This window comes from Enterovibrio sp. QJM3NY_24 (genome assembly GCF_057786035.1).
This window is the reverse complement of the sequence record NZ_CM173519.1, coordinates 2249188-2306858: the sequence shown is the minus strand read 5'-3', so window position 1 is coordinate 2306858 and position 57671 is coordinate 2249188. Positions and strand designations below refer to the sequence as shown.

47 protein-coding genes (2 of these 47 only partly in view) are annotated in these 57671 nt (G+C 48.0%); 26 read left to right on the top strand and 21 right to left on the bottom strand.

The features are described from left to right. Positions 1-1095, top strand: partial view of a 23S rRNA pseudouridine(2605) synthase RluB gene (gene rluB / locus AC3CIC_RS10040; RefSeq protein ID WP_016961321.1) — the 3' portion only. Its footprint begins 3 nt before the window's first position; the window shows 1095 of its 1098 coding nt (coding positions 4-1098); its start codon lies beyond the left edge, outside the window; its stop codon occupies positions 1093-1095. A gap of 68 nt (positions 1096-1163) precedes the next feature. On the opposite strand, the gene AC3CIC_RS10035 is transcribed toward rluB, so the two are convergent. After that, entirely contained in the window at positions 1164-1904 is a 741-nt protein-coding gene (locus AC3CIC_RS10035; protein WP_488514508.1) for a YciK family oxidoreductase, read from the bottom strand. Between the two features lie 217 nt (positions 1905-2121). Between AC3CIC_RS10035 and sohB the strand changes: the two genes are divergently transcribed. Next, complete coding sequence (gene sohB, locus AC3CIC_RS10030; protein ID WP_016961323.1) at positions 2122-3180, top strand: protease SohB; 1059 nt, start codon at positions 2122-2124, stop codon at positions 3178-3180. 8 nt (positions 3181-3188) lie between these two features. Beyond that, positions 3189-3602: a DUF805 domain-containing protein gene (locus AC3CIC_RS10025; protein ID WP_016961324.1), complete on the top strand. Its 414-nt coding sequence runs from the start codon at positions 3189-3191 to the stop codon at positions 3600-3602. A 70-nt stretch (positions 3603-3672) separates the two neighbouring features. Here the strand turns inward: AC3CIC_RS10025 and AC3CIC_RS10020 are convergent, their stop codons facing one another. After that, positions 3673-3918, bottom strand: coding sequence for a YciN family protein (locus tag AC3CIC_RS10020; protein ID WP_017004140.1), 246 nt, complete (start codon positions 3916-3918; stop codon positions 3673-3675). A 404-nt stretch (positions 3919-4322) separates the two neighbouring features. On the opposite strand from AC3CIC_RS10020, the gene topA reads away from it, so the two are divergent. After that, on the top strand, positions 4323-6944 hold the full coding sequence (gene topA, locus AC3CIC_RS10015; RefSeq protein WP_488514507.1) for a type I DNA topoisomerase: 2622 nt from the start codon (positions 4323-4325) through the stop codon (positions 6942-6944). A 59-nt stretch (positions 6945-7003) separates the two neighbouring features. Here topA and AC3CIC_RS10010 read toward each other — a convergent pair whose 3' ends face one another. Continuing rightward, a complete protein-coding gene (locus AC3CIC_RS10010) occupies positions 7004-9697 on the bottom strand; it encodes a molybdopterin-dependent oxidoreductase (protein ID WP_488514506.1) in 2694 nt (897 codons plus the stop codon). 471 nt (positions 9698-10168) lie between these two features. Here AC3CIC_RS10010 and cobA point away from each other — a divergent pair, with 471 nt between their 5' ends. The 5 genes from cobA to AC3CIC_RS09985 all read left to right on the top strand — a co-directional run bounded on the left by cobA (position 10169) and on the right by AC3CIC_RS09985 (position 17357). Next, on the top strand, positions 10169-10957 hold the full coding sequence (gene cobA / locus AC3CIC_RS10005) for a uroporphyrinogen-III C-methyltransferase (protein WP_488514505.1): 789 nt from the start codon (positions 10169-10171) through the stop codon (positions 10955-10957). Between the two features lie 10 nt (positions 10958-10967). Continuing rightward, positions 10968-13553 (top strand): nitrite reductase large subunit NirB, encoded by a 2586-nt coding sequence (nirB, locus tag AC3CIC_RS10000; RefSeq protein WP_488514504.1) that lies wholly within the window; start codon positions 10968-10970, stop codon positions 13551-13553. Between the two features lie 10 nt (positions 13554-13563). After that, positions 13564-13896 carry a nitrite reductase small subunit NirD gene (nirD, locus tag AC3CIC_RS09995; protein ID WP_016961331.1) on the top strand — a complete coding sequence of 111 codons (333 nt, stop codon included), beginning with the start codon at positions 13564-13566 and terminating at the stop codon, positions 13894-13896. 182 nt (positions 13897-14078) lie between these two features. Further along, complete coding sequence (locus AC3CIC_RS09990) at positions 14079-15554, top strand: NarK family nitrate/nitrite MFS transporter (protein WP_016961332.1); 1476 nt, start codon at positions 14079-14081, stop codon at positions 15552-15554. A gap of 3 nt (positions 15555-15557) precedes the next feature. Beyond that, the gene (locus tag AC3CIC_RS09985; protein ID WP_488514503.1) at positions 15558-17357 is read left to right on the top strand and encodes a bifunctional protein-serine/threonine kinase/phosphatase; all 1800 of its coding nucleotides are present in this window, start codon (positions 15558-15560) and stop codon (positions 17355-17357) included. 40 nt (positions 17358-17397) lie between these two features. Here AC3CIC_RS09985 and AC3CIC_RS09980 read toward each other — a convergent pair whose 3' ends face one another. Then, complete coding sequence (locus tag AC3CIC_RS09980) at positions 17398-18018, bottom strand: LysE family translocator (RefSeq protein WP_016961334.1); 621 nt, start codon at positions 18016-18018, stop codon at positions 17398-17400. 262 nt (positions 18019-18280) lie between these two features. Here AC3CIC_RS09980 and AC3CIC_RS09975 point away from each other — a divergent pair, with 262 nt between their 5' ends. Beyond that, complete coding sequence (locus tag AC3CIC_RS09975; protein ID WP_371733178.1) at positions 18281-18715, top strand: VOC family protein; 435 nt, start codon at positions 18281-18283, stop codon at positions 18713-18715. A 30-nt stretch (positions 18716-18745) separates the two neighbouring features. Here the strand turns inward: AC3CIC_RS09975 and AC3CIC_RS09970 are convergent, their stop codons facing one another. The 8 genes from AC3CIC_RS09970 to iolD all read right to left on the bottom strand — a co-directional run bounded on the left by AC3CIC_RS09970 (position 18746) and on the right by iolD (position 26895). Continuing rightward, complete coding sequence (locus AC3CIC_RS09970) at positions 18746-19087, bottom strand: thioredoxin family protein (protein WP_017007387.1); 342 nt, start codon at positions 19085-19087, stop codon at positions 18746-18748. Between the two features lie 77 nt (positions 19088-19164). Next, positions 19165-19536, bottom strand: a complete 372-nt coding sequence (locus AC3CIC_RS09965; protein ID WP_016961337.1) for a hypothetical protein — start codon at positions 19534-19536, stop codon at positions 19165-19167. Between the two features lie 238 nt (positions 19537-19774). Further along, positions 19775-20944 (bottom strand): Gfo/Idh/MocA family protein, encoded by a 1170-nt coding sequence (locus AC3CIC_RS09960; RefSeq protein ID WP_017007385.1) that lies wholly within the window; start codon positions 20942-20944, stop codon positions 19775-19777. Between the two features lie 52 nt (positions 20945-20996). Further along, on the bottom strand, positions 20997-21848 hold the full coding sequence (locus AC3CIC_RS09955; RefSeq protein WP_488514502.1) for a class II fructose-bisphosphate aldolase: 852 nt from the start codon (positions 21846-21848) through the stop codon (positions 20997-20999). 24 nt (positions 21849-21872) lie between these two features. Then, positions 21873-22730 (bottom strand): 5-deoxy-glucuronate isomerase, encoded by an 858-nt coding sequence (locus AC3CIC_RS09950; RefSeq protein WP_488514501.1) that lies wholly within the window; start codon positions 22728-22730, stop codon positions 21873-21875. 21 nt (positions 22731-22751) lie between these two features. Continuing rightward, positions 22752-23804 carry a 5-dehydro-2-deoxygluconokinase gene (gene iolC, locus AC3CIC_RS09945; protein WP_016961342.1) on the bottom strand — a complete coding sequence of 351 codons (1053 nt, stop codon included), beginning with the start codon at positions 23802-23804 and terminating at the stop codon, positions 22752-22754. Further along, positions 23797-24972, bottom strand: a complete 1176-nt coding sequence (locus tag AC3CIC_RS09940; protein WP_488514500.1) for a Gfo/Idh/MocA family protein — start codon at positions 24970-24972, stop codon at positions 23797-23799. Before AC3CIC_RS09940 ends, iolC begins: the two co-directional genes overlap by 8 nt. 69 nt (positions 24973-25041) lie before the next feature. Then, complete coding sequence (gene iolD / locus AC3CIC_RS09935) at positions 25042-26895, bottom strand: 3D-(3,5/4)-trihydroxycyclohexane-1,2-dione acylhydrolase (decyclizing) (RefSeq protein ID WP_488514499.1); 1854 nt, start codon at positions 26893-26895, stop codon at positions 25042-25044. Positions 26896-27192: 297 nt separating this feature from the next. Between iolD and AC3CIC_RS09930 the strand changes: the two genes are divergently transcribed. The 6 genes from AC3CIC_RS09930 to AC3CIC_RS09905 all read left to right on the top strand — a co-directional run bounded on the left by AC3CIC_RS09930 (position 27193) and on the right by AC3CIC_RS09905 (position 33203). Then, on the top strand, positions 27193-28083 hold the full coding sequence (locus AC3CIC_RS09930) for a TIM barrel protein (RefSeq protein WP_017007425.1): 891 nt from the start codon (positions 27193-27195) through the stop codon (positions 28081-28083). Positions 28084-28161: 78 nt separating this feature from the next. Further along, a complete protein-coding gene (locus AC3CIC_RS09925; RefSeq protein ID WP_488514498.1) occupies positions 28162-29295 on the top strand; it encodes an ABC transporter permease in 1134 nt (377 codons plus the stop codon). A gap of 37 nt (positions 29296-29332) precedes the next feature. Further along, positions 29333-30136, top strand: a complete 804-nt coding sequence (locus tag AC3CIC_RS09920) for an ATP-binding cassette domain-containing protein (protein WP_017004126.1) — start codon at positions 29333-29335, stop codon at positions 30134-30136. A 121-nt stretch (positions 30137-30257) separates the two neighbouring features. Further along, positions 30258-31226, top strand: a complete 969-nt coding sequence (locus AC3CIC_RS09915; RefSeq protein WP_241819189.1) for a sugar ABC transporter substrate-binding protein — start codon at positions 30258-30260, stop codon at positions 31224-31226. A 283-nt stretch (positions 31227-31509) separates the two neighbouring features. Further along, positions 31510-32556 carry a LacI family DNA-binding transcriptional regulator gene (locus AC3CIC_RS09910; protein ID WP_017004124.1) on the top strand — a complete coding sequence of 349 codons (1047 nt, stop codon included), beginning with the start codon at positions 31510-31512 and terminating at the stop codon, positions 32554-32556. Between the two features lie 143 nt (positions 32557-32699). Beyond that, positions 32700-33203 (top strand): YgjP-like metallopeptidase domain-containing protein, encoded by a 504-nt coding sequence (locus AC3CIC_RS09905; RefSeq protein WP_488514497.1) that lies wholly within the window; start codon positions 32700-32702, stop codon positions 33201-33203. A 48-nt stretch (positions 33204-33251) separates the two neighbouring features. On the opposite strand, the gene AC3CIC_RS09900 is transcribed toward AC3CIC_RS09905, so the two are convergent. After that, positions 33252-35204 carry a HAMP domain-containing methyl-accepting chemotaxis protein gene (locus AC3CIC_RS09900; RefSeq protein WP_488514496.1) on the bottom strand — a complete coding sequence of 651 codons (1953 nt, stop codon included), beginning with the start codon at positions 35202-35204 and terminating at the stop codon, positions 33252-33254. 316 nt (positions 35205-35520) lie between these two features. Here AC3CIC_RS09900 and AC3CIC_RS09895 point away from each other — a divergent pair, with 316 nt between their 5' ends. Together AC3CIC_RS09895 and AC3CIC_RS09890 are read left to right on the top strand one after the other, a co-directional pair. Further along, entirely contained in the window at positions 35521-36888 is a 1368-nt protein-coding gene (locus tag AC3CIC_RS09895) for an MATE family efflux transporter (RefSeq protein WP_016961353.1), read from the top strand. 431 nt (positions 36889-37319) lie between these two features. Next, positions 37320-40088 (top strand): calcium-binding protein, encoded by a 2769-nt coding sequence (locus AC3CIC_RS09890; RefSeq protein ID WP_488514495.1) that lies wholly within the window; start codon positions 37320-37322, stop codon positions 40086-40088. Between the two features lie 92 nt (positions 40089-40180). Here AC3CIC_RS09890 and AC3CIC_RS09885 read toward each other — a convergent pair whose 3' ends face one another. Beyond that, complete coding sequence (locus tag AC3CIC_RS09885) at positions 40181-41368, bottom strand: phytanoyl-CoA dioxygenase family protein (RefSeq protein WP_488514494.1); 1188 nt, start codon at positions 41366-41368, stop codon at positions 40181-40183. A gap of 173 nt (positions 41369-41541) precedes the next feature. On the opposite strand from AC3CIC_RS09885, the gene iolB reads away from it, so the two are divergent. The 3 genes from iolB to AC3CIC_RS09870 all read left to right on the top strand — a co-directional run bounded on the left by iolB (position 41542) and on the right by AC3CIC_RS09870 (position 44302). Further along, positions 41542-42372 carry a 5-deoxy-glucuronate isomerase gene (iolB, locus tag AC3CIC_RS09880; RefSeq protein ID WP_488514493.1) on the top strand — a complete coding sequence of 277 codons (831 nt, stop codon included), beginning with the start codon at positions 41542-41544 and terminating at the stop codon, positions 42370-42372. A gap of 83 nt (positions 42373-42455) precedes the next feature. Then, positions 42456-43445 carry an inositol 2-dehydrogenase gene (gene iolG, locus AC3CIC_RS09875; protein ID WP_488514492.1) on the top strand — a complete coding sequence of 330 codons (990 nt, stop codon included), beginning with the start codon at positions 42456-42458 and terminating at the stop codon, positions 43443-43445. Positions 43446-43735: 290 nt separating this feature from the next. Beyond that, on the top strand, positions 43736-44302 hold the full coding sequence (locus AC3CIC_RS09870) for a DNA-3-methyladenine glycosylase I (RefSeq protein WP_488514491.1): 567 nt from the start codon (positions 43736-43738) through the stop codon (positions 44300-44302). 119 nt (positions 44303-44421) lie between these two features. Here AC3CIC_RS09870 and AC3CIC_RS09865 read toward each other — a convergent pair whose 3' ends face one another. Beyond that, on the bottom strand, positions 44422-45333 hold the full coding sequence (locus AC3CIC_RS09865) for a DMT family transporter (RefSeq protein WP_488514490.1): 912 nt from the start codon (positions 45331-45333) through the stop codon (positions 44422-44424). Between the two features lie 229 nt (positions 45334-45562). After that, positions 45563-46441, bottom strand: coding sequence for a patatin-like phospholipase family protein (locus AC3CIC_RS09860; RefSeq protein WP_488514489.1), 879 nt, complete (start codon positions 46439-46441; stop codon positions 45563-45565). A gap of 452 nt (positions 46442-46893) precedes the next feature. Here AC3CIC_RS09860 and AC3CIC_RS09855 point away from each other — a divergent pair, with 452 nt between their 5' ends. Both AC3CIC_RS09855 and AC3CIC_RS09850 read left to right on the top strand, forming a co-directional pair. Then, positions 46894-48951: a hypothetical protein gene (locus AC3CIC_RS09855; protein WP_488514488.1), complete on the top strand. Its 2058-nt coding sequence runs from the start codon at positions 46894-46896 to the stop codon at positions 48949-48951. Then, positions 48860-49462, top strand: a complete 603-nt coding sequence (locus tag AC3CIC_RS09850; RefSeq protein ID WP_488514487.1) for a hypothetical protein — start codon at positions 48860-48862, stop codon at positions 49460-49462. The genes AC3CIC_RS09855 and AC3CIC_RS09850 overlap by 92 nt, the downstream gene beginning before the upstream one ends. Positions 49463-49587: 125 nt before the next feature. Here the strand turns inward: AC3CIC_RS09850 and AC3CIC_RS09845 are convergent, their stop codons facing one another. From AC3CIC_RS09845 to AC3CIC_RS09835, 3 genes are all read right to left on the bottom strand, one after another. Continuing rightward, positions 49588-50064 (bottom strand): DM13 domain-containing protein, encoded by a 477-nt coding sequence (locus tag AC3CIC_RS09845; protein WP_488514486.1) that lies wholly within the window; start codon positions 50062-50064, stop codon positions 49588-49590. A 201-nt stretch (positions 50065-50265) separates the two neighbouring features. After that, positions 50266-51300: an NADP-dependent oxidoreductase gene (locus AC3CIC_RS09840; RefSeq protein WP_488514485.1), complete on the bottom strand. Its 1035-nt coding sequence runs from the start codon at positions 51298-51300 to the stop codon at positions 50266-50268. A gap of 140 nt (positions 51301-51440) precedes the next feature. Then, a complete protein-coding gene (locus AC3CIC_RS09835; RefSeq protein ID WP_488514484.1) occupies positions 51441-52037 on the bottom strand; it encodes a TetR/AcrR family transcriptional regulator in 597 nt (198 codons plus the stop codon). A 208-nt stretch (positions 52038-52245) separates the two neighbouring features. Here AC3CIC_RS09835 and AC3CIC_RS09830 point away from each other — a divergent pair, with 208 nt between their 5' ends. Genes AC3CIC_RS09830 through AC3CIC_RS09820 form a run of 3 tightly spaced genes read left to right on the top strand, consistent with a single transcriptional unit; the run spans position 52246 to position 56622 of the window. Continuing rightward, the gene (locus tag AC3CIC_RS09830; RefSeq protein WP_488514483.1) at positions 52246-54183 is read left to right on the top strand and encodes a bifunctional 5-dehydro-2-deoxygluconokinase/5-dehydro-2-deoxyphosphogluconate aldolase; all 1938 of its coding nucleotides are present in this window, start codon (positions 52246-52248) and stop codon (positions 54181-54183) included. A gap of 13 nt (positions 54184-54196) precedes the next feature. Further along, positions 54197-55087, top strand: coding sequence for a myo-inosose-2 dehydratase (gene iolE / locus AC3CIC_RS09825; protein ID WP_394210016.1), 891 nt, complete (start codon positions 54197-54199; stop codon positions 55085-55087). 23 nt (positions 55088-55110) lie between these two features. Beyond that, positions 55111-56622 carry a CoA-acylating methylmalonate-semialdehyde dehydrogenase gene (locus AC3CIC_RS09820; protein WP_488514482.1) on the top strand — a complete coding sequence of 504 codons (1512 nt, stop codon included), beginning with the start codon at positions 55111-55113 and terminating at the stop codon, positions 56620-56622. A 196-nt stretch (positions 56623-56818) separates the two neighbouring features. On the opposite strand, the gene AC3CIC_RS09815 is transcribed toward AC3CIC_RS09820, so the two are convergent. Next, positions 56819-57304, bottom strand: coding sequence for an acyl-CoA thioesterase (locus AC3CIC_RS09815; RefSeq protein ID WP_016961371.1), 486 nt, complete (start codon positions 57302-57304; stop codon positions 56819-56821). 185 nt (positions 57305-57489) lie between these two features. Continuing rightward, a protein-coding gene (locus AC3CIC_RS09810; protein ID WP_488514481.1) for a sporulation protein crosses the window boundary here: on the bottom strand, positions 57490-57671 show its end. Its footprint extends 559 nt past the window's final position; only the last 182 of its 741 coding nucleotides appear in the window; its start codon lies off the right edge, out of view; its stop codon occupies positions 57490-57492.

Sequence of the window (57671 nt, the reverse complement as noted above, 5' to 3'; positions counted from 1 at the left end):
AGTGAAAAATTACAGAAGGTGTTAGCCCGTGCAGGTCTCGGTTCTCGTCGTGAGATCGAAACCCTGATTCAAGAAGGTCGCGTCAGCATTAATGGCCTTGTTGCCAAGCTGGGTGATCGTCTCGATGACGTCAACGCTAACATTCGTGTTGACGGGCACAGTGTACAGGTAGCTGCGCCTTCTGAACTTGTGTGCCGTGTAATGGCATACAACAAACCAGAAGGTGAGTTGTGCACACGCAGCGACCCTGAAGGTCGTCGTACCGTTTTTGATCGTCTCCCGAAACTAAATGGTGCCCGTTGGGTGGCCGTGGGTCGTTTGGATGCGAATACATCAGGCTTGATGCTGTTCACCACTGATGGTGAATTGGCGAACCGTTTGATGCACCCAAGCCGTCAAGTACAACGTGAATACATGGTTCGCGTGTTTGGCGACGTCAACGAGCAGATGGTGAAGAATCTGGTTCGTGGTGTTCAGCTTGAGGATGGCGAAGCGCGTTTTGAAGATATTCAATACGCGGGTGGCGAAGGTTCCAACCACACATTCTATGTTGTGATCACTGAAGGTCGTAACCGCGAGGTTCGTCGTCTTTGGGAAACACAAGGTGTGACGGTAAGCCGCCTGAAGCGTGTACGCTACGGTGACATCTACTTGAACAAAGAGCTACCTCGCGGCGGCTGGATGGAACTTGAACTGGATAACGTTAACTACCTGCGTGAAATGGTGGAATTACGTCCAGAGAAAGAAACCATGATCACGGTAGAAGCGCAGAAGCGTAAAGCACGTGGTCAGAAGATCCGTCGTGCAGTGCGTCGTCACGAAGAGCGTGTTGAATCAAATGAAACACGTAAGCCTCGTCGTGGTGGTCCGTCAGCGAAACCGGTGCAAGGTAATAAACCTGCTCAAGGCGGAAAGCCAGCACAGGGTCAAGGTCGACCAGCGTCAGGTAAGCCTGCTCAGGGTAAGCCAGGCCAAGGTAAACCAGCTCAAGGTAAACGCGGCAACGGTCGTCCGGGGGGGAATGCAACTCCGAACCGTGGTGGTCAATCGTCTTCTCGCCAGAAGCCTCAGGGCGGAAAACGCCAAGGGCGTTAAGCAAGAAAATATTGATATTAAAAAGCCAGCAGAGATGCTGGCTTTTTTGTGCCTGTTTTTTAGCCCGATTACTTAGGCTGCGCGTCGATGCACTGACCGTTAACGTCAATGCCTTCTGGCGCCATTAGGTATAGGTACAGAGGCATAATATCCAGTGGTGATTTCAGTTTGCTTGCTTCTTCCGCAGGAAACGCAGAGGCGCGCATTTTTGTGCGTGTACCACCTGGGTTTATCGCATTCACTTTCACACTGGTGTTGCTCAACTCATCCGCCAACACTTGCATCATGCCTTCGGTGGCAAACTTTGATATCGCGTATGCGCCCCAGAATGCTCGCCCAGCGTGTCCCACGGTAGATGTTGTAAACACCAGGCGCGCGTCGTCTGATTTTTGCAGCAAAGGCATTAATGCTTGGGTCATCAGAAAAGTGGCTTTAACATTCACCTGCATCACTTCATCAAAGGCTTTTTCTTCGATCTGATCGAAAGGACTCAATACACCTAGCATGCCTGCATTGTGGAGCACACCGTCAATACGGCCGAATTGCTGCTCAATGGTGTCAACCATATCCAGATAATGCTGACGCGTGGCTCCTAGCATATCTAGCGGGATAATCGCGGGTTGAGGGAAGCCAGCGGTCTCAATTTCGTCATAGACGCTCTCTAGCTTCTTTACTGTGCGTCCTAGCAGAATAACGGTTGCACCATGTTGCGCGTAACTGAGTGCGGCTTGTCGGCCTATGCCATCACCTGCGCCAGTCACCAGAATGACTTTACCGTCTAATGCGTTGGCTGCTACTTGATACTCCACGTTACAATATTCCTTTTTATCTTCGGCGTTGCTGCCTGTTAATCTCAATGCCTGTTACTCGACCCGCGACCGCGTTTCGCTTCGGCTAAACTGCATTGTAAGATGGCAAACCTGTAATAAACAACACTCGAATACAAAGAAAACGACACCGAACTTGCACTTTGCGGGTAGTTGTTTAGTAGAATGGGAACATATAACTATAAATGAGGAATACAGTTTGGAATTCTTGCTTGATTACGGCCTGTTTTTAGCAAAGATACTGACGTTTGTCGTTGCAGTCATCGTGGTGCTGATTATCGCAAAAAGCGCTGGTGGCAAACAGGGTCAGAAAGGGGAGCTAGAAATTACGAACCTGACTGAAAAGCATAAAGATTTAATCCATTCTATGGAGTCTTATCTTTATGATGAAACGGCACTGAAAGCACGAGATAAAGCGGATAAAAAAGCGGAAAAAGCGAAAGCAAAAGAAGCGAAAGCAGAAGCAAAGAAAATGACCGATTCCGTATCATTGGAATCAAGCCGTAAACCGCATGTATTCGTTCTGGATTTCAAGGGCAGTATTGATGCTCGCGAAGTCACGGCATTGCGTGAAGAAGTCACGGCCATTTTGTCTGTCGCTAAAGAAGGTGATGAAGTGCTGGTGCGTCTCGAAAGTGGCGGCGGCATGGTGCATGCTTATGGCTTGGCGTCTTCTCAGCTTGATCGCATTAAACAAGCGGGTATTTCTCTTACTGCATCTGTTGATAAAGTGGCGGCCAGTGGCGGTTATATGATGGCATGTGTAGCGGATAAAATTATTGCCGCACCGTTTGCTGTTGTCGGCTCAATTGGTGTTATTGCACAGTTGCCAAATTTTAATAAACTACTTAAAAAACATGATATTGAATTTGAACAACTGACCGCGGGTGAGTTTAAGCGCACCCTCACCATGTTTGGTGAAAATACAGACAAAGCGCGCGAGAAATTCATGGGCGAGCTGGAAGAAACCCACACGCTATTTAAAGATTTCATTGCTGATCATCGCCCATCACTTGAGCTAGAAAAAGTGGCGACAGGTGAACACTGGTTTGGTAATCAAGCATTGCCTTTAGGCTTGATTGATAGCATTGGAACCAGTGATGACTATCTGGTGTCTGCAGTAAAAGAGAAAGACGTTTTGAGCGTGCGTTACGTTCAACGTAAAAAGCTCGCTGAGAAACTGGCTGGAGCTTCAGCAGAAGCGGCAGATCGTCTGCTGCTGAAGTGGATCAGTCGTGGTCAGCGACCAATCGTTTAGGAGTTGAAATGAACAACCAAAAGTGGGCGTTGTTTTCGTTCGAAGGCCGAATGAGACGCCGTGATTATTGGCTCTACAGCGTGCCTGTACTTGTCATGGTGTTGCCAACTTTCTTTTATCAAGGCGGTCATGTAGTGCTAGATGCACTTTCAATCGCGATTTCTTTATTTGCGATTTATGCATCAGTTGCGCTCAATATCAAACGCTTGAAAGACAGAAATAAAAGTCCTTGGTGGCTTGTTGTGACTTTTTTGCCGTTAATTGGTCCTATCTTCGCCTTGGTCGAACTGGGTATTCTAGATGGCACTCCGGGCCCGAATCAGTTCGGTCCCGATCCGAAAGGTCGCGGTGATAAATCCGATCAGGGCGGTAATTCTGTCCGAGAAGACAAAGAAAAAGATACGGCGGTATTTGAGGGTTAACCTCATCGTCTAGACGAAAAAATGCCACCTGATAGGTGGCATTTTTCTGGTCAAGCTCAAACGCGCTAACTTATTGCAGCGTGTACTGTTTTGATAGTTGGTGAGCGAGATATTTGAACATGTTGAAAACTGCAGTGGTTTTAGGCGTCGGCAATCCGTTGTCGTCCAAAAAATATTCGCCTTTAAAAACCATCACACCTGCTTTTTCTTCCACTGAATTGGTGTGCATACCATCTAGGTAAGCATCGTGTTCTCGGATCATCTTGTTTGCCATGATTAGCAGATCTTCAGTGCTAATCGGTGTTTTCTCAGACATACTTTTCTCGAGTAAAGGGAAAAAGAGCGCCTATTATAGCGTGAGCAGTCTTAAAAGAGGACATGCTTACGAAAGCGTCGAATTGATATGTTTCTAGAACGCATTGTGTGAGCCAAGCCAGAAAAATTCGAAGTGAAATGGTAAATGGGTTGGCGTCAATGGTAATGATTAGCGCGCTTGCAAAAGTGAGACTACGCTAACCCTCCGATAAAGTAGGTTTATTGGTTACAAGCCGGTAACAAGTGCGGAAGCTGCGACCAATCGGGGGATTTTAGAAAGAAACTGGTTGATATTCAGATCGACTCGCTCAATATTGTAAATAGCGTCAGTCAGCATGGCATCAAGGTTTTCATGCGATTTGGACTGACAGATTGAATTTTTAACGCGAGGGCGTATTGGTCACTATGGGTAAATCTCTCGTTATCGTGGAGTCCCCGGCAAAGGCAAAAACGATTAATAAATACCTGGGCAAAGACTTCATCGTTAAATCGAGTGTAGGTCATGTTCGGGATCTGCCTACCGGTGCTGCTCAAGGCGGCAAAAAAGCGACGCCTATCTCAACCAAAGGGTTGAGTCCGGAAGAAAAAGAGCGAATTAAGAAAGACAAAGAGAAGAATTCGCTGATCAACAAAATGGGTGTTGATCCTTACCGCAATTGGAAAGCGAACTATCAAGTGCTTCCAGGTAAGGAAAAAGTGGTTTCTGAACTTCAAGCGCTGGCTGAAAAAGCAGATTTTGTTTATCTCGCGACGGATTTGGACCGCGAAGGGGAGGCCATTGCTTGGCACCTGCGGGAACTGATCGGTGGTGATGAAAGCCGTTTTAAACGCGTTGTCTTCAACGAAATTACTCAAAATGCTATCCAGCAAGCGTTCCAAGCGCCTGGTGAACTGAACATGGATGGCGTGAATGCACAGCAAGCACGCCGCTTCCTGGATCGCGTTGTGGGCTTTATGGTGTCGCCGCTTCTTTGGAAGAAAGTGGCACGTGGTTTGTCTGCAGGCCGTGTTCAATCGGTAGCGGTTAAGCTGCTCGTTGAGCGTGAGCACGAAATCAAAGCATTTGTGCCGCAAGAGTATTGGGATATTCACGCCGATACCACAACCGCTAGCCAAAATGTGTTGCGCTTAGTTGTTGCTCAGCAAAACCGTGAAGCGTTCAAGCCATTGAACGAAGCGCAAGCGATGGCGGCAACAGACGCATTGCAAAAAGCGACTTACAAAGTGGTGGATCGTGAAGACCGTCCAACCAGCAGTAAGCCGTCTGCGCCGTTTATTACTTCGACGCTGCAACAAGCGGCAAGTACCCGCATGGGCTTTGGCGTTAAGAAGACCATGATGTTGGCTCAACGTCTGTACGAAGGGGGTTACATTACCTACATGCGTACCGACTCGACCAACTTGAGCCAAGAGGCTGTTGAATCAGCACGTGAATTTATTGGTAGCGAATACGGCGATAAGTATCTGCCATCCGCACCACTCAAATATGGTTCTAAAGGTAATGCTCAGGAAGCGCACGAAGCGATTCGTCCTTCAAGCGTTGACGTGAATGCCGATGATTTGCAGGGCATGGACCCAGATGCTCATCGTCTGTATGACCTGATCTGGCGACAATTCGTTGCGTGTCAAATGACACCAGCAAAATATGATTCGGGCACCATTAGCGTTCAAGCAGGCGAATTTACCCTGAAAGCGAAAGGTCGCACCTTACGTTTTGATGGTTGGACACGTGTACAGCGTCCTATGGGTAAAACCGAAGATACAACGCTTCCACACGTTGATGTGGGCGAGATCTTGACGCTAGATAAGGTTGACCCTAAGCAACACTTCACCAAGCCGCCTGCACGCTTTACAGAAGCCGCATTGGTTAAAGAGCTTGAGAAGCGTGGCATTGGTCGTCCTTCTACTTATGCATCGATCATTTCAACCATTCAAGACCGTGGTTACGTGCGTACTGAACAACGTCGTTTCTATGCTGAAAAGATGGGTGAGATTGTTACCGACCGTCTTGACGACAGCTTCGCCGATTTGATGGATTACGACTTCACTGCGCGAATGGAGGGGAACCTCGATAAAATCGCCATGGGCAGTGAAGATTGGAAGCAGGTACTGAACAACTTCTTCAAAGCATTTACGGATGATTTGGGTAAAGCAGAATTGGAAGAAGCTGAAGGCGGCATGAAGCCTAACAGCATCGTCATGACTGACATCGATTGTCCAACCTGTGGTCGCAAGATGGGGATTCGTACCGCATCGACAGGCGTATTCCTTGGTTGTTCAGGCTATCAGTTGCCTCCGAAAGAGCGTTGCAAAACCACCATCAACCTGATGGATGAAGAAGGTATTGTTAACGTACTGGAAGAAGACGTTGAAACCGCTGCGCTCCGCGCCAAAAAACGTTGCCCTAAGTGCGAAACGGCGATGGACGCGTACCTGATTGACAAAGATCGCAAGTTACATGTTTGTGGTAACAACCCAAGCTGTGATGGCTACATTGTCGAGAAAGGTGAGTTTAAGCTCAAGGGTTATGAAGGCCCACTGGTTGAGTGTGACAAGTGTGGTTCCGACATGGTGCTGAAAAACGGCCGCTTCGGTAAGTACATGGGTTGTACCAACGAGACCTGTAAGAATACCCGCAAGATTTTGAAGAACGGAGAAATTGCACCACCGAAAGAAGATCCGGTGCATTTCCCTGAACTGCCGTGTGAAAATTCAGATGCATACTTTGTGCTTCGTGACGGTGCATCAGGTTTGTTCTTCGCAGCGAGTAACTTCCCTAAATCGCGTGAAACTCGAGCGCCATTAGTTGAAGAACTTGCACGCTTTAAAGATCGCATTCCAGAAAAATATCAGTATCTGGCTGATGCCCCTGCTGAAGATCCAGATGGACGCAAAGCCGTTGTTCGCTTTAGCCGTAAGAGCAAAGAGAACTACGTCCGAACCGAAGAAGATGGTAAACCATCAGGTTGGACCGGTCTGCTGATAGACGGTAAGTGGGAAGTGACAGATAAACGTAAGAAGAAGTAGTATTCGCGCTTGAAGTGCTGAATGTGAAAATTGAAAAGGCAGCCTAGGCTGCCTTTTTATTATCCCGCTTTCTGAACCATTGACAATGCACTCGTACAAGCACGCAAAAGGCATTGTTCGATGTCGGATGCACAACTGCCACAGCCTGTACCCGCCAACGTTAACTCGCTGATTGTATTAGCATTAATGGATAAATCCTCAGTAATGAGATTCTCGATATCGCTTTGCGTGACTTGCTTGCAGGTGCAGATAATGGGAGAACGCGTTGCAAGGGAACCAGCTAAGAAAGCGTGAATATCCTGATGCGTAAAGTGAGATGCTAAAAGCTGTGCAATATCGGGTTGACGCAGCTCGCTATCAATATTGCAAAGGGAAAATGCCATTGTTGGTTTCAATTGCTGAAAAACAACTGCTCTTCTCTGCGCGGGCTGTCCACCTTGAATGATGGCATCCTCATCACCGACGAATGAGTCCAAAAGCGTGGCATATACCTCGTCGATCTCGTTAGAAAATTGAAGTTGATAAACGTAGCCCCCTGAGACTTTCTGCTTTACCCAATATTCGGCACAAAACTGACTCAATTGCCTTTGTGAAAACGGTGATGAACGGCAGATTTGAAGGCTGGTTTTTACAAACATTGGCTGAACCATCACCGGTGTAGATTTCAACTCAGGTTGCCCTGAAATTGGATCGGTAATCGCCGGAATGAGTGCGTCTGTTTTACCTCCTGAGCAGTGAGTTTGACTCCAGTGAATGGGAGCAAAGCATTGTCCTACCGGAACGTGACGAGTGACGCTTGCTCGAAATACTTGCGTACTGATATTGCTACTGACTTTTACCAACTGACCATCTCTAATGCCCCGATCGGATGCATTAAAAGGGTGGATCTCTAGCATGGGTTCACTGTCATGAGTGTTGAGAATGCTCGATAAACCCGTGCGAGTCATGGTGTGCCATTGATCCCTAATTCGACCTGTATTTAGGATAAGTCCATAGCGTTCGCTAATGGCATTGGCTGGAGGCTGATGATCAACAGTGATGAACTTTGCTTTTCCATCCGGCGTCGAAAACTGTCCATCACTAAACAAGCGTTCACTTTCGCCCGTCGTGCTGTTAACAGGCCATTGAATTGGAGACAGGTCGTTATACGCCTCATTGGTCATGCCGTTTAGCCCTGACAGGTTCAGCATTCTTTTGCTTCTGTCTTCGGGACGATTTCCTATGTTGGTCTGTGCAACATACTCCCTGAAAATATCGGCCTCTGTCTGGTAATTAAAGGCGTCATGGAAACCCATTCGTTTGGCGACCTCGCTGACTATCCACCAATCAGGTTTGCCTTCGCCTGGTGTAGGCAGCAATCGGCGTTGTCGAGAGATGCGACGCTCTGAGTTAGTCACTGTGCCTGATTTTTCGCTCCAGCCTTGAGCGGGTAAGCAGACGTTTGCGTGACGAAGCGTTTCTGTATCAGCAACACAGTCTGAAACAATCACGAGTGGGCAGTCAGATAAAATGCGATTGATCCTGTCACTGTCAGGTAGGCTTACCGCTGGGTTGGTCGCCATTACCCAAATGGCTTTCACGTTTCCTTTTTCAATCGCATCGAACATATCGATGGCTTTTAGCCCTGGTTTGGTTGCTAGAGTGGGCGCTTTCCAAAAATCTTTCACCAGCGAAAGGTGCTCGTCGTTACCAAATTCAAGATGCGCGGCCAGTGTGTTTGCCAGCCCACCCACTTCCCGCCCACCCATGGCGTTTGGTTGGCCGGTAATTGAAAACGGTGTACTACCGGGTAGCCCAATACGGCCAGTGGCAAGGTGGCAATTAATGATACTGTTTGCTTTGTCAGTGCCACTCGTGGATTGGTTGATGCCTTGGGAAAACACGGTGGTGGTGAGCGGTGTTGAACAAAACCATTGATAGAAGGTTTCTATGTCCGTTGTTTTTAAGCCCGTCTCTAACGCCACCGACGTTATTGTGGAAAAACGTTGTGCTTGGGTAAGGGTTTGTTCAAATCCGACAGTATGAGAATCGATGTAGGTTTGGTTGATATGCTGATGTTTGACAAGGTATGCCAGTAAGCCGTTAAACAAGGCAATATCGCTGCCAGAAAATAGGGGGAGATGTAGATCGGCTATCTCGCAACTACGGGTTTCTCTTGGGTCAATAACCACGATTTTGGTTCCGCGTTTTTCTTTGGCTGCTTTCAATCGTTGGTATATCACCGGGTGACACCAAGCAAGGTTAGAGCCCGTGAGTACAACGAGATCGGCTAACTCAATATCTTCATAATTACCGGGAACAATATCTTCCCCAAATGCACGTTTGTGACCCGCTACGGCAGAGGCCATACACAAGCGAGAATTGGTGTCGATGTTTCCGCTACCGATAAACCCTTTCATCAACTTATTTGCTACGTAGTAATCTTCTGTGAGTAATTGTCCAGAGACATAAAACGCCACGGCATCTGGGCCATGTTGTTCAATGATTGATGAAAGTGATGAAGCGACATGGCTTAAGGCATCATCCCAACTACAATTTTGTCCTTCAATGGACGGGGAGAGCATTCGGCCTTCTGTTGCGACAGTGTCACCTAGCGCCAATCCTTTTGAACACAATCGGCCATAGTTGGCAGGGTGTTGGCTATCTCCCCTGACTTCAAGCTTTCCAGAGGTGTGTATTTTCGCCTCGATGCCACAACCTACGCCACAATAAGGGCAGGTTGATTTTGTCCATTCTGATTGATTCTTTGACATGACGAGTTCATTCCTTTTTTCCTCTGAATGATCTCTATAAGCAATCACCACGCCATTAATACCATCTCTTTGTTTTTATTTTTTCACATCGATTAAACGGTGTTTTTATTGTTTCTTATGATGAGATTTAACGTCATTCCATTTAATGAGAATAAAATGCTTTGTATTGGTGCAATATAAGGTTCTCTTTTTGGTGCGAAATATTCCTAGTGCGCACTATTAACGAGCAATGATGTTGAGTGTGTGGGTGTTTTTTATTTTTTATATCCGTCATGGGTGTTATGAGTGTTATTAATTCATTAGTAAAATCATTAAATTGAAAGGTGTGATGATGTCTATTTTAATTGCTGGCACTTAAATTGCTGATAGCTAGATATATTCGGCAGGTCTTTTTGAAAAGATGGCTTTTAGTAAAGAAAGTGAGAGGCAAGGATGTCCGACAATTCAACAGATAAACGGCGAGCTTCTTTAATGACCGCTAAACATCAGAATAGTGGCAAGGTATCTCTTGTGGGCGCAGGGCCTGGCGATCCCGATCTCATGACAGTGAAGGCGCTTCGGTGTATTCAACAATCAGACGTCATTGTGTATGACCGTTTGGTTAGCGACGAAATAATCGCATTAATCCCATTCGGGAAAAAACATATTTTTGTCGGCAAAGCGAAAGATAAGCACAGCGTTTCTCAGGCTGACATTAATTGCATTTTGGTTGAAGAAGCAAAAAAAGGGAAAACCGTTTGCCGACTTAAAGGCGGCGACGTCTTTGTATTTGGTCGTGGCGGAGAGGAGATGCAGGTACTTCATCGAGAAGGTATATCTGTCGAAGTCGTTCCGGGTATTACCGCGGCGAGCGGTTGTACTAGCTATGCGGGTATTCCTTTAACGCATCGGGGCGTTTCACAGGGTTGCACATTTGTTACCGCACATTCAGAACATGACCTCGAAGTGAATTGGTCTGCCCTCGCATTACTCAACCAAACATTGGTGTTTTACATGGGTCTATCCAAGCTTGAATTCATCTGTCATGAGCTTCTTGCCGCGGGTCTATCTGCCACAACACCTGTCGCCGTTATCGAAAAAGGCTGCACCTCAGATCAGCGTGTTTTCATCAAAACACTTTCAGACATTCACGCTTATATCGCAAATAAAGGTGTTCAGTCACCGGCACTCATCGTGGTCGGTCATGTGGTATCGCTTGCCTCCGAACTGGATTGGTTTGTCGTCCAATCGCAAGAACACATTGAAAAGCTTTCAGCATAGGGAAAGGATTATGGACAAGAAACGCATTGTCGTTGTTGGGAATGGCATGGTAGGGCACAGGTTCATCGAAGAACTGTGCGACAGAAACAATAACAACGAATTTGAGGTCATCACGTTTTCGGAAGAACCTCGTCTTGCGTACGACAGGGTGCAACTAAGCAGCTTTTTTAGCGGTAAAACAGCCAATGATCTGATGCTAACCAGTGAAGAAGCGTATGACGAAAAAGGCGTCCACTATTACTTAAATGAAAAAGTGGTCGCCATTCAACGAGAAAATAAATGCGTAGTGACTGACAAAGGGCGCGAAGTTTTTTACGACAAACTCGTGCTTGCAACGGGCTCATATCCATTTGTTCCGCCAATCCAAGGTAACGATCAAGCGCATTGCCATGTTTACCGAACGATAGAAGACTTGGAAGCCATCCGGGCATCCGGTGACACAAGTCAGGTTGGTGTGGTTGTGGGTGGGGGGTTGTTAGGCTTAGAGGCCGCGAACGCGATACAGAATATGGGTCTTGAAACCCATGTGGTTGAGTTCGCGCCGCGTCTAATGGCGGTGCAGCTTGATGATGGCGGCGGTGAATTACTTAAGCAAAAAATCACCTCGCTTGGCGTGACTATTCACACGGAAAAGGCGACTAAGGCAATCTCGGCTGGCAATGCGTCTCGCTACAAACTGGAATTTGCCGATGGCAGTGAATTGGAAACCGATGTCGTTGTATTTTCGGCCGGTATTCGTCCTCAAGATGCATTGGCTAAGGCTCATGACCTAGCGCTTGGTGAACGTGGCGGCATTGTCGTCAACGATAGCTGCCAAACCAGTGACGGTGATATTTATGCCATTGGTGAGTGTGCCTTATGGGAAGGACGCATTTTCGGATTGGTCGCCCCCGGTTATCAAATGGCGAGGGTTGTTGCAGCGAAACTGTGCGGAGAAGAGGCTGCGTTTAAAGGCGCAGACATGAGCACTAAGCTGAAGTTATTGGGTGTTGATGTCGCCAGTATTGGCGATGCTCATGGCAATACGCCGGGAGCACAGTCTTACACCTTCTCTGACGGCATTGAGCAAGTCTACAAGCGTGTGATTGTGTCTGAAGATGGAACCAAACTGTTGGGTGCGGTGCTGGTTGGCGATGTAGACAGCTACTCCCACTTATTGCAAACCATGCTCAACGATTTGCCGTTACCTGAATTCCCATCAGTACTTTTGCTTTCCGACGGAGCCGCTGACTCTGATACTGGGTCGGTAGGGCTTGCAAGCTTGCCGGATACTGCGCAGATATGTTCGTGCTATGACGTTACCAAAGGGACCATAAAAGCGGCAGTGGCTGCGGGTTGTTCGTCCATGGCGGAATTGAAAGCGGAAACGAAAGCATCCACTGGCTGCGGCGGCTGTGCAGCGTTGACCAAGCAAGTCATGGACACAGAACTGGCCGCGTTAGGCCATGAAGTGAACAACGACCTTTGTGAGCATTTTCACTACACACGCCAAGAATTGGCGGACATTGTTCGTATCAAGAAAGTGAAAACGTTCGATGACTTGCTTAAAAGTCACGGGTCAGGTCTTGGTTGTGACATTTGTAAACCCACCGTAGGGTCGATTCTGGCGTCATTTTGGAATGACTATGTGCTAAAAGACGAGCACATCGGTTTGCAAGACACCAATGATAACTACCTCGGTAATATGCAAAAAGACGGTACATATTCCGTCGTGCCACGTGTTGCCGGTGGCGAAATCACACCAGACAAGCTGATTGTATTGGGACAGGTCGCCAAACAATATGATCTGTATACCAAAGTCACGGGCGGTCAGCGTATCGACTTGTTTGGTGCGCAATTGCACGAATTGCCTGACATTTGGAAAATTTTGGTTGATGCGGGGTTTGAAACTGGCCACGCCTACGGTAAATCCGTGCGAACAGTGAAATCATGTGTGGGCTCGACTTGGTGTCGTTATGGCATCGATGACAGTGTCGGTTTCGCCATCAACATCGAAGATCGCTACAAAGGCCTCAGATCGCCGCACAAGCTCAAATTCGCTGTGTCAGGCTGTACGCGTGAGTGTGCGGAAGCGCAATCAAAAGACATTGGCATCATCGCCACTGAAAATGGCTGGAACCTCTATGTCTGCGGAAACGGCGGCATGCGTCCTCGCCATGGTGATTTATTTGCCTCCGATCTTGATCGTGTTGATTTGATCAAATACATCGACCGCATTTTGATGTTCTACATCCGCACCGCTGATCGTTTACAGCGCACGTCCGTTTGGCTCGAAAACCTCGAAGGTGGGTTGGATTACCTCAAGCAGGTGGTCATTGAAGACAAACTTTCGATTGCCGACGAGCTAGAAAAAGAAATGGCTGAAAGCCTCGGGCAATATCAATGCGAGTGGAAAACCACCATTGAATCGCCAGAAAGGCTCAAACGTTTTAAGCACTTCATTAATAGCGAGCAAGCCGACAGTGGGTTGAAATACATCACTGAGCGGGGGCAAAGAGTACCCGCGCCAGCTGAAAAAGAAACATTGGCAGATGGCGTCGGCATTCAACAGGCTGAGAAAGTCCAACGTATTGATGTTGTTGAGATACAAGGTTAAGGAGACGGAAATGACACAATGGCAAACGATTTGTCGTAAGCAAGATTTGGTTAAAAACACGGGTGTTTGCGCGTTATTTGATGAAAAACAAGTGGCGATTTTTCTCTGCGGTCAAACAGACACCTTGTACGCCATCGACAATTTCGACCCAATTGGTAAAGCTAATGTTTTGTCTCGAGGAATGCTTGGCTCATCGGGTGATAAAACCGTGATTGCGTCACCGCTTTATAAACAGCATTTCTGCCTCGAAAGCGGTGTCTGCATTGAAGATGACTCGATCTCCGTTGGTACGTATTCAGTGAGGTGCCATGAAGGAGATGTGCAGCTGGCTGCGATGGGTTAATAGCTGAAAACGCGACCACTTAGCCGATTAATCAAGGAATAAAAAATATTGCCGTGATGGCGTTGTTCAATCAGCGCCTTATCGCGACGGGCTAACTGTGCCCCAAAAATAGGAATAGAGATTTTGATTGCGGAAATTAAATTCCGCAATGCCAGGGATTATTAATTGATGAGGATGTCGAAATGTCAGGAAGTGAGAAATTCAACCTGTTTTCATTTACAGGGAAAATGAAAATACTCCATTTAAGTTGGTTTGCATTTTTTATTACGTTTATGGTGTGGTTTAATTTCGCACCATTGCTTCAGTCTGTAAAAGAATCATTGGGACTCACCACCGCCGAGATCAAAACCCTGCTTATTTTAAACGTGGCATTTACTATTCCGGCTCGGGTGGTCGTTGGTATGCTGACGGATAAATATGGCCCTCGTATTGTTTATTCACTTTTACTCGCCATTTGTTCGATTCCCTGCTTCGTTTTTGCCCTATCCGATAACTTCGTACAAGCGGCGATTGCACGTTTTGCACTTGGCTTAATCGGCGCCGGTTTTGTTGTTGGTATTCGTCTTGTGTCTGAGTGGTTCCCGCACAATGAACTTGGTACCGCTGAGGGTATTTATGGGGGCTGGGGTAACTTTGGTTCTGCCGCAGCAGCCTTCACGTTGCCGACTGTCGCTCTGATGTTTGGTGGTGAAGATGGTTGGCGCTATGCCATGGGTATCACAGGCTTGATGAGTCTGCTGTTTTCCTTTGTGTTTTATCGCAGCGTAACGGATACACCAAAAGGTGCGACCTATTACAAACCGAAGAACGCGGGTGCAATGGAAGTCACATCAAAAGCTGACTTCTACTTGTTGCTGTTGATGAAAATGCCGATGTATGGCGCGCTAGCGCTACTTGCATGGAAGCTTTCGCCATCAGGTATTGGTATGTTCTCTACGACAGTCGTCACCATGATTTACGTCGGTCTCGCGCTGATCTATGTGTTCGATTCACTGCAAGTGTGGAAGGTGAACAAGCATATTTTCAAAGAGGCCGTGCCTGAAATTCATCAATACAAATTCAAACAAGTCGCAGTCTTGAACATCTTGTACTTTGCGACGTTTGGTTCAGAGCTTGCGGTGGTATCAATGCTGCCCCTGTTCTTCTTAGAAACGTTTGAGCTCACACCTGTGATCGCTGGCATGGTGGCTTCTGCTTACGCATTTATGAATTTGATGTCGCGCCCGGGTGGCGGGTGGCTATCTGATAAATTTGGACGCAAACCAACACTGCTTATTCTTACTGCGGGCTTAGCGTTAGGCTATTTAGTGATGGGACAGGTTGACGGTACATGGCCTGTCTGGTTGGCCGTGGTTGCGGCGATGGGGTGTTCTTTCTTTGTTCAATCTGGCGAAGGTGCCGTGTTTGCCGCTGTGCCTTTGATCAAGCGTCGAATGACAGGCCAAATCGCGGGTATGACAGGCGCTTACGGTAACGTTGGTGCAGTGGTATATCTAACCGTTTTATCGCTGGTGGACTACAGCACCTTCTTCCTGATTATTGCTGGTACAGCAGTGGTTGGATTTATCACGCTACTCTTTATGGAAGAGCCGTCAGGGCAAATTGCAGAAGTGAATGACGATGGCAGTATTACCATGATCGACGTAGCAAAAGCGTAAGCGATGAAACCAGAAAGTTATTCAACGGCAGCGGATTGCAGTGCTGCCATTTTACACGCAGGGAAGCAGGGTCAGCCTGCTTCCCAGCTTGTGGTTCGCGCGGGTGGTTGTTCAGTCGCGGGCATCAAAGTACCTAATCAAGATGCCTTTGCAGTTAGCATCCCTAACAAACTCAGTGAGCTTAAACATAAAGGTGTGGTTGCTGCGATTGCAGATGGCGTGAGTTGTAGCGATATCAGCCAAAAAGCCAGCGAAATGAGCGTGACGGAATTTATTGATGATTACCTCGGCACGCCGGTGACATGGACGGCAAAAGCCTCTGCGAGCAAGGTGCTCAAATCGCTCAACCATTGGTTATATCATCATGCTCAACAAGCTGGAACATCCTCCAGTGCCATGGTTGCCGCATTTTGCGGCGTTGTGGTGAAATCTAACACTGCCCATGTTTTTCATGTGGGAGATTGTCGCGCCTATCTGTTTCGTCATCACACGCTTACTCCTCTGACACAAGATCATCGCCATTACACGGGAAAGACACAACATCATTTGACCCGCGCGTTAGGCATCGATAGCCATCTCAACGTCGATTATCGGTCAGTAGCGGTTGAGCGGGGCGATATTGTGATGATGTCGAGTGATGGCCTGCATGATGTGCTGTCTGATAAGCAGATCGCTGATCGCTTAGAGGGTATCGAGGAAGATAGTGATCTTCAGTTAGTCGCGGAAAATTTAGTCTCAGATGCGCTGGCAGCAGGCAGTGATGACAACGTTACCTGCTTAGTACTGACCATTGATGCTTTGCCTTCCGCGACATTTGATGAAGCAATAAGAGAATTGTCGGAACGCGTCATTCCGCCTGTTTTGCGTGAAGGAGTGAAGATCGATCACTATGAGGTTGTCCGTGTACTTTACAGCGGCAGTCGAAGCCACATTTATCTGGCACGCAGTGATCTGGATGGTAAACGGTACGTGTTGAAAATGCCGTCGCAAAACTTTGCCGATGATGCGGTTTATCTCGCTGGATTTATCCGAGAAGGATGGATTGGTGAGCAAATCAAGCAACCCGGTGTGATGAAAATCCATCCGCCATCTCAACACTCACCGTTTCTCTACCATGTTTGCCAATACCTTGATGGCATGACGTTTCGAGAGTGGATGGTAGATTTCCCATCACCCACGTTGTCTCAGGTGCGCACTTTGGCGAAAGGAGCAATTCGTGCCATGCGTGTGTTGCAGAGAATGTCGGTGGTGCATCGTGATATCAAGCCAGATAACCTCATGGTCGACAAAGACATGAATGTGACGCTAATTGATTACGGCACCGCGCAGGCTGATGGGTTAAACGAATTGGGTGAGAACATCGAAGAAGGCTATCCAGTCGGCGATCTAAATTACGCAGCGCCGGAATATATCAAAGGACAGAATGCGACATTAGCGTCTGATGTGTTCTCGCTTGGAATGACGATTTATGAACTGCTCACTGGACATTTGCCATACAAGCCTGTTAATGCGGCAAACCCTCGTGCGGCGCAGCAGAACGACTATGTGCCAGCGACAGTATACCGGCCTGATATTCCTGATTGGTTTGATGCCGCGTTAAAAAAAGCGTGTAATCCGATCCCTGCGGCTCGTTATCAGGTGCTGTCTGAGTTTGAGCAAGATCTGTTGAAGCCAAACCGCAAATTGGAAAAGGCTAACCAATCGCGGTCTTTGTTGGAGAAAAACCCGCTCCGATTTTGGAAAGGGTTATCGGTGATGTTGTTTGTGCTGGTGTTACTGCAATTTGGTCTATTGATCAGTTAACACATAACATCCAATACTTATCGTCAAATCTTCTCACGCATTAACGCTGTGCTGTCAGCGCGAGCATCGCGCCAATGCCGATGAAAGTGCCTCCAAATGTTCTCGGTAACCACTTAGATGTGGTAAGGCTTTTCGATCGTTTTAAGGCTTTTACTCCCCAATATCCGTAGCCAGATAAACAGGTGATTGAACAACACATCAAGGTCACCACCAAAATTGAAAACTGTGGGATCAAAGGCTGGCTTATTTCAATGAACTGCGGAAAGAGTGCCGTGGTAAACACGATAGCTTTAGGGTTCGTTAATGCAACCAACACGCCTTGGAGATAATAGCTGCGTGTCTTGTTTGTGTCAGGCGCATCGGAGAGTGAAATCTCGATGCCATTTCGCCAAACTTTGATGCCAAGGTAAACCAAGTAGCAGGCGCCCAGCAGTTTGATGACCATAAACGCGGTGGCAGAACTGAGAACGAGTGCGCTCAAGCCCAGCACTGAAAATGACGACATGATAAACAAACCAGTAATATTACCAGCGACAGTGAACAAGGCTTTTCCTAGCCCAGAACGCAGCGAATGCGTCATCACCAATAAGATAGCAGGGCCTGGAGAAAGGGCTGCGAGGAAGGCAATAGAGAGAAACGCGAGCCAGGTTTCAACCGTCATTTTGTTCCATCCTTGTTATATTTTCTGAGCGTGAGATTCGCTGTTAATCCATCACATCATTGTTCGGGAGAAATTGAAATAGTGACGTGTTGTTATGTTTATTTATAACTGAGACAAACACAGTTTTATCGTCAATGCCGTGGCATGCCAACGTACCATTCTTATAAATCATTCAACCTTTAGTGACGGGCAAACTATGATTTAGTCAGCAAATTCAATCAGGATACTCAATCACGAAACTAAGCCTCTAGGGAGAGAGCCCATGACATTGACACCTTTTCACGTCGCGATTCCGGTAAGAAATCTAGAAGAGTCACGCCGATTTTATGCTGATGTGTTGAATTGTGGGGAAGGGCGAAGCAGTGACGAGTGGGTTGATTTCAACCTCTATGGGCATCAACTTGTCATTCATTGCGACCCCAATATAGGCGAAAACAATACGCTAAATCTGCATCACAATGCTGTCGATGCCAAAGCCGTTCCGGTTCCACACATTGGTGTTGTGCTTGAGATGGAAGATTGGCAATTACTGGCTGACAGGTTAAAAGAAAAAGGGGTTGAGTTTGTCATCGAACCTTATATTCGTTTTGTTGGTCAACCGGGCGAACAAGCCACCATGTTTTTTCTCGATCCGACCGGCAATGCGTTGGAATTTAAATCGTTCAAAGACATTGATGGTCAATTGTTTGCGAAATAGGTGATGGGTCGCCAACCGCCTAAACGCGAGTTAGGTATCAACGTCGGTGAGTAAATCTCCGATTTCATCGGGGTGAATGGGGCGCACGACGCGCTCAATGTCGACACCGTCGTTAAGCAGTATCAACGTAGGCCACAGCTTAACGTTAAAGGATCGCCCCAGTCGTTTTCCCTTGCCGTCATAAACTTTAATGTGTGGAATTGAAAGCCCAGCTAAGGCTTCCTTCACCGCAGGCTCTGCCGCTTGGCAGTATCCACACCAAGGTGCGCCAAACTCGATAATGGCAATACCTTGCAAGGCTTGAACCTCTTCGATCGTCGGGCCGTCTTCTGCATAGTCTGGGTTGAAGCCCGTTGTGGCAGCTTGGATCATCGGGTGTCCTCCGTGACAGTGATTCGAATGTCTAAATGCTAAACATTAAAGGCGACCTTGGTCGCCTTTAATGTTTATTAGGTCCAACGCTTAATTGCATCGGCCGTGTCGCTGGGATTGGTGTTGAAGCAAATGGTCGCTTGCGGTGCGGCTTTGTGTACCGCGTTAACCAGTTTTTCAAACACAAGAAAATGGTCGTCATCACGACGCACGCCTGCGCCGATCAGCACGCAATCATAGGGTTGACCTTGAAGTGCCTCTGTTGCAGCGTCATAGGCGGTTTCACCATCTCGGATATAGTGCAATGTAACCGCGTATCCAAGGGCAACAAGCTTATCTCTGTCACCTTCAAGCATGGCGCGAAGCTTTTCTGCGCTCATTCCTGGCCATTTTTCGTAGTTCACCACATCTGGGTGCCAACCAAATAGTGCGATTTTTTTGTCTGACATTGCTCCTCCTGAGCATTCACTATTGCTTGTTAATATAGTCTGGTGGCGACGATGAGGTTGTCTGAGTTATAAGCCTGAATATTAATTCTTTTGAGGATCACAGTGAGGAAAAGCGCAAGTGAGAGCGGGAGAGGAAAGAGATAACGGAATGAATAGGCAGCAAGGTGAGGAGAAAAAGGCGAGCAGACCGACGACGGGCTACCTGCTCGCAAGCATGTAAATCGATAAACTAAGAAGGTTAGGTGAGATCTTTTACGGGTTCCCACTTGCCGTCGTTATCACGAGAGCGGACGGCGGCGTAAACAAAAGCCATACCTTGTGCGCCTTCCTCAACGGTTGGGTTCCAGAGGCTCAACGGATCGGGGGTCTCGTTACGTAAATCATCCACGATATTGGAAGCGAAATCGTAGTACAGGTTGGCAAACGCTTCTCGGTAGCCTTCAGGGTGACCAATCGCCACATGAGACACGCGCGAGCCTGCGCCAGTCAGTCCTATTCCACCTTTAGTGAGAATATAAGCGGGCTTGTCGATAGGGCGAACGAGCAATTCGTTTGGCTGTTCTTGATGCCACTCCAGGCCGCCTTTGGTGCCGTAAAGGGTGAGATTCAGACCATGTACGCCACCGGCGGCAGCTTGGGTGACCCAAAACACGCCACGCGCCTTGTTGGGATAACGCAGCAAAATTCCGCAGTAGTCATCGGCATCACGTCCATCAACCAAAGCGGTGACGTCGGCACTTAAAGAGGCCGCCTCCATGCCCATCACATAACTGGCGAGGTGATAACTGTGGGTCGCAATATCGCCAAGGATCAACGATGGGCCTGCGAGGTCCGGTTTCATGTGCCAGTTCGCACCCGACAGCTCCGATTCGGTTAGCGTGGCAAGATGCCCCTGCACATAGTTACTTTGCACCATGGTGATGTTACCAATAACACCTTGCGCGACAAGGTCTCTGGCTTGTCTTACCATCGCGTAGCCACTGTAACCATAGGCCACGCAGTAGCGCTTTCCAGCCGCATTGACTCGCTTGACCAAATCCGCAGATTCTTCTTCGGTCATGGTCAGTGGCTTTTCACAAAATACGTTGAAACCAGCATCCAGCGCACGACAAGAAAGGTCATAGTGGCTGTTATTGGGCGTCATGATCGCCAGTGCATCAATGGGATCATCTGCATTTGCTTCACCCGCGAATAAAGCGTCGGGATCGGCATAAGGGCGAGCGATACCCATTTCTTTGCCCGCGAGCAAGGAGCGTTCAGGATTGGATGAAAATACCCCAGCGACAACTTCAAATTCTTCATGCATGGTGGCGGCTGATCGGTGAATGGAGCCGATAAATGAATCCGGCCCACCGCCAATCACGCCTAATCTCAACTTTCTTCCCAACTTCTGATATGCCTTGCTCATTCTTACGTCCTTTTGAATGGGTATCACCGCGATGGTTTATCGATAGCGTTTGTTATTTGAGTAGTGGCTGGCGAGAGGAAGCCAATAATGCGATCACTCTGGCTGCTTCGTTCTGCAGCGCTGGCATGGCTTTTCCTGCGAAATACTGACGGTCATATTTGTCAAGCTCTTGCTGCATGGACTCGCGAATAGCTTGACCAAATGCCATACGAAGGGTGGTACCGACGTTGAATTTCGCCACTCGTTGTTGTTTAAGCGTGAGAAGGTCAGCCTCAGCAATACCCGTTGTGCCATGAATGACTAAAGGCAGAGTGGTGGCCATTTCAATTTTCTTCAGCAAGTCGAAATCGATTGGGCTATTTGCTTCGGTTTTCCGATGGACATTGCCGACAGACACTGCAAGCGCATCAATGCCGCTTTCTGCCGTATATCGAGTGGCTTCTTCTGGGAGCGTCGCCATAGATATAATGTGGTCGCGACCTTCTTCATAGGGGACAGAACCTAGCTCTCCTTCAACGGTGACACCAACCGCGTGGGCAACATCCACGACTTGGCGTGTTCGGCGGATGTTTTCTTCAAGCGGCAGTTGTGATCCATCAAACATCACAGAACTAAAGCCTGAATGAATGGCACGATAAACAATGGCTTCTTCATAACAATGGTCTAAATGAACACAGACAGGCACGGAACTGGCTTTTGCCATTGGCACCAACATGCCGCCCATGGCTTCGACGCCCACCAAGTCCACCATGTCCTTGTTGACGGCCAGAATAACGGGCAATGAAATGGATTCAGCGGCAGCAATAATGGATTTGGCTTCTTCAAGACCAAATACATTGCAACATGCCACTGCGCCATCAGATACAGCGGCGCTCGGGAGCAAGTCGTTAAGGTTTACTAGCATCGGTTCGTCCTTTTCAGATTACGGCTACTTAAATTTAGCAACCATGTCTTTGATGCCGGGGATCGTGTGCACTTGATACTCATGATGGGGGTCAAAATGCTGTACCAATGATTTACTCGTTTCACCCACGATGATGGTGAAGTAATACATTTCGTAACCCGGCGCGGCGACAGAAGGGTGGTAGCCCTTGTCGATGGCAATCACGCTGCCAGTGCGAACGTGATAAACCGGTCCGCAATCATCTTCATGTTCGTAAAGAAACTGAGCACCAAAGCCGAAGTCAGGGTTAAACCTAAATTGATAGACCTCTTCGTAACGGGTTTCTTGCGGCGCACGATCTTCATCGTGCTTGTGCGGTGGAAAACCTGACCACCCGCCAGCACCCACGGTAAACAATTCGCTGACCAGCATACGACCGCGTTTGTCGGCATTTTTCTGGCCGAAGATATGTTTAATTTTGCGGTGGGTCTTGGTGTCGTCACTGCCGTACTGAATTTTGTCCGTCTCTTCGGGTTGAACGGCGAAGGCAGAAAGCGCGTGCCCTGCTTCTTGCTCGTAGCGTCCACCTGCAATCATCACATCGGCTTCGTTGGATACGCATGTCACGGTGACATCGCTACCCACTGGCGCGTATACCGCCGCGGGGTCGCCATCCCAAACAGACGCGCGCTTGCCGATGCCGCTAAACGTTTCGCCATCGACAGTAATGTCGCAGGTACCTCCTGCGAGTACCACTGCGGATTCATAGTCATCTAGTTTGTAGCGATGGCTTTCGCCTTGTTTAAGACGAACGGGGTTGAAATAGCAAAGGGGGGTGGTGTCGTCATTGACGTCAACAACGGGCGCATTTTTGTTATCAAACGGCGGGATATGTTTTCCCATGATCTACTCCTTAATCGTTTCTTAACGTTGCACTGTCACTTCTGGCAACGCTGAAAATGTGTGTCCACGGCTTTCCATAAACGCGATCAATGCAGGTAATTTGGACATCGCGTCAGCGCAAGTGTCTCCTGTGACATTGATGGCAGCGTTTGCAGCGCCCATTGCGACGGCGTCTTTGAGGTTGTGCTGATACAACAAGGCATAAAGTAACGCCGCAGCAAAGGCGTCTCCTGCGCCATAGGGTTTGCGCGCTTGCACGTTGAAAATGGCTTGCGAGCGTTTGAGCAAGTTGCCATTGCCATCCAAACCAAACAGATCACAGCCCTCAGCACCGGCTTTGATGACCACTAACGCTGTGCCGCCGCTTAATAGCTCGGAGGCCGCGTTGATGTGACTTTCTTCATGGTCATGCGGGATGCCCATGACCTCGAATTCTTCGCGATTACCAATGACCACATCGCTCAATGAAGCCGCGAGGCGATAGAAATGAGGCGGATCTTCTGGGGATGCCCATGAATAAGCGCGATAGTCCAAATCTAGCACCACTAAGGTGCCTGAGAGCTGTGCGGTTTGCATGGCAGAAAGGGTCGCTAAACGCGAAGGGTTGGTGGACAGCGCGGTGCCTGAAACAAACAGACAACGTGATGAAGCGAGATACTCGGAACTGATGTCTTTCGCGTTTAACGCTAGATCCGCCGCATTGTTGCGATAAATCACCACTTCAGGTTCAGGGCGCAACTCAGCCACCGCCAGACTCGTGCGGTATTCGCCGCTCAAGGTTTTCACACCCGAGAGGTCGATGCCTTTTTCCTGCATGTAATGGCGCACATAGCGGCCCTGCGCATCGTCAGAAACACATCCGATGAAGCCCGCTTTTGCACCTAAAGTGGCTAAGCCAATGGCGACATTGGCGGGTGAACCCCCGACACTTTTTTTGAAGCTGGACTCAGCGCAGAAATCCGCGCCGTCCGTATTGCCATAGAAATCAACCCCAGCACGCCCAAGGCAGATGACATCGAGCGGGCGCGTGTCGCTTTGTTCCCAGCCAGAGAGGTGAATGTGAGAATCAGTCATAGTCTACCCACACTGCGCCATTATCGGCTGATTTGACGCAGGCATTGACCATCTTCACACCGTCAATACCGCCGTTAATGTCGGGATACCAATGGGTTTCCAAGAAGGCAGTATCGCCGCGTTCGAACGCATCAATCGCGAGAGCATAACGGTGATAGAGATTGGCCCAAGATTCAAAAAATCCTTCAGCGTGACCGCCACCCTGACGGTTGCATGAGACACCAGGGTCATCATTGTAAAGATAGCCCATACCACGTTCTAGAATGCGTACTGGCTCTCCCTGCACTTCATATCTCAGTTGGTTAGGGTATTCATCCCACCACTCCAAACTGGCTTTCTCGCCGACAACGCGGACTTTTTGTTGGTGCATAGAACCTGAGTTGATGGCGCTCGCCCACAATGTCCCCACTGCGCCACCTTCAAAGTTGAACATGACGTGGGCGTTATCTTCCAGTGGTGCGCGAGATTCAATAAAGCTCTGGCGCGAACACAATAGAGATTTCACTTTCAAACCTGTGATCAGGCTTGCCAAGTAGAAAGGGTGTGTACCGCAATCACCAATAATGAAACTGGGGCCGGACACTTCAGGGTTCATGCGCCATTTGGCACCTGGATTGTCTTTTTCTACTTCGAGATTATGGAAGCCGTGGGCAAACGACATTTGCACCACACGCACGGCGCCAATGTCGCCACGGCGAACCATTTCTTTGGCTTGTTGAACCATAGGGAAGCCCGTGTAGCCATACATGACGGCAACCATTTTGTTTTGCTTCTCCGCCAATGCTTTTAGCTTGAGGGCATCTTCAACATGAATGGTGACTGGCTTTTCACACACAACGTGCAAGCCCGCTTCAAGCGCAGCTTTTGCAATTTCATAGTGGGTTGAGTTTGGCGTCGCAATCGATACTGCCTGAATACCGTCTTCACGTTTTGCTTCTTCAGCAAATAAGGTTTTGTAATCCGGATAGCAACGGTCAGGGTCTAGGCCGAGATTAGCGCCAAATTCGCGTCCGCGCTCAGGGTCTAAGTCCAGCGCACCCGCGACAAAGGTAAACAAACGGTCACGTTGCGCAGCAGCGCGGTGAGAGTAGCCGATTTCACTGCCTCGACCACCGCCAACCATTCCCCAACGGATAGGTGAATCCAAATGCATTTCTTCATTAAACATGATGCGCTTTCTCCTTGATCTTTAGACGCATTGCTCGCGTTGTTATTCTTTTTGTTTGACCGATAGCGACTACACGCCACGTCGTTGGTGCTGACGTCCTTGCTCCCACTGGTCGCGTGCTTTGATAATATTTTCATTGTCGGTCACTTCAGGAAGGCCAACTTCCCACCATGCTTCACACGATGACCAAACTGTGTCGTCAATATCGACGACGATGACATAAGTGCGATCCGATGCTTTGGCCCGCGCATACGCGGCTTCTAGTTCATTGAGATTGGTCAGTTTCTCTGCATTTGCGCCTAGTCCGCGTGCATGGCTGACAAAGTCAACGCGCGGCAGGTCATAGTTACGCTCAGTGGTGCAATCTTCTAACTGGTTATTGAACGCGACGTTGCCCGTGTTGGTTTGAAGCTTGCGAATAACGGCAAAACCACCGTTGTCACACACAAACACAATCATCTTGTGTCCGGTGAGGACAGAACTGTAGATGTCGGAATTCATCATCAGGTAAGAGCCATCGCCCACCATGACGATAGATTCATGCTCAGGTCTGGCGATTTTGTTACCCCAGCCCGCTGCGATTTCATAGCCCATGCAAGAAAAACCAAATTCAACGTCGAGTGAATAAGGGTGACGGGTTTGCCAGTTCATGTTGATTTCAGCCGGTAGGCCACCAGCGGCAGTGATCACGCGATCGCCTTCTTGCGTCAGCGCATTCACTTTACCGATCACTTGCGCATAGGACGGCAGTTCAGTGTCTGTCGCTGCCGTTCGGGCATTGACGATGTCATTCCACGCCGCTTTTTCTGCTTTGGCTTTGTCGACCCAACCGCTCTCGGTTGTCCACGTGTCAAGTTGCTCGCTTAACGGAACGATGGCGGCTTTGGCATCCGCAATCACGGATTGTGCCATGTGCTTGTTGGCATCAAATCGACCTGCATTAATGCTGATAAGTTTCATGTCTGGATCGCGGAACAAGGTCCATGATCCAGTGGTGAAATCTTGTAAGCGCGTGCCAATGGCGAGTACCAAATCAGCCTCGTAACACAGGTGGTTGGCGCTGTTTGATCCTGTTGCGCCGACGGGGCCGCAGTTAAGTGGATGCTTGTCGTCAAGCAGCGTGCGACCCGCGATGGTTTCAACCACTGGGATTTGATGCTTTTCGGCAAATTGGGTCAGTGCCTCACGCGCACCAGAATAAACCACGCCGCCGCCAGCAATAATCAGCGGACGTTTTGATGCTTTGATGGCGTCAGCCGCCAGTGCTAAATCAATGGCTTCTGGCTGAGGGCGACGAATGCGGTGCACTTTTGGCTCAAAGAAACTTTCTGGGAAATCCCATGCTTGTCCTTGAACATCTTGTGGCAAAGCAATCATCGCTGGGCCGCAATCGGCTGGATCAAGCATGGTGGCAATGGCTTGAGGCAGTGCGACGGTGAGTTGAGATGGGCTGTTGATTCGATCCCAAAAACGAGTAACGGCCTTGAAGGCGTCATTCACCGTCAGCGAGGGATTGGAAAAGTGCTCGGCTTGTTGCAATACGGGGTCGGGCAAGCGAGATTGGAACGTATCACCGGCTAGCAATAGCAATGGTAATCGGTTGGTATGTGCAACGCCTGCAGCCGTGATCATGTTGGTCGCACCAGGGCCAACAGATGAGGTTGCAATGCCAATTCTGCGGCGCTGATGAGCGCGTGCATATGCCGTTGCAGCTAACGCCATTGATTGCTCATTTTGTCCTCGCCAGGTTGGGAATACTGACTGATTTTCAAATAGTTGCTGACCAAGACAAGTGACGTTCCCATGACCGAAAATGGCAAAAGCGCATCCAAATAATGATTCTACTTTGCCTTCATTTTCAATCTGTTGTGCTGCCAGATAACGGACAAGTGCTTGTGCCGTTGTGAGTCTTATTGTTCCCATCCATGTTTCTCCCACTAAAAAGTCAAATTCCGTGCTCTGATGAAATAGTAGTCATGTAATGAAAATGTTTTCAAATGGCAAAGTGAAAATAATCAGAGGTGGCGCACACTTTTTATTCAAATAGAGTGACTGGGCGTTTAATGCGCAATTTTGAGACGGCCATTTCGTTGACAAAGTGAAATCATTACCATAATTGTTTATTAAGTGTTAACGATAGTTTAAATGTTTGAGCTTTTCATGGGTCGCTAAGGCCAGATGTTAAAGACGCATGGACTTTAATGAGTAGGAGGCTTTGCCTTGGAACTGAAAATTGCCAATGCACCGTGTTCGTGGGGAATTGAATTTGCTGACAACCCAGCCAATCCCTTATGGCAAACAGTGTTAGATGAAATTGCGGGCGCTGGGTATGGCGCAACAGAGTTGGGACCTCTCGGGTATTTACCGACAGATCCTCAAGCGTTGCGTTCAGCCTTAACCGCTCGAACGCTGGGATTGGTTGCGGGCACCTTGTTTGTACACCTTCACAAAGCGGAAGAGCGAGAGGCCATTTTCGAGAAAACCCATACCACATGCCAAATCCTCAATGAGCAAGGCGCTGAGTTTTTGGTCGTGATTGACCATGTTTCATCTCCACGAACAGATGAAGCGGGTCAAGCCAAAACAGCCACACGACTCAATGATGAACAGTGGGATGCGATGATGGAAACCCTGCGCGGCGTGGGTGAAATTTGTGCGCAATACAATGTCACACCCACATTGCATGCGCATGCGGGCACTTATATCGAATATCGCGATGAGCTGGATAGAGCAATGAGAGACCTTCCGGCAGACCTGATGTCTTTGTGTGTGGATACCGGGCACTGTGTTTATGCAGGCATGGATCCTAGCGATGTATTAAGAACCTACAAAGACCGCGTTAAGTATCTACATTTTAAAGACATCAATGCAGATGTGTTGGCAGCATCTGTGGCAACAGGTACCGATTTCTACACGGCGATTGGCAACAACATTTTTTGTCCACTCGGGCAGGGATGCGTGGATTTCTCAGACGTTCGACAAACGTTGATTGATATTGATTTCAAAGGTTGGGTGACCGTGGAACAAGACACTGACCCTACCGCCAAAAGCGATGCGAAGACAGACGCAGAGCAAAGCCGCGCTTTTATTGAAAAGACGGTTCTTCACTGAGCAACTGAGACAACAGTTGAACAGTCATTCGGATTCGGGCCAGCGCCCAGATTAGACGCAAGGAATTAGGAGGCGAGTATGTCGGTAAAAGAAACCGCATCAGGGACAGAAAAACAGTCGGCTGGAGACAATGACGAGCGTGTCAGAAAAGTTTCTTCCGTCAAGCGATTACTATCGAGACCAGAGCTTGGTTCGGTATCAGGTGCCATTTTAGTATTTGTATTTTTTGCGCTCGTTGCCTGGGACTCAGGCATGTTCAATGCAGACGGTGTGCTTAACTGGACCACGGTTTCAGCGCAGTTGGGTATTATCGCGGTAGGCGCTTGCTTGCTCATGATTGCAGGTGAATTCGATCTCTCTATCGGTTCCATGATTGGTTTTGCAGGCATGATGATCGCCATTCCCGCCGTTTATTGGGCGTGGCCTGTATGGGCGGCGATTCTATTCGCATTTGCATGCGCCATGGCGGTTGGTTTCCTCAACGGGTATATCGTCGTTAAAACGGGATTACCTTCCTTCATTGTTTCCCTCGCATTCCTTTTCATTCTGCGTGGCTTGACGATTGCACTGTCTATTGCACTTACCAATAAAACCATTATTTCAGGTGTCGGTAATCTTGCGGAAGGCGATTGGTTGGGCGCGATATTTGGCGGGCAAATCGGAACCGAATTCTTTAACTGGCTGGCAAGAATGGGTTGGATTGAAACCTACTCTGATGGCTCGCCTATTGTCGCAGGTATCCCAATGGTTGTCGTTTGGTGGTTCCTTTTGACAGCAGTGTGTTCTTTCGTGTTGCTGCGTACTCGTTTTGGTAACTGGATTTTTGCTTCTGGCGGTGATGCCAATGCTGCCAAGAACGTTGGCGTACCAACCGATAAAGTCAAAATTATGCTTTTCATGTTTACCGCATTTTGCGCCACCGTGTTCGCGGCTTGTCAGGTGTTGGAGTTTGGTTCTGCGGCGGCTGACCGTGGTTTGCTTAAAGAGTTTGAAGCGATTATCGCCGCGGTTATCGGCGGTGCCTTGCTGACAGGCGGTTATGGCTCGGTCATTGGTGCTTTCTTTGGAGCGTTGATTTTCGGTGTGGTGCAGATGGGTATTTTCTTCACGGGTGTTGATTCAGATTGGTTCCGTGTATTCCTTGGCGTAATGCTGCTCATTGCTGTGCTCTTTAACAACTTCATTCGTAAGAAAGTGACCAGCGCTCGCTAGTCGTGGTTATCCAGATACGGAATTTAGGAGAAGAAAAATGTCGGAATATATCCTAGAACTGAAGAAGGTAAGCCGCTACTTCGGGTCAGTGATTGCACTTAAAGATATCGATATGGAAGTAAAAATGGGGGAGGTGCATTGCTTGCTCGGGGATAACGGTGCAGGTAAGTCAACCTTGATTAAAACTCTAGCAGGGGTGCACAAGCCCTCTGAAGGTGAGTTTTTAATGAATGGCCAACCTACGGCATTTAAATCACCGCGTGATGCGCTCGACGCAGGTATCGCTACCGTGTATCAGGATTTGGCGTTGGTTCCTTTGATGAGTGTTACTCGTAACTTTTTCATGGGACGTGAAATCACCAAAAACTGGGGCCCGATTAAGGTATTTGATACCAAACGTGCCAACGAAATTGCCACCGCCGGTATGAAAGACATGGGAATCGACGTTCGAGACCCCGAGCATCCAATTGGCACGATGTCAGGCGGTGAACGCCAATGTCTGGCCATCGCGAGAGCGATTCACTTTGGCGCTAAAGTGCTGATCCTTGATGAGCCGACAGCGGCTTTGGGTGTGAAGCAATCGGCCAATGTACTCAAAGTTGTGGCTCGTGCTCGAGGTAAAGGGCTCGCCGTTATTTTGATCACGCACAACGTGCACCATGCTTTCCCAATTGCAGATCGCTTTACCTTGCTTAATCGCGGCAAGAGTTTGGGAACATGGATGAAGAAAGATGTCACCCGCGAACAGATATTGGAAATGATGTCTGGCGGGCAAGAGTTGGAAACGCTTGAAGCAGAATTAGCCGAATTCCAGCGCGCAGATACTGCGCCTGCGAATTAGGCTTTGGTGGAGAAAAACGTAATGTCATAGGGCAGTTGTTGCCCAAACCTTAGCAGTAACCTAAGGGGTGAGTATTGCCTTACCCGACGGATACAACAATAAGCAAATTGGAGAACACCGGATGAATACCCTACTTAAATCTGTAGCAAAGAGAGCGTCCGTCCTTGTGTTAGCAATGGCTGCGTCGTTTGCAGCATTGCTTCCCAGCACTGCGCTAGCCGATGGCGAACGCTTTGTGTTGATTAGTCACGCACCGGACTCGGATTCTTGGTGGAACACCATTAAAAATGCCATTAACGAAGCGGGCGACCAGCTCAACGTTGAAGTGGAGTATCGTAATCCGCCTACGGGTGATTTGGCTGACATGGCACGGATCATTGAGCAAGCCGTGGCGTCAAACCCACAAGGGATTATTACCACTATTGCCGATTACGAGGTGCTGAAAGGCCCATTGGAGAAAGCGCGTAAGAAAGGTATTCCTGTCGTAACCATGAACTCAGGTACGGCACAAGAAAGTGAAGACTTGGGCGCAATCCTTCACGTGGGTCAACCAGAATACGATGCAGGCTATGGTGCAGGTAAACGTGCCAAAGCTGACGGCGTTAAAAACTTTGTTTGTGTCAACCACTACATCACTAACCCTGCATCGGTTGAACGTTGCCAGGGCTTTGCTGATGCATTGGGTGTTGAGTTGGGTAGCCAGATGATTGACTCAGGTCAGGATCCAACGGGCATCGAGAAGAAAGTGATGGCGTACTTGCGTGCAAACCCAGAAACAGAAGCAGTTTTAACACTGGGTCCAACATCTGCTCACCCAACTATTCGCGCGCTGAAGAAAAACCGTCAATTAGGCAACATCTACTTCGGTACGTTTGATCTAAGTGGCGAAATTGCACAAGGCATCAAAGATGGCAATATCCAGTGGGGCATTGATCAACAACCGTTCCTTCAAGGCTACTTGCCAGTAATGGTGTTGACCCTGTTTAATCGTTACGGTGTCGCGCCGTCTAACAACATCAACTCTGGCCCAGGTTTTGTGACCAAAGAAAACGTTGAATTGGTAGAAAAACTGGCTGGCGAATATCGCTAATCGTGATACCGGAGTAATATTAAGATGCGAGTTCAGATCGCCTGAACACCTATCTTTGAATTGCTAAAAAGCTGAACAGTGAAGAGGCTCAGTATCGCTCTGCGCCTTTTCGCTGCTTCAATACACCAGAAAAATTTTCATTTCCAAGTGATGTGTTTATAGCAACCGAGATAAGCTGCGCGCAATTGCAGTACGTTCCTGTGTCCAGATGAAAACAATTTCATTATGATGTCTAGGAGCGGTCTGATGACGAATAAGACAGAAAGCAGGGTAGCGTATGACAATGGATAAACCGACACAGCTAACAACGAACTCACCAGCGGTGAAAAAGCGTAGAGTTACCGTCGTGGAAGTGGCGGAAGCAGCCGGTGTATCTGTCTCTGCGGTATCTCGTGCGTTCAACCCCGAAGCCAGTATTTCACGACCCTTGCGTGAAAAAGTATTTAAAGCGGCGGCGGCATTAAACTACAAACCTAACCGAATGGCACGTGGCATCAAATCGCGCTCAAGCCTTGTCGGTATATTAATGACAGATTTCAATAACCCCTTTTATTTGCCGATCCTTTCTCGTTTCACGTCTGAAATTCAAAAACGAGATTGCCATAGTCTGTTGATTAACGTGAACAGTGATATGGATATTCAAGAAGCGGTAGAGCTCGTCATGGAATACAACGTAGACGGCTTGATCATCACGTCGGCGTCTTTGCCTCAGCAACTCGTGGATGCGTGTCGATCCCAAGATACACCTGTGGTGATATTTGGCCGTGATTCCAGTGACAACAGCGTTACAGTCGTCAGCTGCGATAATGTGTTGGCAGGAAGAATGGCGGCGGATATGTTACTCGATGCGGGCTATATGAGACCTGCGTTTGTTGCTGGCCCTATTGGTACCTCTGCGACCGTCGATCGTCAGCGAGGCTTTATTAGCCGCTTAATGGAGCGTGGGTGTAACCAATGGCAGGTGGTGGAAGGTGGCGAATTTAGTTACGACGCTGGATACGATGCGACACTGCGGGTGTTCAAAAACTCGGAACGACCGGATGCCTTGTTCTATGCCGATGATATTATGGCCTGTGGCGGTATGGATGCGCTGCGCTATGAGCTGGCGTTGAAGATACCGCAAGACGTCGGTGTGCTGGGGGTGGATGATATTCGCCTCGCTAAGAGTCGCTCTTATAACTTGTCGACGATTCGACAGCCGAATGAAGAGATGATCCAATCAACCATGGATGTGCTGTTTGAACACATCTCTAACCCAAATCTACCGCCGCAATCCATTACCCTGCCGTGCGAGCCCGTGCTTCGTGGCTCGACGCAAAAACACCGCTAACCGCACTCAGCCATTAACGCGGACTCAATGAATCATCAAGCCATTGAACGGCTCGGCGCACAGCCCGTTTCGTTGCAGCGCTAGGGGTTTGAGTGAGAATACTGGTAGCATAGCGTTCTTGATTAGCGCAGCATGAAACGGCAATGAATCCATCTCTTCGTTATTTAAACGGTTATCCCGAGCATTTGGTCTCCCAAATTGAGCGCCTTGTAGAAAGTGGTAAGCTTGGTGCGTGGCTTACTCAGCGTTACCCGGGCAAGCATGCGATCACCACTGAAAAAGCGCTGTATGACTATGTGATGGGGTTTAAAAATCAATACCTCAAAAAGTCCTCACCTATCAGCAAAGTGGCGTATGACGGAAAAATCCATGTGGTAAATAACGCACTGGGGCTGCATAGTTTTGTGTCGCGCGTTCATGGCAGCAAGCTAAAAGCCAAAAATGAAATTCGTATCGCTTCTATGTTTAAAGAAGCGCCAGAGCCTTTTTTGTGGATGCTGGTGGTTCACGAATTGGCACATTTAAAAGAGAAAGAACACAACAAAGCGTTTTATCAGCTTTGCTGCCATATGGAGCCTGATTATCATCAGTTGGAATTTGATGCGCGGCTGTATCTTATCCACCTAGAGTTGACTAAAAAATCATAAAAAACGCGCTCACATGAGCGCGTTTTTCAATTGCAGGATCTGTGGGTTTTATAGCGAGAATTTTCGGACGATTTCACTCACATTGGCGGTGATACGGGTCAGGCCTTTCGCCTCGTTTGACAGTGTTTCTGCACCCACAGCGGTGCTTTTACCCAAGCTGTTAAGCGATTCAACCGTTTGGTTAATGTTATTTACCACGGTGTTTTGCTCTTCGGCGGCAACGGCTATCTGACTGTTCATGTCGCGAATGGTGGCAACAGAATGTGTAATGGCTTCTAACGCTTCTCGCGTTTTATCGGCTTTACTCGAAGTTTGTTCAGCTTCATCCATGCTGATTTGCATGGATTCGACAGAGCGCTTAGATTCATTTTGAAGTCTATGAATCAGTTCTTGAATCTCTTCGGTGCTCTGCTGAGTGCGACTTGCAAGACTGCGAACCTCGTCAGCGACAACGGCAAAACCACGGCCTTGTTCACCAGCACGTGCGGCCTCGATGGCGGCATTGAGCGCTAATAGGTTAGTTTGCTCGGCAATCCCACGAATAACATCAAGAATGCTGCCTACGTTTTTCGTTTCATTTTCTAGGTTCTGAATAATATTGCTCACGTTACTAATGTTGGTGACAAGTGAGTCAATACTTGTGCGTGTTTGATCTAACACGACTTGCCCTTCACGAGCATGGTGGTCTGCTTCATTCGCAATGTCCGACGCTTGCTGCGCATTTTGCGAAATATTGTCGACGGTGCTGGTTAACTGATTCATCGCGACGGCTGTTTGGCCCAATTGTTCAGCTTGTGATTCGGAGTTCGTGGCTGTCTCGTCTGTCACAGTGACCAGCGTGCCGGAAGCGTTGCTCAGTGTCGTGACCGAATCATTGAGTTGGGACATAATGTCTTTAAGGTTGGTGTTCATGTCGCCCATAGCGGCATAAATACCTGTCGGCTTTTTATCAGAATTGAAGTTTTGCGTGAGATCCCCTTGTGCGATTTTTCGTGCCATTTTCTCGATAGTTTTAGGCTCTCCGCCAATCGGTGAACGAATGGCTTTGGTGACCAGCAAAGCAAGGGTAATACCAACAAAAATGGCAACAAGGGAGACGACGATGACGGCTTTAACAGCAGATTCACTTTGAGTTTGTGCCAACGGCCCTAAGGTATCTTGTGACGCTCTGATGGACTGTTTGAAATCCCCAAGATTGGTGGTGACTTGAGGTCCAATCACATCGAGGGTTCCAGCGATCCTTTCGTTGCGTGTTTTGATGATTTCAGCGGTTTTCTGAAGCGCTGAAATATACGTGAGGTGAGCATCACTAAACCGTTCGACGAGTTCTTTCTCAGTACGGGTATTCGCACTTGATTCTAATATGTTGAGAGGTTTAGTCGCGGCATTGAGTTCGTTCAACGAACGACTTAAATCGCTTTGGGAGTTGCTGATCAGAAATTTTGAGGCAAACAACCTACCCAATAGTAACTTTTCCTGCACCTGCGAGGCGTAGAATGATGTTGCTGAATCACCCGCTTGATAAGCCTCTTCAATCAAGGTTGTCATGAGCTTACGCATTTTGAGGCCGCTGGGGTCTAACTCCTCACTGACCACTACATTTCTGTCTTTAAAGTCTTGTACGACGCTCGCGAACGTATCGCCGTATTGTTTTAACAAGACCTCTGATTCTTCAAGCTCGCGAATGCGTTCTGGATTGGATTCGTGCGAGAGGGTGGTTTGAATACCGCTACTAATACGCGCCAATTCTTCGTTCACTTTATCTATCTGTGTCGGGTCTTGTGTTTTAAGAAACTTCAGTGCGCTAAGGCGTGCGCTTAAAAGTGCAGATTGCACTTCACTGGCTTCATTAGAGCTTCTCGCCAGACCACGATATTCTGTAAAGCTATTGAAGCCGCTAGATAGCCCGACATAGCCTACCGTTGCCACAATTAGCATCAAGATCATGACTGATGAAAAAGAAACAGTTAATTGCTGGCCCAGCTTTAGGTTGCGTAACATCTAATAGCTCCTAGAACGATACGGTTTTATAAAATCAACGTATTAAACAAATAGCTCAGTAATGAGACTGTGGCTATATTTTCGTGTGCTTTTTCACCATGTAAAGAGTGAGAGGATTGCTTTAAAGAGGCTATTCCAAGATTTACAAGCGCAGTTGATAGGATTGCCTTGTGATATAAATCGAAAGTAATTCAAATGGTTACATGTATTTACATTTCGCATTCTTTGTCGTTGAGCATTATAGTAAATAAAAATATTTACTATAATAGTAGGCTTGGCTTGGCTTGGCTTGGCTTGGCTTGGCGAGGACGATCGGATGACAGAACATTCATATGGGTATTTTTTGCGGCGGGTTGCTCTGCTGGGTTTTCCTCTCGTGCTGCAAAGCTTGTTGTTTAGCAGTGCAGGCTTCATCGACAGTCTTATGGTTAGTCAGTTGGGCACACAGGAAGTGGCAGCGTCTAGCATCGGTGCGCGGGTATTTTGGTTTACGGGTATCTTTATCTGGGGAATGGGCACCGGAATGGGCGTTTTACTTGCTCAATACTGGGGAGCTGAAGATGAACATGGCCTAAGACGAAACTTTGCGCTCGGTACGACCATCTCGACGTTTGCTTCTGCTTTGTTGTTTGCTTTTTGCTGGTTCTTTCCTGATGTCATTCCTTCTTTGTTTAAAGCCACGGGTGAAACGGCCGAACTCGCCGCGAACTATCTGCAAATTATCAGTGTGGCGATTTTGGTTGCTGGGCCAAGCATCTCGATGGATGCTGCGTTGCGCGCACTAGGCAAAACCAAAACGACGATGACCATGTCCATCATTGAAATTGGGCTAAACGTTGGGCTGAGTTTCATTTTGATCTTTGGCTATTTAGGTCTGCCAGCCATGGGGTTAATGGGGGCAGGCTTAGGAACGGTCATTGCACGGGTATTACGTGTCTTCATGTCGGTGGCAGTGATTTATTACTTGAGTCCTCCATTGATTCTTGGTCTTCGGGATTTTTCTTTCTCTTCTCGTATCTTCAATCGCTATTTGACTATTACGCTGCCAATTATCGCGGGGAGTTTGATGTGGAGCGGTGGCATTTTTGTCTATCAACTCATTATGGGTCGTATGGGTGAAACCGAATTGGCGACCATGGCGATTGTATCGTCACTCGAAGCACTGACACTTTGTGTCGCATCCGGATTATCGGGTGCAACCGCGATTGTGGTGGGGAATGCGCTTGGCGCAAACAAACTGGCCATCAGTGAGCGGTATGCTCGTTATGCGTTAGTGACATCAGCATGTGTCGGTGTGCTTTGCGCCATGCTTGTGTTGTCTTTGCAGGCCGTTGTTTTGTCTTTATATGCCCAAGTTAGCCAAGATGTCATTGCGCTAGCTGCACTTTGTTTTCCAATTATTGCTATCAGTACAGTTGCGAGAAACATTAACATCACGCTGATCGTGGGGATTTTACGCGCAGGTGGCGATGCCAAATTCTGTATGAATATGGATGTTGTTTGTCAGTGGATGTGGGCAATTCCTATGACTGCACTGGCAGCAATGTGGTTCGATATGCCGCTGCAGTATGTGTTTCTGATGATGACATCAGAGGAGATTGTAAAGCTCTATCCCACTATTCGTCGTGTGTTTGGCACCAAGTGGGTGAATAACCTCACACAAGAAAAAGCAGCCAGTGCGTAATGGATTATGTTCATCTTGAGTTCTCGGGCTTGAGATGAACCTGCCTAATTGTCTGTGCATTTAACACTTTTCTGTCATTTTCTCACTGCTGACGCATTTTTTTGGCTTAGTTGAGAGAAAATTGCGGCATTGTTACTTTAATTTCATTCCTTTCTCATCATTCTTCTGGTTCATTCATCATCGATGCATGCAATGTTATTAATTCAACTCGCTGAGTTTAAGCTGAAGCTATGTAACAAGTGTTGTTGTTGTTTGTCTTGTGATTAAAACTGATGTCACAAACAACGTTGAATGAATGTTAGCTGTCTCTAATGTGAGTTGACATCTAATCAGTGACACAGCTTTGAGCCACGATGGTCTTTCTTTGCTATCCCCGCTCTTTTGCTCCTTGCTCATTCATACAGCGTCACATTATAAAATGAGGACAAGGTATGTCAGACATTAACGGTACAAGCGGCGCAGATTTTCTCTACGGTTCAGATGGTAAAGGCGATAACTTACTGATGAACGGCGACTTCGAAGCCTGGGGCGATGATGGCGCAAGAAAGTGGGGTCTGTTTCAAGATCACCAAGTGGCAGGTTGGTATACACCTGGCACGATGAAAATTGAGCTTCAACAAGGCTCTTTTGGTGGAACACCTGCTAACGCCGCTGACAATACTGTTATGGAACTTGATTCCACTGGCAATACTTGGGTTCAACAAGATATTAATGTCACTAAGCTAACCGAAGATAGCGATGCCTCTCTTAACCTTTCCTTTAGCTACGCTAATCGATACAAAGGTGATAATCACGCGACGAGCCAATTCCAAGTCAAAGTGTTTGATAACGAAGGTAACGTTCTTTATACCAAATATTTCGCGAACACCCAGTCGAATGAAAGCTACGTTGATTTCGACATAGACTTCTCTGTTCCTGAAGGCACGACAGGTGTGACGCTACGTTTTGAAGCTAAAGGCCAGTCTGATAGCTACGGCGCGTTGATTGATAATGTGGCACTGACCACATCAGCAACGGGTGATGTGAACGACACCATCAATGGTCTTGAAGGCAATGACACCATCGACGGTGGTCAGGGTGATGATACGCTGATTGGTGGCAACGGTGATGACACGATCTATGGTGGTGATGGCGACGACGTTATCTATGGCAATGATGGCCAGTGGGGTAATGGTGGACGTGAATTGTTGACTAACGGTGACTTTGAAGATTACGGCAATAACACCACTAATCAGTGGGGTTTGTTCCACGATCACCAAGTAACAGGTTGGTATACGCCGGGCAGCAATAAAATCGAACTGCAACAAGGCCAGTTTGGTGGGACACCAGAAAATGATAAAAGTAACACGGTACTTGAGTTAGACAGCCACACAAACACTTGGGTTCAACAAGACGTCGATGTAACCGGTTTGGCGACCGACGGCGATGCAGTACTAGCGCTGTCATTTGATTACGCAAACCGTTATCGCGGCAGTGACCATTCAACCAGTCAGTTTGAAGTGAAGGTTTTCGACCAGCAAGGCAATGTTATTTACACCAAGTATTTTGACAACACCCAAGCTAACGATCACTACGAATCGTTCACAGTAGATGTGGTGATTCCTAAGGGTGTGGATTTCATCACTCTTCGCTTTGAAGGTGAAGGCAAGTCTGATAGCTATGGCGCATTGATTGATAACGTCTCACTGAAACAAAAAGTGAACGTGGAAAGCGACAATGACACGCTGTTTGGTGGTGATGGCAACGACACCATCTATGGTGAGCACGGCGACGACATCATTGATGGCGGCGCTGGCGATGATACGATCTTCGGCGGCGTGGAATATACCCAATCACTGAATCTTCGTCATGAAGACGGTGCGACTCTGTATGATCTAGAAGGTCAGGGTACGGTGACGTTGGAATTGAGCAACTTCACCCACAGTGCAGCCTACAACAACAGTGTTGGCTACTATGTGCTGGACGAAAATGGCAACATCGTTCGTGCCGCTGTGATTGCCGATAACGTGAAAAATGTAACAGATCTGAGCATCGAGATTGATGTGTCAGGCGGTGAATCTTTCGGTATGTTCCTGATTCCAAATGGCGATCGCAAAGGCTTTGATATTGGTACTGTCGAGCTAAACCTTTCAGGTAGTAGCTCAACCATTACTCAAGGCGGCGCAAGCTCTGTGGTTTATGTGTCTAACGCTGCAGAAAACGGCGACGGCAAAGATCATGAAAACGTTGATGGCGACCGCTCAAGCTGGGAAGACCTTTGGAACTTGGGTGATAAAGACTTTAACGACACCAGTTTCAACATTATTGTTTCACAAGATAAAAACTACACTGACAATGACACCATCAATGGTGGCGCAGGTAAAGACGTTATCTACGGTGGTGACGGTCAGGATACTGTCCACGGCGATGAAGGTGATGACATCATTAACGGCGGCAACGGTGATGATGTATTGTATGGCGATGCGGGTAACGATGTGATCAATGGCGGCAATGGTGACGACATTCTTTACGGCGGCGATGGCGACGATAAACTGTTTGGCGCAAGCGGTGATGACTCACTTTATGGTGGCGCGGGCAATGACGTACTGCAAGCTGGTTTTGAAGATGACATCATTATGGACGGTGGTACTGGCTTAGATTTGTATATTGGTAGCGAAGGTAACGACACCATGTACTTCGATCAGGAAGACTTCTCTGATGCGTCATTTCTGACCGCTAATGGCAATATTTATAGTGGTAACCGCGGATTCGATAAGATCATTGTTGAAGGTGATGCAAATGTCGATTTCTCGGGCTCTTCATATGGCGTTACCACCAGCAGTAAGCCGATTGCTAACGTTGAAGCCGTAGTCGGCGATGCGGGTGACCAAACAGTGACGGTGAATGCATTTGCGATTCAAGCACAGTCTGATCAGTTCCAAACGACCACCAACGTTGAGCCAGGCGACTGGGATGGTTTTGTGGCTTATTTAGGTGAAGGTGATGATACCTTTAACCTTGAGGCGCTTAACTGGGCCTATGATGCATCGGCTACACCAACAGCGGAATTGTCTGCTGACATGATTGCTTTTATGGGGCTGAACTCAACAGAAGTTGGCGAGTTGGAAGCGTACGTGTTTAACCACAACGGTTCTGGTGCATCGATCACCGTTTGGACAGATGCTGAAAACATCCAACAAGACGGTGACAGCATTTTCTAATTGGTAGAATGCTAGCAAAAACAAAAACGTCCGACACATTGTGTCGGACGTTTTTTTATGTGCTTTTTATTTCCTACAGGCTAATACAAGTATTAAGCTCGCTGCTTTTCACGCAGTTGCGCCAATGCCACTTCAAACGTCGCCGCTTGCATGTCTTCATCTAACGCTCGGTGAAGCAGTGCTTCCATCGATTCGGGTGCCAAGCCGCCAATGGGTGGATCCGTGTCCAAATTGGTTGGGAAGGAATAACCGTCGGTTGCTGTGGTAATAATGGCGTTTTTTTCATCTGGCGATAACGGATCGTTTCGCCATAAATTCAATAACACCGGATAGACTTTGCGGCAGATATTGGCCAGATCTACTGTCTCCATCGGCTTGCTAAATGCAGACGAGACCTGCAACAGGTTCGCAGAACGATGAAAGTCTAGCGTGCGGTTCTCGCCAGCAGCATGAAACAGTGCAGGGTTAAAAAACACGGCATCGCCTTTTTCTAACGGGACCTGAACATAGTTATTCTCGAAGTAAACTTGAAACGCTTTCTCATGGTAAGCCATATACCCAGGTGGATAGTGTTGCGAAAAAGGCAACAGTTTCGTCGGGCCACTTTCGAGCGGCATATCAGTGTGAGCCACTGCACCTTGCAGCGTGAGCATCGCCGACATTTGTTGAATGTGGATAGGGTAGCGTGCAGTTTCTTGTGGTTGTTGAAAGCCCAAATGAAAGTCGCGATGTGATACTTGCGCTGCGCCGCCTGGGCGTACAATGTTCACTTGTGCTGTCATTTGATAATGCGGGCCTAGCCAAGCCTCAGAGACGATCTGCAGTAAGGGGTTTTTGTAGTAGTGAACAAATACCTCAGGATTGGCTTCTGCACTTTTTTGGAATACGTTCCAGATGCGTCCATTCGCTTGGGGCCCCGTTTTACCGAAGTGGTCACCCGCGCCATAACCACGCTCATTTTCAAGGATCTGTTCAAACACCTGACTCATGGCGTCGATAATACTGGTTTTCGCGAAGAAGCCTTTGATGGCAAACACGCCGGGACCATGAAGCAGCACATCGGCCATTTCATTTTGAAACGCGTTAACACTGTCTGAATCACTATTCGCAGCAGCACGAAGATCGGCACCATCATAGATCACGACATTTGAGATGATGTCGGCAGCCAGCGGGTATCTCTCTGGCTGGACGCTGTGTTCGCAACTTATTTTAAACGCGTCTAGATCAACATCGGATATCTGAAAAAAAGACGTCGATGTTCCTTGTCCATTTCTGCGCATTTCCCTTCTCCTTCGGCAAATGAATTGCATTCAGTCTATTTCAAGTTAAACGATAAATGAAATATAAATTTCATTTTATTGAGATTTGAAAAAAATGTTCTATTATTGGCAGACACATGAAATAGTGTTAATCGAAAACACGATGAAATCAGTCTAAATGACAAGGAGACGTTATGTCTGAACTGCTTTCGAAGAGAAAGAGCCCAGATGATCAGGGGCGTTATCAACACATCACGCCGGAATCAGCAGGGTGGAAACATGTGGGCTTTGAAGCCTTTCTGCTGGCGGCGGGTAAAACACTCTCATTTAACGCTAACATCGACGAAGAGCTTTGTATTGTCTTGGTCGGTGGTAAAGCCGAAGCCGTCTTGTCTGGAAATACACTGGGCGAAATTGGCGACAGAGAAGGACCTTTTGATCGGAAAAAACCGTTTTCTTTGTATGTCACCGCCGGTGACTCTGCCACGTTGACAGCCACAACAGCGTTGGAGCTTGCCGTTTGTCGTGCGCCAGGAAAAGGCACATTTCCTTCACGCCTTATTGCCCCAGGAGATGTTGACGCAGAAGCGAGAGGACATGGCAATAATCAGCGCTATGTACACAATATTTTGCCTGATGATAAAGACGCCGACAGCCTGTTGGTTGTCGAGGTCTACACTGACGAAGGATGCACTAGCTCCTACCCAAGTCACAAACATGACCGTGATGCGCCGCCCAATGAAACCCAATTAGAAGAGACTTACTATCATCGCATAAACCCGCCTCAGGGGTTTTGTATCCAGCGTGTTTACACCGATGACAGAGAGTTGGATGAATGCATGGCCGCTTACGACGGTGATGTTGTGCAAGTCCCACGTGGCTATCACCCGGTGGCAACAATGGCAGGCTACGACAGCTACTACCTGAATGTCATGGCTGGGCCAGTACGTAAGTGGTTGTTTAGCTGGGAGCAGGACCATGCTTGGATAAACACGTCGGAATACGCCGATAAACACACAGGTTAATCAACCTAATTTACTTTCACAAAGGGGCGCAGAGGTCATTTCACCGCGCCCGCTGTTTAAAAGCCAAAGCAAAAGGAGAGGCTATGTTTAATATTGCGCTGTTTGGTTGCGGACGTATTGGTAAAGTACACGCCGTCAATATTGATGCTCATCCCATGACGCAGATCCGCGCTGTGATTGACCCCTACACCGAAGGGGCGGCGCAATTGGCCGAGAAATATCATGCTGACGTAATGACAACAGAAGAAGCGTTGGCAGACCCTGACATACACGCGGTTTGTATTTGCTCCGCGACGGATACACACGCCAATTTGATTGAACTGGCAGCAGAAGCGGGTAAGGCGATATTTTGTGAAAAGCCGATAGATCTCAGTCTTGATCGGGTTCGAGCCTGTTTGGATACCGTGGCAGAATCCGGTGTGAAATTCCTTGTTGGCTTTAATCGTCGCTACGATCCACAGTTTCGTACGCTAAAAGATTTGTTTGAAAGCGGCGCGATTGGCAAAGCAGAAACCTTGGTGATCACATCACGTGACCCATCACCTCCGCCTGCGGATTATGTGCGCGTATCTGGTGGTATTTTTCGTGATATGTCTATTCATGATTTGGACATGGCACGTTTCATTATGGGCGAAGATCCCGTGTCGGTGTCTGCTCACGGCGCGTGCTTAGTTGACCCTGCGATAGGTGAGGCTGGCGACATCGACAGTGCTGTGATCGTGCTCCACTTCCCGTCTGGCGCAATGGCCAACATCATCAATAGTCGACGTTCAGGTTATGGGTATGATCAACGTATCGAACTCCATGGCAGCAAAGGCATGCTCAAAGCGGGCAATGTACGTGAACATTTGGTTGAACATTGGGGAGAAGACGACTGCAGCAGCGCTAAACCGCAGTATTTCTTCCTTGAGCGCTACAAAGAAGCCTACATTGCGGAGTGGCAACACTTTGTCGATGTACTTGAAGGCAAAACTGAACCGCAATGTACAGGTATTGATGGCGAGCAAGCGCTTGTGCTGGCAGAAGCCTCGTTGGAATCACTAGAAACACATCAGACGGTGAATCTAACGTAAATTCGTTAGTCTTCAATGGATAGAAAGAGGATGCAGTCTTAACATTGCATCCTCTTTTTTGTTGTGGTCAACTTTTAAGCATGGTTATATATACAGTACACCCAAACAACCTCGCCCTTTGGGAGCCTCTCATCTCGTCCACTTTATTGTCGAAAAGCCTTGAAAGGGGAGACCATTCCTTCGGCTTTTCTCCTCAAATTGAACAAGATGAGAGGCTCTGAATCCTGCATCTTGAGGTTGCTTGGGTATATATTTTGGTGTTCATCGCTAATCACTGTTAAGGACAAAACATGGAACGTTGCAGCTGGGCGAATGTCAGCCCGATTGATCAAACCTATCACGATGAAGAGTGGGGCGTGCCAGTTCACGACGACCGTGAACTGTTCGAAATGCTGATATTGGAAGGCGCGCAAGCCGGACTCAGTTGGACCACTATATTGAAAAAGCGCGAAGGCTATCGTGTTGCGTTTGATAACTTTGATATGAAAACTGTGGCCGCTTATGACGAAGCCAAAATAGCGGAGCTACTGTTAAATCCGTCGATTGTTCGTAACAAGCTGAAAGTGAATGGCACCGTGACCAACGCCAACTTGGTGTTGGCTATTCAGAAAGAATACGGCAGCTTCGACAAGTATATTTGGCAATTTGTTGGTGGGAAGCCGATCGTGAATCATCGAGAATCAATGGCTGATGTACCTACTTCGACGCCCGAATCTGATGCCATGAGCAAAGCACTTAAAAAATTAGGCTTTAAATTTATAGGCACTACGATTTGTTATGCCTATATGCAAGCCACAGGCATGGTGAACGATCATACTAAAACCTGCTTTCGTTATGGTGTCGATGTGGGCGAGTAGGGTTAATACTTACTAGAAACTAGAAACTAGAAACTAGAAACTAGAAACTAGAAACTAGAAACTAGAAACTAGAAACTAGAAAAAACGGGCGATGTCACTGCCCGTTTTTTGGTTTTGTATTAATCCTTCTTGTTCATCCTCACCACTGCGTACACGACCAAACACATACCAATGCCGTGAAAAACAGTAAAGGTTTCATCGAGCAGGATAATCGCAAATAACGCTGTAATGGCAGGACCAATGTTACTGGTCAAACTCAGTGTTGACGGGGTTAAACGCGCCATTGCTGCTGCTACAAAATATGACGGAAGTACCGTACAGAAAATGCCCATGGCGACACCTATCAAAACCAGTTCATTCGACATGGCGCCGAAATCTGCGCCTTGAACTTGGTGCTGCATCATGATCACCACGCCCGCGCTTCCCATGCCTAAGCTAGTGAATAGCTGTGCGCCCATTTTACCAATGACTTTCTTGCTCAGTACCAAATAGATGGCAAAGACCAAGGCCGACGCAATCGCCATGATACTGCCCAGCCACACTTGCGAGCCAAAGGACTGGAAATCATGCACCACAATCATGGCCACACCCAAGTAGCCAAACAGGATGCAAATGAACGTCCCTTTCCGCGGCGTTTCTTTCAGGAATATCCAACTGATAGCGACCACGAATGAGGGGAAAAGAAAAATCAGTAACCGCTCAAGCTGGGCAGAGATAAATTCTAAGGCGAGAATATCGAGCAGTGAGGCGAAGTAGTAACCCAATACACCGACCAGGGCAGCTTGCCAGCCATATCGACGTACCTTACTTCGTTGATCGGGATCTCGGCATAGCCAGAGCAGCATGGCAATATAGAGGGGGAGTGACGACGCGGCACGCAAGCTCATGATCGCTGTTGCATCTCCACCTACGGCATAGGCGAGTTTGATCAGTACAGGCTTGATAGAAAATAGCACGGTACCAATCAGGGCATAGATAATCCCTTGGCGATAATTTGAGGAGGGTTGCGCACTGACAGTGGCGTCGTTCATTGTTAACTTCCTTGATGTTGTTTTACTAATCAAGGCTGTGAGAACGAGGTCCGGCTGCGTTGCTCACAGCCGGGAACGAAACACTCTACCGACTGAGGGGCATAAGAAGAAGGAGCCAGAGTGATTGAGCGAACGTGGTCATTGAGAATGAAAATCCTTATTAATGAACAAACAACCTAACGTAGATATTCGCTCGGCGCAACGATTGATTGGTAAGACATGCAGTCAGTTACGTGGCAGCGCCATTCCAGTCAATCTCTTTTAGCATCGTCGATTTTAAAGTATTAAACAGATACGTTTGTGCGGCTTGATGACCCATGTCATAGCCTTGATCCAATTTTGATTTCTTCATGGTGAATCGGCCAACAGGAAAGGTTTCTGGTGGCGCAATCACTCGTACTTTGCAATTGGCAGGTGGCTGACGAATAAATGCCAGTGAGGCATTGTATCGGTCCGCTCGTTGGCGCATGGCGTTGGCGATACTTGGGTGTTTCTTCAGAATATGATCCATTAAACCGGGAAGACGCATTGGGGTCATTTCATAAGATTCTGGCTGAGAAAGTATCACCGTAATATCACGTGCACCGCGACGATAAGCTTCTATCACTGGAATTGAGTCAGCAACACCACCATCGGTGTAACAACCGCCCGAAAAACAGGGAGTCTGGCGATAAGCAATGGGCAGTGCAGAGGTTGCTTCTATCACATTAGACAGGTTGCTTTCATTCACCCAATAGTAGTCGGCAGAAGCGGTTTCAACATTGGTGACGGCGGCTAGCAAAGGGATATTGGTAAACAAGGTATCGGTATCGAGTGGATAACGTTCTAGTGCGGTTTTCCAAAGCCAGTCCACGTCAATTAAATTGCCACCTTTGACGAAACGTGCTGGGTTAAAAAACGTCGTATTGGTTGCCAGTTCAGTGACCACGCGATAACTGCGTTTTGGCTGTTTGGCGAGGTAACCGACGAGGTTTGACGCACCAGCGGATACGCCGATAGCGAAGTCAAAAGGGCAAAATCCCACATCAAGAAATTCGTCCAATACACCGCTGGCAAAAATGCCTCGCATTGCACCACCTTCAACCACCAATGCTCGTTTGTCTGCCATTGACTCTTTTCTCTGTTTTGTTGTTTAAGACGTAAGGATACGTTGGGTAGAAAACAGAGGGAAATTGCTAATAACTATTTTATTAATAGCCAGAGTAGATGAGTTATGGTGAATTCAGTTAGATACGAAACAGCCCCCCTTGTTTCAGAGCCGCATCTCGCTTTGGGTATATAACCCATCACAATCATTATTCATAAGTACCACATGGCCAGAAGTGACCTGCCAAAAATCTAGCCATATTAACCCATTGATGTCACATAAATTATACAATTTGAATCTTTCCTCTCGCGTACAGTGCTAACAAAGACGCACAAAGCTCATGGGCTTATTCGTCTATTATCCGCTGATGAATGGATGACATCAGATACAAATTAAAGGTGCATGCAGGATTGATAAAGGAATGTCTTGGCATCTGTTCGATGAACTACGTGATAGAAGCATGGAGCAGTGTAGTGAGTGACTTTAATACAAGAATGAGCAGCGTTTGGGCCGCACTTGGCGCTTTCTTTCGACAGATAATCGTTTTTTTTGAGCGTATTATTAATGCGATATTTCCGCCTGAAGTTACCCCCGAACCGCCTATTTTAATTCAATTGCCACCGGCATCACCCAGAGATACAACGTTGGATCTTGTGTCTATCGGAGAGTCTTCTGAGCAAGCTCGAGCTCGATGGGTGGCGGATCGTGAATCAGTCAAATTGATTGCGAAGGATAATCAACGCAAACTTGAGCAAGCATTGGGGTTGCGTGACGATCTCGGGAATCTGGTGCCTGATGCGGATTTGTCCTTGGCGTTTAACGTTGTGATGGGCAAAGGTTATTTCCCAATCCTCGGTGATTTGGTGATTCCTGTTGGCGCGGGTTTTTTTCGTGGCCAAGGATCTTATGTTCGACGTAAATCGTTGAGTGCTGAACTTCGAGGCGTGGCGAAACATCCTACTGCCCTTTGTCCCATTGGTGGCACTGATAACAATGGTGTACTGACTCAATGCGGATCGACACTCGTAGCAGATTTTGCTGTAAGTGGCTGTTTGAAAGATCCGGGTGATGGCGGTAATGGCATGATAATCGGTCATACTCCGCCTCAACCTAGCATTGCTGCTTCCTCACGTCCGAATACGACCCAATTTTGGGCGGGACAACCAAATAAACTGCCGCAGAAACGCTTCACTTATCCGCTAGTATGGCCAGATCTTACCTCTTTCAAACTCAATAATGGTGCAGGTGATACTGAAATTATCGTGCCAGCGCGAGGTGCATACACGTCTTCTAAAGAAGTCTTATTGGACGACAAAGTTGATGTGCCGCTTGTGCGTTGGGTACGTGCATTTGCAGCGAATGGTACTGAGATTGCGAGGTACGCAAACGTAGGCTCCAAACTAGGTGGTGGTGCAGTAGGCATCAATGCAGACGATCGCCAAACCACGGGTAATCCGAAAAAAACGGGGGAGACTCGGGTATACAACAAACCCATCGGTAAGAATGATACGACCACCACTGTTGTGGTGCCGGGGGGCTTACCCGCAAAAACAGTGACGGTGGAAGTGTCGTTTTACAATTGGGTGACGCACTATTCCTTAGTGTCTCAAATGACCCCCTATCTTCCTGAAAATTACTACACCTCTGCGCGAGCCTCTTATAACGAATTCATGAACATTGTCGTTGAACGCATGCCTTGGAATGGCTTTGTGGGCATTGACGGCGCTTACAACTCGCTCACAAATTTGATGGCGCGGGAAAATGGACTCGATGGTTGGTTCTTTCCTGGTGGCTATGAGGACTACATGCACAATGCGTTTGTGAGTTGTGCAGCAGTGAACAATGGCGGCTGGTCGCTCTATGCATCAGAACCTGTACTTGGAAGCCGAAATGTCAATGATAGCAATGGTTGGCCAAACGCGGCGGGCGTGCTTAAAGTTCATCGCAAAGTAACGTACACGGCATCCTCTAATGATTTTGGTAACTTTGATACTTATGGCAGCCGAGGTGGGGCGATGTATATCGGCTCATCATCGAACTCGATGCAAACGGGGAGTATGGAAGATCATTTTGACGCAAACAATGTCGATCCCTTTGGCAGTTCACCGCTAAAAGAAGAAAGTGATTGGAACCCGATACGCTGGGGGAGTATTGTCGTTTTTGCTGCTGACGCACGTCAGAACGACATTGTGATCACAAGTACACCGACTGATTCACGTCGTGTGACTTACTGTAAAGCAAGATTGGTTAAAGAAACCCCTGATCCTAATTACGCGGACAGCAATCTCTACAGCGCGATCAGTTCAAACCATTACTGTCACCCACGACCTGATTCGTATGGTTCGCTTGTTGAAGTACGCCCGCCTTCCATCGCGCATCTGCACTTAACGCCTTACGATGAAAATGAGCGCTCTGCGGGGGACGTCCAAGGATTACCCGGTGGCGTCGCTGAGCTTCAGAACATGCCTGTTCTCTGGGTTGCGTTCCTACCTGTTTCGCCCTTGGGTGTATGGCATTACACCTATTTCTAAGCAATTGCCTTTTGGTTGGAAAGTCACGTATTCCGCCAAACACAGTAAGTTGCCCGGTGCTGGCAAAGAAGTAAGCCTATCTGCGGATGCGTTGGGCATTGCTGGGCAATACAGAATGAACAATCTGTACTACGGCACGATTGTGCAAAACCTCAAGGGGAGAACGATTCCCGCAGGTGGTATTTACACGATTTCATCAATGGTGAATTTCTTCACCACGCGAGATTTTGATGAGATAGACATGAACATGCTCAGTGTGTCAGTGAATTATCTTTACGATGAAATAGACAAAACGGCGGGGAATCCTGCCATGAAACTACCGACCACTTTGTTGATCATGCCAGCGCGTATCCGTCTTTGGAAAAACGCTGCAGGCGATGCGAAATTCCAAGTGGAGATCCCCATGCTGAATACGAGCGACAAAGATCTGGTGTACCCAGATGGGGAAAACCTGATGCATTACTTCAAGATAAAAATAGAAACGGGAAGTGTCGATACATCGCTTAATTAATGTTTGTTAGCGAATGTGGAGGGTGCTCAGAACGCAGTGCTTACTTGTAGCTGATACGTCGATTTGACAATAAAGGCTAGTTTAAACAGCCGCTGAAAAGCGGCTGTTTTGTGTTCTGCTAATCGTTATTTATACCTTGCTGACGTAATAAACTCACCAAAGCTCTCACACCACACAATCACGGTGTTGTATTGCGAAGGGTCGATATTGGTGGGGACATTGACGAGGAAATTATCGAAGGTTTTCACATCGCCGACTTGTACCATTTGTGGTTTTAGTCGATTGAAATCAGATTCCGTTTCTACAAATTCAGGTGAAAAATAGAGCTTGTAGTCAGGCCCAGGGGCGAGTTCGCCAGCAAAGGACACCATAGTTGGCCCGATGGATACCGTGCCTTCTCCCCAATGGAAAGTGTCACTGTCCTTGAGGTCTTTTCGAAACTCGCCGTTGTAGGTGGAGTTTGCCGCCGTCGCTGAAACGTCATCAATACTTGGGCCGGGTGGGGCGATCAAAATAGGCAAAGCGTAGATACCCACCGCAAAGCCTATAAAAATGGCGAAGGCATGTGAGAACATCAATAAAAGTGTGTGTCGGGTTTTCATTCTGTTTGCTCCTGCTTGCGTATCCATACTAAACAGACTCTAAAGTAACTATAACACGTTGATTTGATGCTATACCTGAGCAACCTCAAGATGCTCTGAATCCTGTATCTTGAGGTTACTCGGGTATGCGATAAAGAAAAAGCCCGCCTGTGAATTCACAGGCGGGCTTTTGCGTTTTGTTCTCAGAAGTTAGATGTTGATTTAGATAGCGTCAGCCACCTTTATCACCAACTTGCCGAAATTCTTGCCTTCAAGCAGTCCCATAAAGGCTTCTGGTGCTTGGTCTAGGCCGTCGATGACTTGTTCTTTGTACTGAATTTTCCCTTCAGCAAGCCACTTGGACATATCAGCCGCGAACTCGTTGTAACGGTGACCGTAATCATCAAAGATGATGAAACCTTGCATCTTAATTCGCTTGATCAGCAGCGTTGCCATCAACATGCCCATACGATCTGGGCCAGCTGGCAATTCGGTCGCGTTGTATTGTGAAATCATGCCGCACACGGGAATACGTGCGCCAGTGTTAAGCAAAGGCATTACAGCATCGAACACTTTACCGCCCACATTTTCGTAGTAAACGTCGATCCCTTTGTCACAAGCTGCTGCTAGTTGCGCAGCAAAGTCATCTGCCTTGTGATCGATACACACATCAAAGCCTAATGTTTCAACCGCATAGCGGCATTTTTCTTCACCACCTGCTATACCAACCACGTTACAGCCTTTCAGTTTACCGATTTGACCAACTGTCGCGCCCACAGGTCCCGTTGCTGCAGCAACAACCAGTGTGTCACCTTCTTTTGGTTGGCCGATATCCAGCAAACCCATGTAAGCAGTGAAGCCAGGCATGCCCATAATGCCCAATGCGAACGAAGGGTGAGACGGCGTTTTACCTAGTTTCAGAAGGTCTTTACCATCAGAAATGGCGAAGCCTTGCCAGCCTGTGTATGCCAGTACCCATTCACCGTTTTCAAATTCTGCATGTTGAGATTCTTCTACCTGACAAACGGTTGCACCAACCATGACATCGTCAAGAGCAACAGGTTCCGCGTAGGATTTGGCGTCGCTCATGCGGCCACGCATGTATGGGTCTAACGAAAGGTAAATGGTACGGAGTAAAACTTCGCCTTTTTGTACCGCGGGAATGTCTGAAGATTCAAGGCGGAAGTTATCGGTAACAGGCGCGCCAACAGGGCGAGAAGCAAGGACGATTCGAGTGTTTTTCATGGATGCTGACATTGTGCTTTCCTTATCATTAGACCAGTCGTCTAGTGGTTGGTTAAAAAAATCCGCCAACAGAGTGTGGCGGTTTTTCCAATCACTGGTTTGTTCGTACCTGAGAGTGCGTCCAAAATTTTCGGGCGTACTCGCGTGACAGATTAAAAAGCTACGTGGCCTTTCAGCACACGCTCAGTGGTATCAAATGCTTGGGTTAAGCATTCAGTATTTTGATTCAATTTGCTCATAAGCCCGGCGCCCACCCATAGGTGGTAAATCTGGTGCGCAGCTCTATGACTATCAAGAACCTTGATTGAGCCGTCTTCCACGCCTTGCTGAATGCAATTCGCAATCATGGAAATAATGCCATTTGCGCCTTTGAGTAGGGAGCAACGCATGGATTCCGATAAATCGGAGACTTCTGCGCTGAGCTTGATCACTAGACAACGCTGATTCGCACACAAGCCATTATTCACTTCAATCCATTTTGCCCAATATGCCATGAGTTTGTCGTAGCCATTCATTGAAGGATCGCTGAACAAAACATCAAGACGAGATTGATAGCCGGAGAAGTAGTCTTCAATCAGTGCTTCACCAAATTGCTCTTTGGATTTGAAGTAGTGATAGAAGGAGCCTTTGGGCACACCGGCCTGACTCAGCAATTGTGAAAGGCCGACGTTCGAGAAGCCTTTTTCAGCAACTAGCTGGTAGCCGACATCAAGGATGTGCTGACGTGTAGAGTGCGTTTCTGTATTCATGGTGCCTACCATACAGAAGACTAGACCAGTCGTCTAGTGCCAAGTTAAGCCAATATTGAATCAAGGCGTTTACATAAATGTCGTTTCAATCAATGAAATGTTTGTTTCACTGGTTGCGTCTTTGTCGGTTCGTAATTACTATTAAATGAAATATTCATTTCATTTCATCAAAAAGCAGTTCAACCATTCAGTCTGACAGGAGCGGGACATGTCAACGCAGGAAAAAACATTGGATGTTATTTGCCTTGGGCGGGTCGCCGTCGATCTCTATGGCGAACAAGTCGGCGCAAGGCTAGAAGATATGCGTACCTTTGCTAAATACCTTGGTGGGTCTTCGGGCAACGTGGCGCATGGCACGGCGCGTCAAGGATTGAAATCCGGCATGTTAGCGCGTGTTGGCGACGAACACATGGGGCGCTTTGTTCGTGAAGAACTCGAACGAGTGGGCGTTGATACCAGCAATATTATTACTGACAAAGAACGCCTGACTGCTTTGGTGCTGCTTGGCATTAAAGATGAAGACACTTTCCCTCTGATCTTCTATCGCGATAACTGCGCCGATCAGGCCATTACGCCTGATGATATCAACGAAGAGTACATTGCCTCGGCGAAATGCTTGGCGATCACAGGTACGCACTTATCGAACCCAAGCTCTCGTGAAGCGGTGATCACCGCGCTCAACTACGCCAGAAAACACGGTGTGCGAACGGCGCTGGACGTGGACTATCGTCCCGTCCTTTGGGGATTGACCTCCTTGGGTGATGGGGAAACGCGCTTTATTGAATCGCAAGCTGTGACGCAACAACTCCAAGATGTACTTGGGCTGTTTGACCTGATTGTCGGCACTGAAGAAGAATTCCATATTGCCGCGGGATCTGTCGATTCAGTGGAAGCCCTGAAAGTTGTGCGCGGTTTTACCGATGCCACTTTGGTATGTAAGCGCGGCCCGCTGGGGTGCAGCGTATTTACTGATGATATCGGTAACCATCTTGATGAAGGCATTACGGTAAAAGGCGTGCGAGTGGAAGTACTGAATGTGCTGGGTGCTGGCGATGCGTTTATGTCTGGCTTGCTGCGCGGATATATCAACGAAGAATCATGGGAGCAATGTTGCCGTTACGCCAATGCGTGTGGCGCGTTGGTTGTGTCTCGTCATGGTTGCTCACCAGCCATGCCGACCAAAGAGGAGCTTGATTATTACTTGCTCCACGAACACAACATTCCACGTCCTGATCGCGATGCCGATTTGAATCACCTCCATCGTGTTACGACACGAGAAAAAGGGTGGCCAGAACTGTGTGTGTTGGCGTTTGACCATCGTGCTCAGTTTGTCGAAATGGCACAACAAGCGGGCATTGATATCGACCACATTTCGTATCTGAAAAGTCTGATTTGGCGCGCGGCACAAGAAGTGGCAGAGAGTGCAAGGCTGGAAGGCAAAGCCGGCATTTTGTGTGATTCAACCTTTGGCATGAACGTGCTGAATGCGGCAACGGGCGCGGGTGATACAGTGAATAAGCGCTACTGGGTGGCGCGACCTATTGAACTGCCAGGCTCACGCCCCCTGCGTCTCGAACATGGCAACATTGGTACGCAACTCGCCAGTTGGCCGAGAGAGCAGGTGGTGAAATGTTTGATGTTCTATCATCCAGACGATCAGCGCGAACTGCAATTGGAGCAAGAGCAAACATTGCTAGAGGTCTATCAAGCATGTTGTGCAACGGGCAATGAACTCTTGGTTGAAGTGATCCTGCCACGCGATGTTGATGTGGTATCTCCAGAAGTATCTGACTCGCTTTATCTTCGCGTCATGACAAGGCTTTATAACCGCGGCATCAAACCTGATTGGTGGAAACTTCCTCCTTTGACAGAAAATGGCTGGCAGCATGTTGATGCGCTGATCCTTGACCGCGATACACATTGCCGAGGTGTTGTTTTATTAGGGCTCGATGCGCCTGCAGATGAACTCAAAGCAGGGTTTTCAGCATCAGCAAAATCACAAACAGTGAAAGGCTTTGCAGTGGGTAGAACTATCTTTGGTGAGCCAAGTCGTCAGTGGATGCGTGGGGAACTGGATAACGAGCGCTTCGTAGATGCGGTTAAGGCTAACTATCTTGAACTCATAGAAACATGGCGTCAGCGTTGATAAGGAGAGCATCATGGCTGTTGAATTAGGGATAAACCCACTGACGTGGACAAATGACGATCTTCCATCGCTGGGCGCTGCAACGCCGCTGGATGTTTGTTTAGCGGAAGGAAAACAGGCGGGGTTTTCAGGTTTTGAACTGGGCAATAAATTCCCGCGTGATGATTTGAAGCTTGGGCCGATTTTAGACAAACACGGACTAAAGCTAGTTTCGGGTTGGTACTCAGGCGAGTTATTGAGCCGTTCAGTGGAACAAGAAATTGAGGCTGCGCAATCGCACCTTAAATTGCTTAAAGCCCTCGGCGCGAAAGTAATGGTGTTTGCTGAAGTCACGGGCTGTATTCATGGCAATCAAGCTGTGCCCGTTGAACGTCGCCCTGCCTTTCCAGAAAAGTGTTGGGATGACTACGGCAAAAAACTCACAGAGTTTGCTAAATACACGCAGTCTCAAGGCGTGCAAGTTGCCTATCATCACCATATGGGTACGGTAATAGAGAGTGAAAGCGACATTGATAGACTCATGGCGGAAACAGGGCCAGAAGTTGGATTATTACTGGATACGGGGCACCTTTATTATGCCGGTGGTAATCCGGTTGCGGTCGCAAAGCGCCATGCCGCCCGCATCAACCACGTTCATTGCAAAGATGTGCGCCAAGCGGTGCTTGATGATGCGAAAAATCGCAGGCTGAGCTTTCTTGATGCGGTATTGAATGGCGTGTTCACTGTACCGGGGGATGGCTGTATTGATTATGCCCCAGTAATGGATGTGTTGAAGCGAAGCGATTACGCAGGATGGCTGGTGGTAGAAGCGGAACAAGACCCGTCTATCGCTGATCCTCTCACTTACGCAACAATGGGATACAACAATCTGGCTGCGTTTGCTCGTCATGCCGGATTGATATAATTGAAAGCATGGAGACCCAAGACATGGAAACCTTACACAACTTTATCAACGGTGAAATCACCGAAAGCACCACTGATCGCTTTGGTGTTGTGTTTAATCCGGCAACCGGCGAACAAACTCGTCAAGTGGTATTGAGCAAAGCACAAGAAGTGGAGCAGGCAATTACTGCGGCACAAGCTGCTTTCCCAAAATGGGCAAAAACGCCGCCGCTTCGTCGTGCGCGTGTTATGTTCAAATTCAAAGCGTTGTTAGAAGCCAATCAAGACAAACTGGCTCGATTGATCAGCAATGAGCACGGTAAAGTCTATTCCGATGCAGTCGGCGAGCTGACGCGTGGCTTAGAAGTGGTGGAATTTGCGTGCGGCATTCCGCATCTGCAAAAAGGCGAAAGCTCGGCCAATGTAGGCTCTGGCGTCGATAGCCACTCCATCATGCAACCTTTGGGTGTGTGTGCAGGTATTACGCCCTTCAATTTCCCCGCAATGGTGCCAATGTGGATGTTTCCCATTGCCCTTGCTACGGGTAACACCTTTATATTAAAACCGTCTGAAAAAGATCCGTCTTTGGCGATTGCGTTGGCGCAATTGCTCAAAGAAGCAGGCTTGCCAGATGGTGTCTTCAATGTGATGAACGGTGACAAAGAAGCTGTGGATGTACTGCTGACAGACCCGCGTGTTCAGGCGGTGAGTTTCGTCGGATCAACACCTATTGCAGAATACATTTACAGCACAGCGTCTGAGCACGGCAAACGCTGCCAAGCACTAGGCGGCGCAAAAAATCACTGTATTCTGATGCCAGATGCGGACATGGAGATGGCGAGTGGTGCAATTTTGGGCGCAGGCTTTGGTGCTGCAGGGGAGCGCTGCATGGCGTTGTCCGTCGTTGTTGCTGTTGGCGATGAAACGGCGGATACGCTAATCGCCTCTTTGTCCGAAAGCATCAGCAAAATGCGCGTGGTCCCCGGCATTATCGATGGTCCAGAAAACGATATGGGCCCAGTGATTTCTGCGCAGCACAAAGAGAAAATCGTCGGCTACATCAACGCGGGTGAAGCACAAGGTGCAAAGCTGGTGGTTGATGGTCGAAACTGTAAAGTCGAAGACCATGATAATGGCTTCTACGTTGGCGCGACCTTGTTTGATGATGTCACACCAGACATGAGCATCTACCAAGAAGAGATTTTCGGCCCCGTGCTATCTGTTGTGCGTGTGCCTGACTATCAAACGGCACTTGAACTCATCAATAGCCATGAATATGGCAATGGTTCCGCTATCTTTACGCGTGACGGCGAAACCGCGCGTCAATTTAGCGAAGATGTGTTGGCGGGTATGGTTGGGGTGAATGTGCCGATTCCAGTTCCAATGGCGTTTCATAGCTTTGGTGGCTGGAAACGTTCAATTTTTGGCCCATTAAATGTGCACGGTAACGACGGCGTGCGTTTCTATACCCGGATGAAAACTGTCACAACACGTTGGCCGACCAGTGTTCGCCTCGAAAAACACAGCAGCCACTTTACGATGCCGACCATGGGGTAATGTGCGTGAACAGTTTGCTGTGAAAACAAAAAGGTCGCAGATGCGGCCTTTATGTTCGTTAACCAGAAAAAGCAGTGACGTTAAAGCGCCGAATGAAGTTAAAGCTGAGGCTGGTTCAAAAGAATGACTACTGAATGGTAATGACAAAAGCAAAAGGACCGCAGATACGGTCTTTTTACTGTGAATAATATTGATGCTATTTATACAGCTTTACATGCGCTTCCATTTCTTCGCCGATTTGTTTACGCATGTTCATTAAGCGAATCGCGGATTGTTCCAATTCTTTGTCTTCGTCTGACTCAGGAATCCATTTTGGAATGGGGGTTGGCTTTCCGTTTTCATCTACCGCAACCATGATCACGATGCAATGGGTAGTGAGACGATTTTTAAGCTCTTTGGGGTCGCTTGCCTGCACATCAATGGCAATGTGCATTGATGAGCTGCCGGTATAAATCACTTTGGCACTGACCTCGACCAAGTTACCAACGTGAATCGGCGCAACGAAACGAATACCGCCCGCATAAGCTGTAATGCAGTACTTACCGCTCCATCCTGCAGCACAGGCATACGCAGCGAGGTCAATCCACTTCATGGCTGCCCCTCCGTGAACTTTCCCACCAAAATTCACATCACTCGGCTCTGCCAGAAAGCGTAATGTTATGTCCCGCTGTTTTGCACTCATCGTTGTTATCCTTACTGCGTGAATTACCTTATTTATAACAAAGACATTAACAAGGTGTTGAGATTTCTGCTGATTAAATCGAGTTTGTTGTTTAAATGCCACTCCCAGTGTTTAAAACGGGGATAAACAACAAAGGTCAGCCTAAGCTGACCTTTGGAATGCTAAATTTGGGCGCTATTGTCAAATCACGCGTGCAGCGTTGGTGCCAATGCTTGCTCCACCTCACCTTCTGACGCTTCACGTGAGAGGGAGAATGAGCGGAACATGTCTCCGCGACCAAATGAGCGGTCGATTTCCGCCAAGCAATGAATCGTATTGCCATCGAGAATGAACGAGAGTTCAATTTCTTTACGGTTAAACATGCCGC

Bases quoted from the DNA above. Each gene is read 5' to 3' on its own strand.
- AC3CIC_RS09955 (WP_488514502.1), bottom strand. From the start codon at position 21,848: ATGCTAGTAAACCTTAACGACTTGCTCCCGAGCGCCGCTGTATCTGAT.
- AC3CIC_RS09890 (WP_488514495.1), top strand. From the start codon at position 37,320: ATGTCAGACATTAACGGTACAAGCGGCGCAGATTTTCTCTACGGTTCA.
- AC3CIC_RS09865 (WP_488514490.1), bottom strand. From the start codon at position 45,333: ATGAACGACGCCACTGTCAGTGCGCAACCCTCCTCAAATTATCGCCAA.
- iolE (WP_394210016.1), top strand. From the start codon at position 54,197: ATGGCTGTTGAATTAGGGATAAACCCACTGACGTGGACAAATGACGAT.
- AC3CIC_RS09940 (WP_488514500.1), bottom strand. From the start codon at position 24,972: ATGTTTAATGAAGAAATGCATTTGGATTCACCTATCCGTTGGGGAATG.
- AC3CIC_RS09985 (WP_488514503.1), top strand. From the start codon at position 15,558: ATGAAACCAGAAAGTTATTCAACGGCAGCGGATTGCAGTGCTGCCATT.
- AC3CIC_RS10010 (WP_488514506.1), bottom strand. From the start codon at position 9,697: ATGTCAAAGAATCAATCAGAATGGACAAAATCAACCTGCCCTTATTGT.
- AC3CIC_RS09900 (WP_488514496.1), bottom strand. From the start codon at position 35,204: ATGTTACGCAACCTAAAGCTGGGCCAGCAATTAACTGTTTCTTTTTCA.
- AC3CIC_RS09835 (WP_488514484.1), bottom strand. From the start codon at position 52,037: ATGAATACAGAAACGCACTCTACACGTCAGCACATCCTTGATGTCGGC.
- AC3CIC_RS09905 (WP_488514497.1), top strand. From the start codon at position 32,700: ATGAATCCATCTCTTCGTTATTTAAACGGTTATCCCGAGCATTTGGTC.
- AC3CIC_RS09960 (WP_017007385.1), bottom strand. From the start codon at position 20,944: ATGAGCAAGGCATATCAGAAGTTGGGAAGAAAGTTGAGATTAGGCGTG.
- AC3CIC_RS10020 (WP_017004140.1), bottom strand. From the start codon at position 3,918: ATGTCTGAGAAAACACCGATTAGCACTGAAGATCTGCTAATCATGGCA.
- iolD (WP_488514499.1), bottom strand. From the start codon at position 26,895: ATGGGAACAATAAGACTCACAACGGCACAAGCACTTGTCCGTTATCTG.
- AC3CIC_RS09860 (WP_488514489.1), bottom strand. From the start codon at position 46,441: ATGGCAGACAAACGAGCATTGGTGGTTGAAGGTGGTGCAATGCGAGGC.
- AC3CIC_RS09895 (WP_016961353.1), top strand. From the start codon at position 35,521: ATGACAGAACATTCATATGGGTATTTTTTGCGGCGGGTTGCTCTGCTG.
- topA (WP_488514507.1), top strand. From the start codon at position 4,323: ATGGGTAAATCTCTCGTTATCGTGGAGTCCCCGGCAAAGGCAAAAACG.
- AC3CIC_RS09830 (WP_488514483.1), top strand. From the start codon at position 52,246: ATGTCAACGCAGGAAAAAACATTGGATGTTATTTGCCTTGGGCGGGTC.
- AC3CIC_RS09980 (WP_016961334.1), bottom strand. From the start codon at position 18,018: ATGACGGTTGAAACCTGGCTCGCGTTTCTCTCTATTGCCTTCCTCGCA.
- AC3CIC_RS10025 (WP_016961324.1), top strand. From the start codon at position 3,189: ATGAACAACCAAAAGTGGGCGTTGTTTTCGTTCGAAGGCCGAATGAGA.
- AC3CIC_RS09910 (WP_017004124.1), top strand. From the start codon at position 31,510: ATGGATAAACCGACACAGCTAACAACGAACTCACCAGCGGTGAAAAAG.
- AC3CIC_RS09885 (WP_488514494.1), bottom strand. From the start codon at position 41,368: ATGCGCAGAAATGGACAAGGAACATCGACGTCTTTTTTTCAGATATCC.
- AC3CIC_RS09845 (WP_488514486.1), bottom strand. From the start codon at position 50,064: ATGAAAACCCGACACACACTTTTATTGATGTTCTCACATGCCTTCGCC.
- iolG (WP_488514492.1), top strand. From the start codon at position 42,456: ATGTTTAATATTGCGCTGTTTGGTTGCGGACGTATTGGTAAAGTACAC.
- AC3CIC_RS09970 (WP_017007387.1), bottom strand. From the start codon at position 19,087: ATGATCCAAGCTGCCACAACGGGCTTCAACCCAGACTATGCAGAAGAC.
- nirB (WP_488514504.1), top strand. From the start codon at position 10,968: ATGGACAAGAAACGCATTGTCGTTGTTGGGAATGGCATGGTAGGGCAC.
- AC3CIC_RS09975 (WP_371733178.1), top strand. From the start codon at position 18,281: ATGACATTGACACCTTTTCACGTCGCGATTCCGGTAAGAAATCTAGAA.
- AC3CIC_RS09950 (WP_488514501.1), bottom strand. From the start codon at position 22,730: ATGGGAAAACATATCCCGCCGTTTGATAACAAAAATGCGCCCGTTGTT.
- AC3CIC_RS09820 (WP_488514482.1), top strand. From the start codon at position 55,111: ATGGAAACCTTACACAACTTTATCAACGGTGAAATCACCGAAAGCACC.
- AC3CIC_RS09990 (WP_016961332.1), top strand. From the start codon at position 14,079: ATGTCAGGAAGTGAGAAATTCAACCTGTTTTCATTTACAGGGAAAATG.
- AC3CIC_RS09870 (WP_488514491.1), top strand. From the start codon at position 43,736: ATGGAACGTTGCAGCTGGGCGAATGTCAGCCCGATTGATCAAACCTAT.
- AC3CIC_RS09840 (WP_488514485.1), bottom strand. From the start codon at position 51,300: ATGTCAGCATCCATGAAAAACACTCGAATCGTCCTTGCTTCTCGCCCT.
- nirD (WP_016961331.1), top strand. From the start codon at position 13,564: ATGACACAATGGCAAACGATTTGTCGTAAGCAAGATTTGGTTAAAAAC.
- cobA (WP_488514505.1), top strand. From the start codon at position 10,169: ATGACCGCTAAACATCAGAATAGTGGCAAGGTATCTCTTGTGGGCGCA.
- AC3CIC_RS09915 (WP_241819189.1), top strand. From the start codon at position 30,258: ATGAATACCCTACTTAAATCTGTAGCAAAGAGAGCGTCCGTCCTTGTG.
- AC3CIC_RS09815 (WP_016961371.1), bottom strand. From the start codon at position 57,304: ATGAGTGCAAAACAGCGGGACATAACATTACGCTTTCTGGCAGAGCCG.
- iolC (WP_016961342.1), bottom strand. From the start codon at position 23,804: ATGACTGATTCTCACATTCACCTCTCTGGCTGGGAACAAAGCGACACG.
- AC3CIC_RS09925 (WP_488514498.1), top strand. From the start codon at position 28,162: ATGTCGGTAAAAGAAACCGCATCAGGGACAGAAAAACAGTCGGCTGGA.
- iolB (WP_488514493.1), top strand. From the start codon at position 41,542: ATGTCTGAACTGCTTTCGAAGAGAAAGAGCCCAGATGATCAGGGGCGT.
- AC3CIC_RS09920 (WP_017004126.1), top strand. From the start codon at position 29,333: ATGTCGGAATATATCCTAGAACTGAAGAAGGTAAGCCGCTACTTCGGG.
- AC3CIC_RS09965 (WP_016961337.1), bottom strand. From the start codon at position 19,536: ATGTCAGACAAAAAAATCGCACTATTTGGTTGGCACCCAGATGTGGTG.